We start from the raw sequence: 57319 nt of genomic DNA, 5'->3' as shown, positions 1-57319 counted from the left end.
CCATGGTTTTTATGGACGGAAAATCAGCTTGGGTGCCGGGTCGACCATGGCCTCGATACAGTCATCGAATGTCAGAATATGGTCTGCCAGAGCCAGAGGGTCGATAGTCCCACAACAGGCATGGTGGAGCGTTTCCGGTAATAGCGCCCGCCCATGTACACGGCTCACCGTATAAGTAATACCTCGTAAATACACTGTGGACAAGGGAAGTTCTGTCGTTGGAGTCAAGCCTCCGCTGACGCCCGTACAATATCCACAAGGCGCGGTTGAAGCCAGGGCATAACAGAGCCCTTCAGCAGTGCCTGCCGTATCCACAGTGATCAAAAAATCATCGGAGTGTCTGGATTCATCCTTATAACTCTCCAGGTGCACTGTCTCAGCCCCGGCGAGTTTGGCCAGATATAAACGACGCGTGTCGGTGTCCACATACACCACACGCCGGCTCCCGAGAGCAATAGCCGCATGCACTGCATACAGTCCCACACTTTGAGCAAGGCCACCTGCAATCAATACAGGTTCACCAGGAAACTCCTTCAAGCCGGTGGCGACAGTACGGTAGCCATCGGCGACATTGTCCGACAAGCCTGCACCAGCCTCTGGGGACAGAGAATCGGGTAGATGTACCAACATAGCGTCGGCGAAGGGCACCAATAAACAATCGGAAAAACCACCGCCAAAATCACCGTCGGGATTGGTACCCAAGCCATAAGCCGCGCATGGCGGAACTGAAGAGCAGGCATTGGTCCATCCCCTCAAACAATTGTCACATTCCCCACAATTAATCTGGAAGGGCACGATGACACGGTCTCCAGGGACAAAATTGGTAACATCATCACCAACCGACTCTATCACTGCGGTGATTTCATGCCCCAGCGCGAAAGGTCCGCGAGTTCGGTAAAGCCCTAAAGCAATGTAATAATCCAAATCACAGCGGGCTACCGCCAAGGGCCGTACCAGTGCATTTTTATCCGAGGTCAGTCTTGGAGCAGGCACATCGTGCCACTCCAGTGTGCCCTGACGGGTGAAGGTAAGCTGTCTCATGGAAGGCTCCTGCCAAAAGATACATTTCCTGATTCTGACACTGGCATTGCATGAATGGCATGCTTAAATACGTAAATCGACTTTTCATATTTGCAAAGGAAGAAACTGATCATGTGGGATGACATCCATTGCTTTGTCGTTGCCTCCGAAACCGGTAGTCTCAGTGCAGCGGCAAAACGCCTCGGAGTATCTGTGGCAACGGTTAGTCGTAAAATTGAATCGCTTGAGACATCACTGAAACTTACTTTATTAACCCGCCTCACAACCGGTGTCGAATTAACCGCCGAAGGAGGTGTGATTTACAACAGTGCAAAAAACGCACTGGAAAAGATATCAGAGGTCGAGCGAACAGCCGTGTCACTTCGAGAGGGCGTAGATATCGAGCCGGTCGTGGTGTCTTCAACCGAGCCGATCATTTCAGATATTTTAGCCGAGCAGTTACCTGCATTTTGGCGAGAAAACCCAGATATCCAGTTGAGATTGTCCGTGGCAACAGAGAACATCAGCGTTGCCCGGCGCGATGCCGATATAACAATACGGCTTGCTCGCCCAACACAAGACAATGTGGTCATTAAAAAACTGCCTGTGATTCGGCAAGGGTTTTACGCTTCAAAAGCCTATTTGAAAGGCAGGGATCCGAATCATTTGAATTTCAGGCAGGAAACGTTCTTAGGTATGGACAAAAGCTTTGGTGAAATCCCTGAAAGCCTCTGGATCACTGAACAGGGATTATCGTCAAGACAAATCCTGGAATCCAGTAGTGTACGTACTCTGCGTATGGCAGCGGTTTTGCATTGTGGTATTGCGATGCTACCGGATTTCATTGCGCGTAGAGCCGGCTTGATTAAAATTGCAACGCCTGAGGTACCATTACGCTCACCTTATATGTTATTTCATAAGGATTTTAGAAGTGTGAAACGGATTAAAAAGGTTCGAGAGTGGATTATCAATGCCTTTGACAATACATTAGTGAAAGAAGGTAAGAATCATTGATCTGTATTTACAGAACAAATGAATGCTACAGATTTAATTCAATTGGAGAACAGCCATTCTCAAATTAAAGTCATCTTGTTTGATACGAACGCTGAACCCAAGTTTTCTCATTAAAGACAACATACCCCGATTTTCAGTCAGTATTTCCCCTTCCATTTGTTTTAGCCCACGCTGACGGGCAACATTAATCAGTTCGGTCATCAACAGGGTCGCGATGCCTTTATGATGCCAATCATCGGCAATGACAATGGCAAACTCACAGGTTTCACCATCCGGATTGGTCAGATAACGAGCCACACCGATTTCGATTTCTTCATCCTCATGACTGACAATGGCAGCCAACGCCATTTCCTGATCATAATCAATTTGGGTAAATCGAGTCAGCATCTGTGGTGTCAACTCGTGCAACGACTGCATAAACCGAAAGTAAATTGTCTGGGGCGATAAACGTCCAATAAAGTCCTGTTCAATGTTGGCATCTTCCGGTCTCACCGGCCGAATCAGCAACGCAGTCCCATCCGACAATACGGTCTGAGTCTCCAGATATCCGGGATAAGGGTGTACCGCCATGTGATCATAAGGCTTGGCATTTTCGACAGGATGTTGAACCTGAATACGGGCATCAATTACCAGGGCTCCTTCGTCATCTGCCATCAGTGGATTGATTTCCACCGTATGTATCTCTGGCATCTCACAGGCAAGTTCTGACACGCGCAGCAGTGCATCTTCCAGCGCTTCAAAATTGACCGCCGGCATACCCTGAGCTTCCTGAAGCAGCTTATACACCCGGGTGCGATTGATCATTTGCCGGGCAATAAATTTATTTAACGGCGGCAGTGAAACAAACTGATCCTGTATCACATCGACCATGGTGCCACCGGCACCAAACCGAATGGCAGGCCCAAAGACCGGATCACGCTGGATGCTAATCATCAGCTCGCGACCGTGTGCTCGACGATACATCGGCTCAAGCGTGACCCCTTGTATATCAGCGTCAGGACAATGTGACCGAACGGTATTGATCATCTCATTGAAGTTTTGCCGTACCGAGTCTGCATTACTGATATTGAGACGCACCCCTCCCACATCGGATTTATGCTGGATATCCTGAGCATTGATTTTTAACGCCAGGGGAAAACCAAGCGTTTCCGCCGCGACCACCGCATCACTCGGGGTACTGGCGGCAATGGCAGGTGCCAACGGAAGATGGAAAGCTCTGAGTACAGCACGGCACTCAACATTATTGAGCCAGTTACGGCCATTACCAAGAGCCGCGTTGACCACCAGACGTGCGCCATCAAGATCGGGTTTACGGTGTTGCGTCAAAGGGTTGGGTACTTGCAGTAACAACTGCTGGTTGCGCTGGTAACTGGTGAGCAGGGCATAAGCCTGAATGCAGGATTCCGGCGTATCGAAATGCGGCAGATTATGATCGCGAAACAACTGATGAGCGCCGGCCAGCTGCTTGCCGCCCAGCCAGCAGACAATCACCGGCTTTTTGCTCTTCTGGGACGCCTCGATCACCAGTTGGGCAACAGCGGTGCTGTCCGTCATGGCCTGTGGCGTCAGCATCACCAGCACACCGGAGAATTTATCCGCTTTCAGACAGTGATCCAGGGCAACGCGATAATGCTCTACTGTGGCGTCCCCCTGCAGGTCCAACGGATTGGCCTTTGACCAGTGAGGCGAGAGCAGGGGAGTCAACTGCTCAATATCCGAGGCATCCAGTTCTCCCAACGGCACGTCCAGCTCTGCTGCCCGGTCACTGGCCATCACGCCAGGCCCGCCGCCATTGGTAATAATGGCCAGATTGTGTCCTTTCAGCTCGTAACGACGTCGGGACAGGATTTCAGCGGCGTTTAACATCTGCTTGATGGTATAGGCCCTGACCACACCGGCCCTGCGCAGAGCTGCATGGAAAACCACATCACTGCCGACTACCGCCCCCGTGTGAAGGATGGCCGCCCGCAATCCCTGCTGGAAACGACCCGCCTTGACCACCACCACCGGTTTGATCCGGGCTGCGACCCGCAAGCCACTGAGAAAACGTCGCGAATCCCGTATGCCTTCGATATAAAGCAAGATGGAACGGGTGTTGGGGTCAAGAGCGAGATAATCCAGCACAGAGCCAAAACCAATATCGAACGTATCCCCCAGCGAAATGACCGCCGAGAACCCCAATCCTTCACTCTGGGCCCAATCAATGGCAGCCGTACACAGGGCACCAGACTGTGACACCAATGCCATGTGGCCGGGACTGGCTATCTCGTGACTGAACGTGGCATTTAAGCCTTTGGCTGGCAGCATCAGCCCCAGACAATTTGGGCCAAGTATACGCACACCGTACTCCTTGGCGCAGGCCATCAAATTCTGCTGCAATATCCGGCCGGGCTCACCGGCCACATTTTCACCAAAGCCTGCCGACAGCACAATCGCTGAACGCACTCCCGCTTCGCCACACTGACGAATAATCTCTTCAACGGCAAGCGCCGGGGCCGTAATCACGGCAAGATCAATCTGCTCATCAATTTCAGCAATGGATTTGTAGGCTTGATGATTTTGTACTATGACATGGTTGGGGTTTATAGGATAAAGCTTGCCACTAAAGCCACCTGCCAACAGGTTACGAAAGAGAATCTGTCCCAGAGAATTCTGACGATCGGATGCGCCAAACACCGCAATGGATTTGGGATCGAACAGATGATTCAGGTAATGTAAGCCCATAGAGAAACAGACCGCTTATATTGACGTGCATTAAATGGGACTATTGCTAAAACATGGAACTTCGGCCAGCTCCGTGACATTTTATCGGTGCGCCACTGACAGAATAGTACCCATCCAAGGATTAATAAAATGACTTTAACCCTGATCTCCCATGCCGATTGCCAGTTGCATGAAAACTTTTCAGGCCACCCCGAGTCGCCACAGCGTCTGTCAGCCATTAATGACCAGTTGATCTCTTCTGGTATCGATGTGGTATTGCTGCCCGTCGATGCCCCTCTGGCGACCCGGGAACAGCTCATTCGGGTACACAGCGAGGCCTATGTGGATCAGGTGTTTGCCCGCGCGCCAAAAGAAGGCAGTATCGAACTGGCAGAAGATACCTGCATGAGCCCGCACACCTTGCAGGCAGCACTGCGCTCAGCAGGTGCGGGCATCGAAGCCGTCGATCGACTGTTCTCTGGCAAAACCCACACGGCTTTTTGCAATGTGCGGCCACCGGGCCACCATGCGGGCAAAGGCTTTGCCATGGGCTTTTGCATATTCAATAACATTGCCGTTGCTGCCGCACACGCACTGGAGGAATACAATCTGGAGAGAGTGGCCATTGTGGATTTCGATGTCCATCACGGCAATGGAACCGAAAATATTTTTACACAGGACAACAGGGTGTTGCTGTGCTCCAGCTTCCAGCACCCTTTTTATCCCTACACCGGTGACGAGTCCACACCCGACCATATCATCAACCTGCCACTGCCAGCAGGCACTGCTCAAGCCGAATTCCGACAACAAGTCTCCGACACCTTTCTGCCGGCACTGCATGATTTCAAACCGCAACTGATTTTAATCTCAGCCGGTTTCGACGGTCACCTGGAAGATGAAATGGCGGATATGAACCTTACTGAAGCGGATTATTCCTGGATTACCAAGGAGCTTAAGAAAATAGCAGACACCTATGCCGAGGGACGTATGGTGTCTTTTTTGGAAGGTGGATACGATTTGTCGGCGCTGGGGCGATCAGTCGTGGCGCATCTTAAGGCTATGATGGAGTGAGTCGAGTGTTCCAATGATGATCACATGCACATTGCAAAAAAATCAAAAATAATTAATTTTTTGCCACACCCATTGTGAAAAATGCGAAATCGTTAAGTTTCCATACATAAATTCGCTACATCATTCACTAATCATTTACTCGCAACGAATAGAAATCGTCAGAAATATGACTGTCAACCTAATCAAGCTTACTCTTTCACCGATTTGTCTTGGCAGTTTTGATATGAGCTAACATATTATCTCGTATTACTTTGGCAATGAGTGCGCTTTGCCTCTTCAGAGGTGTTATCTACCAGCCACTGGAAGATTTTCAGCTGTGACGGCAAATAGATCAGATACTCCGGATGCCACTGCATCCCGATAACCGGGCAATTGATTGTCGACTCAATCGCCTGAGTGATTTTGTCCAGATCCCAGCCAGTGCGGCGCAAACTATCTCCCGGCAGATCGACGGCCTGATGGTGCAAGCTGTTGACGCGTAACTTGGTTTTTCCCGTGATGCGGGCCACGGCAGAGTCAGGCTCCAGCCACACCTGTTTGGTTGGCAGTAAACCGGGCCGGTTGTAGGTCAGACGGCGGATATGACGAATATCCGGATGCAGTTTGCCGCCCAGGACCACATTAATCAGCTGTGCTCCGCGACAGATGCCGAGCATGGGAATCGTGTGCTTCAGTGCCGTCTGAATCCACTCGATTTCCAGCCTGTCGCGAGCCGGATCCAGTTTGACTTTAGCGTCAATTTCACCGCCATAATGTTCCGGACTGATATCATTGCCGCCACTGATGACCAGCGCATCAGGCAAAGGCCCGTCCCATGGGTGACGAATAGAAATACGTACCGGGATTGCACCACACAACCATAAAGCCAGTGCCGTACACCACCATGATGGTGCCCAGCGTCGGTGATTGCCGGTTACGCCTATGCGTGGTCGTTGCGCCATTGCGTAATCCTTTCAACCCAGGCTGACCGATCAACACCTATTACGGGTCTGTCCGCTGCCAGAAAGGCATCCCCCAGAGACTCCAGAGCGGCTTCATCATTAGCCAGTTGTTCAACAACACACCATAGGTTCCATGATAAAGACAGGTTCCATTCGGGTTTATCAATCAGGCAATTGGGCAAGCGATAGTGAAACGTCGGGCGTGCCTTGATTTTGGGATCATCGATTACAGAACGAACCCGTTCACTGTCTATTTCGGCAAACAGTGGCAGCATGTCCAGCGCCCGGTTGCGACTGGCATTGAATTGCAGGTAATCATCAATCAATGTCTCTAACGTTGGCTTTTTACAGCTCAACAAACACTTGATATAGGACTCACTAAACAGATCAATATAAGGACTGACACGGCGTGCCAGATCTACCTTATGGGCATCCACCAACCACCATTGCAATAAAACGAACGCTCGCAGGTAACGGTATATCGTCCCGGCATCAAGTGCGGGTATTTCGGGATTGATATGAACACCGTAAGCCGCAATCAATGACTCCTCGGTACCCACAGCACCCGCATTGCGTAATGCCACCACCAGATTTTCCAAGCGCGAAATTTCTGTTACGGGTATAGGCGGACAGACCACTTCAATGGGCACCAGCAACGCGGCCGCTTCCGACAACTTTTGCAGCCACAGATCAGGATCATCAGCTTGCTGATCACCGGCAGCCGTGCTTTTCAGAAATTCCCAGTCGACTTCGACGTTAAATTTTCCGAAAACTGTCTCTACACTGACTTCGGCCGCCGTCTCATTTACAACGGCACCCTCCAGCGATGAAACCACAGCGGCAACAGTATCCGCCAACGTGATACCGGAAAACTCCAGTTCGAAACCGACAGTGCGAATTTGCCCGTCTGAATTCCGGGTAATCGATGGCATGGTGAAGACTGAATCAGGTACTGATGTCATAACTCGTCGTCCCTACGGATCGCATAAAGTTTGATACTAAAAAGTTAGCACGAAAAGTGTCACACACATACATAGGATAGAGACTGTCGCCAAGCGACATGCTCTTATCAAGAGCGTCGTGATTTGGCTGGCACAGCTGGCAATTATTGCCGTGTTGCATAATATGCTGCGTGACTCATTGGGGTGCTCCGAACAATTTTCTGCAATGTTCAAGCCCTTTTTACGCATCAGGCGCAATAAATTCTACAAAAAGAAAGAGACAAATTAAACAGAGCAGTAAGCTTAATACCAAAATATACATCTGAGAGCATTTTTTCAGTGGCAGCTCGACACAAACATACAAAAAACGAAGCCTCCGCGTTTTGATGACAAGCCGACATTAGTATTTTGGTATACGCTGCGATTGACTGAGAAATTTACGAAACTCAAAGCACAAAAAAAGGCAAGCCATTACAGCTTGCCTTTTTTAAAGAAGTACCGAGCAATTAGATAGCTACGATATTCTCAGCCTGAGGGCCTTTTTGGCCTTGAGTAACAATAAACTCAACCATTTGACCTTCAGCTAAAGTTTTGAAACCCGAGCTAACAATTGCACTGAAGTGTGCAAATACGTCTGGACCAGACTTTTGCTCGATAAAACCAAAACCTTTAGATTCGTTAAACCATTTAACGGTACCAGTAGTTGTATTAGACATGATAAATATCCTGTAAATTAAAAATAGAATGCCTTCGTAAGGCACGAATAAGCGGGAAATATAAATTGAGATTTATAAGCTACAGGACGAAGAACTACTAGGAACGCGACGAAATGGAGGAAATAAAAATAGACTTACTTTCAAGCTTTAACCACAGTATAGGGCTTACCAACTAAAGTCAAACTATTTCTCAGATGTGGCATTAATGTTCGGCTCTGACCTATCTGGTGGCTATTAGTTAGTGGCTATTAGTTACTGACTGTTAGTTAGTGAGCATGATTGGATTTAATATGACCATATTGGTCAGTTTCCCAAAATGGCGGCGACAATGCTGATCAAAACATCGTTTTTTCGATTCGCACGCCATTATCGTGAGTGCCATACACTACTAAAGTTAACTTTTCCGATGGAAGAAAAAAACCGTTCATAAAGACTACTTTTAACCATTCAGCATGGCCTCTTTCAATAAATGATTTACCCGCCGTCCTAAAGTGACTGAAAATTTTAGAGCGGCAGGGGTTTCGTGATCCTCCAGAGTAAACAGCTATTTACTCATCAAATTAAAAGCGATAACTGGCATCTACCCCCAGAGTGCGAGTGCGTCCACGGTGAGCATAATCAAAGTTAAACAATTCCTGTAAATCCAATATTGAAGAAGTATACTCCTCATCGGTCAGGTTTTTGACCCAGACAGCTATTTCCAGTTGTTCATCTTGAGTCTGGAAGCCCATACGCATATTTGTCAGCCAGTAAGCTTCTTGACGAGTGTTTTCATTATTAAAGGCGTCAAAATACTGATCGCCGGTGTAGCTGGTATCCAATGTTAAAGTTACATGACCAGCTTCCATTTCCAGAAGTCGCCAATTGATCATAGCGTTAAAATTTAATGAAGGCGCATTTATCAAATCATTACCGGAAAGGTCAAGACCACGCAATTCCAGCTTGTCATACTTGGCATCCAGATAACCCAATCCCATTCTTACATCTATAACCGGGTGAGGAATTGCAGTCACTTCGAGCTCCGCGCCTTGTACAGTAGACCTGTCAGCATTAACCAATACTTGCAGGAAATTTGGCGTTACATCTAGAAACTGCTGATTTTCATAGGCGTAATGGAATATGGCACCATTGATGCGCAAGCGGTTATCAAGGAGATCAGATTTGAACCCAACTTCCCAGGCATCGACCTCTTCTGGCTCAGCCGTGGTGATTTCCGAGACATCAAAATAAGCCTGTCCGTTAAAAGCACTGCCACGGTAACCGGTGGTAAAACTGATATAGGACGTAATATCACTGGTAAGGGCGTAATCCAACGCAAATCGTGTCCCCCAGTTGCGATCAGTGACTTCGTCCTGATGGTTGTTAATCGTAGTCATTGCACTGAATATTTCAGTGTTGGTCGCAGGATCAAGATAACCAAGGTCAGCTCGATAGTCTTTTATTTCATTTTTATCTTTCGTAAAACGAAGACCAAGGGTAAAACTCAAATCTGGTGAAATGTCGTAGCTGCCCTGGAAATAGGCTGCCAGACTGGTTTTGACCTGATTATAACTATTACTGAGACGACAGCCGGTGATAAAGTCCTCAAAGCAATCGAGAGTTCCGCTAGCGTCATTATCCCCGGCAAAAGCGTAATACATCCGCTGAACCATCGTTGCATCAAGGTCTTCCCGGTTACCGTAGAGCCCTAACAAAAAATTAAAGTTACCAACGAAAGCCGAACTGAGCCTTAGATCCTGGGCAATCGAGGTGACTTCGGAACCAAAATCGATATGCAGAATGTTAAAAGGTGATCCATCACCATCTTCCCGAGTAACCCAATCGCCTTCATCATAAGAAGTCACACTGGTTAATGTCAGTTCATCGTTTATATCCCAATTGATTGTCACCGATGTGCTGTTGTTATCGAGTGAGTTGCCATCTTGCCGATCTATTTCGCTCTCAAAAAAATCCAGCCCGGTACGTTCATAACCGGTGAAAAATCCCACACCTCCTGAGCCAATATTGGTGGCGTATACTTCATACCCATTGTCCTGTGTACTACGGCTTTTCGAGACCCTTAATACCACATCCAGGTTATCTGTAGGCTGATAACGCCCAGTCAGGCGCAGGGCATAATCACGGAAAGCACCGGGATCTTCAGCTGCAGGTAGCTTATTCTCTATCCAGCCATCAGATTCTGCATAGGTGAAGGCTAAACGTGCGCCAACTGCGTTTTCAGCATCGGATATTTCCACGGCGCCGTTTGTTTCTTTGCGATTAAAGTTACCAATTCCAAAACTGATATCACCCAGGGTTATGCCGTCCAGTTCTGGTGTTTTACTGATGATATTCACTGCACCGCCGGTAGCATTCTTGCCGTAGAGAGTACCCTGAGGCCCCCGCAGAACCTCGATGCGCTCTAAATCAAACAACTGTAACGCCTGGAGAGCCCCAACACCTTTGTAGACCTCATTCACGTACATGGCGATGGGGCTGGATTGGTTCTGACTGAAATCAGACATGGAAACTCCGCGTACGGAGAAGGCTGGCTGGCTATCAGAATAGGGCGTAGCAACCTGAACGTTGGGCACTTGAGCGGCTATCTCTGTTGAATCATGAAGCTTGAGCGCTCCTAACTCGTTACTAGACAGTGCCGAAACGGACAAGGGAACGTCTTGCATACTTTCAGCTTTCTTTTGTGCAGTAACAATAACTTCTTCGATAGCGTAAGAACTGTTATCAGCAAAAGAGGGTAAACCGAGAGTAGCAATTGTACCTGTTAGGGCTAATCGGGAAATCTGTGAGGTTATCTTCATGGTAGTGTCTCTGTTATTGTCCATACACATACATATAGGTAACTTTACCTATTTTTAAAATAGGTACATATACCTATATTGTCAACAGGTTAATTGTAAATAATGAGATCGATTGGGGATAACAGGGGGTTGCAGGTACAGTATCGACAAATACGGTTAGCGCGGCGATTAGATAGTATAGGAGGGAAAGTTAGAGAAATGTTGGTTGTGCTGGCTCTACACAAGGCCATTGAAATGGCCTTGTCTGGCATCAGATTTTTAAGCGTGGATCAATTGAAGTATGGTTTCTCTTAGCTCCTTTTCGATTCCATGCAAGTAAGTATGGCGCCGCTTGCCAAATCCACGCATAAGTGAGAGTCCCTCAATCATCGATACGATCAATGCCGAAATACGGCCTACTTTACGCGCCGGGACCTCTGGATTGAGGGCAATCAGCATATCGTAAACCTGCTTACAGTAGCTTTCATAGAAATTATCCATAGCCTCGCTGATCTTGTCGTCCCTTGCTGAAAGTGCCCAAATCTCCCAGATAATCTTACATGAACTCTCGTTTTCCTGATCTTTCAAAACGTAGTCCACTGTCGATAACAAACGTTTGCGAGGGGTAGTGTCTTGTTTGACGATAGCGTCAATTCCATCTCTTGCCTTATCAAGGAATCGCTGCAGTAACTGCTGAATCAATTGTTCTCGCGAAGGGAAATAATACTGAAGATTACTGATGCGAATACCCAGGCGTTTAGCTAGCTGGTTCATAGTGAACTGTCCGTGCCCCTCTTCAATCAGAAGTTGGGTGGCAATATCAAGAATTTGTTCTACCCGTTCGCGCCCCTTGCGCTGTACTGCTGTTCCCGGGCGATTACCCATATCCTTACTGGCGTTTTTGGCCATATTAACTCCTGATTTGGCGATGCGAAAGTGGTATCGATTGATCGCAATTATAGCGCCGCTCTCACAGCGTGTTAACAGTAATAGGTAATATTTACAAAAATGGATGACCTCTTGATATTGATTAAAAAAACATATTTTTAGGTTGTATTACCTATTTTGTGCTGATAAGGTGGCTTCAGGATTTGTGTCCAATTCCTTCCAAATTGTCAAAAACGGGCACTCAGGACGACGAGGACACTCACAAAACATCAATGAGGACAGACAATAAGATGAGTGTAGAAAAGAAAAACGTAATATTGATTGCTGGTGGATACGGTGTGGTAGGAAGTCAGGTAGCAGAAATATTCCGTCAGCGACATCCCGATATCAAACTTTTGATTGGTGGTCGCAATCCCGCTAAAGCCATGGAACTGGTGCAAACTCTGGATAATGCCGAAGCCATTGCCCTGGACGTTGAGTCTGCATCCCCTTTGGATGGCTTATCAATCAAGCCCACAGCGGTACTGAACGCAGTTAATGATCAACATAACTACCTGCTAAAAGATAGCGTACGCAATGGCATTGCCTATGTGGACATTACCCGCTGGACTGAACGAATGCGTGAAGCAGTGGTGAATGTTTCTATGGAAGAGATTCAGGCGCCTGTCATGTTTAGTTCTGCTTGGATGGCTGGCGTAGCGGTGATCTTAGCGAAGGCTGCGAGTGAATCACTGGATATCATTGACAACATTGATCTAAATATCTTGTATGCGATGGCTGACAAGGCTGGTCCGAATTCGGCTGAATATATGGATCGTCTGACGATACCGTTTGATATCACGGTGAATGGCAAGATCGAGCAACGGATGCCTTTTTCTGACTCTAAATCGGTAGATTTCCCTGGAGGCTATAGCGGCAAAGTTTACCGATTTGATGTGCCAGACCAAATAACGTTACCTGTTACCTTAGATGCTAGAAGTGTCAGTGGTCGCATCGGCTTTGACAGCGCTTCAGCAACAGGCAGTCTCGCTTTTATGGTCAAGAGCGGCATTATGAGGCTATTGAACCGGCCAATATTCGATAATCTACGCAGGAGCATGTTGTATGACCCGGGAGAAGGCGCTGCTCACGAAATCGTTATTGAAGTAGAAGGTAAAGATAAAGAGGGTTGTTTTCATAAAAATCGAGTGACTGTTTTTGATCCTCAAGGACAAACCCATCTAACTGCCTGTGGCGCTGTGATTCAGTTGGAACGGGTACTGGGCCTGGATGGAAAGTCGGCACCCAAGGCAGGTATTTGCTATCCAGAGAAAGCGGCGAACATCAGTGCGGCTCTTCAATTGCTCCTTGATAACGGGGTACAAATCAAGGGATTGGCGACGGCTGGCCACAAGCTTTCGGCACAGGCTGTATAAAGTGGAGATTAGTAAAATGCTCCTCGACATGATGGGTATAGATTCCAGGACAGCTCTGCTCTTGCTCGGTTGTTTTTCTCTTGCACTTTCAGGTTTTTTTTACGGCTTTAAGTTTCTGAAACTTGGAAATCAAATACTTGGGTATGAATACCTTATCGTTGGGTCTTCATCTGTGAACTTTCTTTTTTATAATACAACACTCTATCCACCTTCATATGAACTGATGCTTTACCTCGATTCGTTCTCAAGGGCATTTGGCTTTCCTCTTCTTGGAACCCTGGGATTTATGCAGCTAACTCATCAACTGCAGCTGTCAAATAGCAGTAAAATCATGTTGTTCACAATCACACTGGCATTGACAGCGGTAATTCTCTATTCCGATTTTTTTGCACCGGTATTGGCGTACTTTTATCTGGCTGTGATGTACCCCTTTTGTTTATTCATGCTGTATGTGGCTAAAAAAGTATTTGATCTGAAGAGAAGAAAAACTGGGTTTTCTCTTATGTTGACGACGATAGCAAATATCGTCATTGCAAGCATCTATGATTTTTACGTGATACCGGGGGAAGAAACCAATGTAGTGTTTAACTTCTTCTTTCTGGCACTTCTAACATGGAGTGCAGCTTTTGTGACTATGTATTATGCCTATGTGGTTTTGTATGAATCTAATCATGTGGCAGACCAAAATACAGGGAATTCAGATTAAGAGGCTGTTGTCACAGAAGCGAGACAACATGAGAGAATTACTTATGTCCTACAAAATACCGTTATCTTTGATTTCTTTTCTTGTGACTTGGATTGTGGCTTCTGGCCAGCTCTGGGCTTTTACACCAGAAATTCCCAAGACTGAAATTCTGCCTGACAACAATGGAGAAGAATGGTTCTGGATTTCAGGCAATAGAATTCCCAGTCTGGCTGACGGTCAGGCATATTTGATGGGACAGGACGGCAAGCGGCTGGGCCAGCTTTCTACGGGGTATTGGTTTAATAGTTTGATCAATGCTCATAAACGCAACGAGATAATAACGGTTGAAACTCATTTTGATCGTGGTACACGAGGCAATCGAAATGATTTGGTCGTCATGTATGACGCCAACAACCTGTCATTTAAACACGAAATTCAACTTCCCCCTAAGCGAATGAATGCCGTTCGCAATGATGGTCTTGTGAATTTGACGGACGATGAAAGATTTCTCTTGGTTGTCAACTACACCCCAGCTCAATCAGTTTCGATTGTTGATCTGGATAAAGGAGTATTTATTGAGGAGGTCGAAACACCGGGTTGCTCAGTACTCTATGCAGCCGGAAATCGGGACTTTTACTCCATTTGCGGTAACGGTGGATTTATGCAGATAAAGCTGGGAGAAGATGGTCATGTCATTTCCCGCACCCGTACCGAACCTCTGTTTGACTCAGTTAATGATTTTTTGACGATTTCAGCTTCCCGCATTGGCAATGTGTGGTACTTCATTTCACGACAGCATAATGCCTATGCCATCAAAATGGAGGGTGATGATATCAAATTGCTGGATAAATGGTCCCTGACTACCGAATCAGAACGTGAGGACAACTGGATTATCAGCGGCATGAAACACACAGCCGTGCATGAATCCAGCGGTGAATTATATGTACTGATGCACCAAGGTGAAGAGAAAACATTCGAAGAACCAGGGACGCATGTGTGGGTTTATGATGTAAAGACTAAAAAAAAGGTACGTGAAATCGAGCTTGAAGAAATTGCAGTAAGTATTGCAGTCTCTCAAAAACCCAATCCAAGGCTATACATTAATAGCATTCATTTTCCTGTCCCGTTTCTCACCCAGTTGTGGATGTATCTGATCGATGGTGAAAAGTCGCTTATGGAGATCGCACGACAAAGGGCCAGTATCTACAATGCGAAAAACGGTCAATTACTTTTCCATTCTGATTTAGTGCCGCACGGTGGATTTGTCTTGAACATTCAGACATGGTGACCATGATGATAGATCCTGTTATCGCCCAAATTATTGCATATGGCCTGTTTGCTTTATTGTTAATCAGCGGCATTGAAAAATTTAAAAATCAACAAGCCTTCTCACAGGTACTCAGGGGTTACCGGCTGTTACCCATTGGCTTGATATCATCTGCCTCTTTGGTCCTTCCGTTAATTGAGATCGTTTTGGCGTTAAGTGTAATTTGGGTCCACGTAAAACTGGCGGCCTTAGTTATCTCGGCATTGTTAACGGTTTATGCTGCTGCCATCTTAATCAACATTCATCGTGGCAACCTGTCTCTGGATTGCGGCTGTCAGTTAAGTAAAACACGTCAAACCATTACCATAGCACTTGTCTATCGAAATATTGCTCTTGCTTCTGCGGCCCTGATTCTGTTTTTGCCAACAACCGATCGTACCCTTGGGGTTTACGATTACGTTGCCGTGGCATTTGGATCATTTGCGTGCATTTTATTTTATATGACGTTGAATGAATTGATAGCTAACACTACCTCCTTTCGGGAAATACTCTGATGCTGGAAATTATGATTATCTTAAGTTGGATCACGATCCTCGCGATTGGCTTGATGCTCTATGCCTTATCGAGACAGATTGGTGTATTGCACGAGCGAATCAAACCGGTTGGTGCGCTCTCCATGGGTAAGGCTTTACAAGTAGGTGAAAGCGCTCCGTTCTTTCGCGAAACTAGTTTAACCGGTGGTATGGCCAGCGTTGGCGGTATAAACGCCGATGGTCGTGCCACTCTGGTATTCTTTATGTCCTCCACTTGTCCAGTTTGCAAGAATTTATTACCCCTGCTGAAAAAAATGGGCCGGCAAGAAAGCCAGTGGCTGCGTTTGGTGTTTTCCAGCGATGGCCATGAAGTTGAGCACCGCGAACTAATTAGTGAGTATGAGCTACACGATTATCCTTATTTACTGTCGACGGAGATTGGCCTGGCCTATCAGATTAGCAAGTTGCCCTATGGCGTTCTGATTGCACCGCAAGGCTATGTGGCCGCTCATGGCTTGATCAATAATCGTGAACATATTGAAAGCCTGTTTGAGGCTTATGATGCATCAACGAAGGAGGTGGTCCATGTTGAACAACTGGCTGGATAAGATTGCTGAAAAAGCAACACGCAAACAGGCCCGCCATACTTCACGCCGCAGCTTTATAAGAACTTTTGGTATCGCTTTGATTGGAGTGAGTGTTTATCCCTTATTACCGGTCTTTCGTGATAATGCTTTTGCACAGGAGCCTGGGAATATTCCTGAGAGTGGTGACCCGAATGATTGTAACTATTGGCGCCACTGTGCCATTGACGGATTTATGTGTGGTTGTTGTGGTGGCACCGTGAGCAGCTGTCCGCCGGGTACGGTAGTCTCTGACATTACCTGGATTGGTACCTGCCGTAATCCAAAAGATGGCAAGGACTATGTAATATCGTATAACGACTGTTGTGGCAAAAGTGCTTGCGGCAACTGCTTGTGTCAGCGCGATGAAGGGGATACGCCTGTTTACCGCCCACAAAACACGAACAACCTTAACTGGTGCTCTGGTAGTCAGGCCGATGTCCCCTATCATTGTTCTTTATCCGTTGTGATTGGCGTCAAGGAGAGTTGATGATGCGCAGTCCAAGGTTATCCATCATTGGTGTCATCATCTCAGTGGTCTCTTTGCTACCAGTAATGACTCAGGCAACAGAACCTATTCAGTTTGACTATATGATGCATTGTCAGGGGTGTCACTTACCAGAAGGGCAGGGTTTCCCTTTACGAGATGTACCAAGAATTAAAAACCATTTAGGAAAGTTTCTGCATGTTGAAGGAGGGCGTGAGTTTTTAATTCAGGTCCCTGGATCAGCCCAGTCAGACCTAAACGACTCACGCCTGACCGCGGTGATTAATTGGATGCTGATCACATTCAGTCAAACTGAGTTACCCGACAACTTTCAACCTTACACCGTCACTGAAGTGAGCAGATTGCGCCGTTCACCTCTAGTGGAGGTCAAAAGTACACGTGCGCTCTTGATAAAGAAAATTGAGAAGTTAAAGCTGTGAGAATATCTGTGATAAAAAGAAAAATCGTTAATGTGGTCTTGCTAAACATCGCATTCGCATCAGCACATTTGTACGCTGATAGTGCGCTATATAAACCCTGTGCTGTTTGCCATGGTGATAAGGCAGAAGGTAATGCAGCGCTTTCTGCACCCCGTCTCGCAGGACAAAATGCAGCCTACATCACTGAACAGTTACACAATTTCCGCTCTGGCAAACGAGGGATTCATGCAGATGATGTGTTAGGGCAGATGATGGCTGAGAGTGTCAAAAAGATAAATGATCAAGACATTCAAAGACTGGGGGTATTTCTTGCCAAACTGCCAGAAGAAAAAGTTGATTCCACAGAAGGGGATATCCAACGCGGAAGGCAAATCTATGCCGATAACTGCCTGGCATGTCATGGTGTAGATGGTCGAGGCGTCACCCCTCTTTACACAGCCAATCTTCGCATCCTCAGTGCAGCCTATATCGAACGTCAGCTCGAAGCCTACCGCAACGGGTGGCGTGGAGATCACGAGTGGGGAACCACAAGATCTAAAGGCATGCGAGCCATTGTAAGCCAATTAAAAGATGAAAGTGAGATTGCAGATCTACTGGCCTATTTGACGCACTGATTTATCCGATCGCTTTTAACGTTAATGATATAAATAGAACATAGTGAACTTCCACTACCTCTTCAGACATAACAACGGATCTGCTTTTTTACTTCCAGTCACCGGACCAAAGGTTTTGTTCCAGCTTTTGCAGCGTGGTGGCTTCGGTAATTACGCTGCACCCGGCTGGCCACGTCAACAGCCAGGCGATTGAAGATTCTAACAGGGCGTGTCACGTTCCTCGATAAAGCCTGCCAGTCGTTCGGCTTTTTGAAGGCAAGCATCCGTCAGTGAGTGGTCCCCCATATTCCACAAGTTTTTGCTCAGGCTGTTTCGCCGATAGCGTCTTTGACAGGTGTGAATTTACCGGTCTGGCCAATAGGTTGATACCTGCGGCAGGACTTTGTACACCCATGTCGTAAAGAGGTCATGATAACAATGAGCAGTGAGTGATTGTTGTAGCTCCTGTTATACGAGAGAATATGCCTAGATAGCACTAAGACTTATGCATCTGTATGACTCGACTCAGACGCAGATTATCCTGCGTGAGTCCATTGTGCAGCATCCGGGGAGGTCACAGATTCTATATGATATGTTTATCAAACGCTTACTCGGTAAATTGAGTGTTCTGGTGTTGAAGCCTCAAGTACTGACTCTTCTTTTATGCATTCGTTTTACCTTAACATTTTCGTTTAATTCAGGTTTTACCTACAGGAGCCCAACATGCTGACCGTCACGGTAAATGGACAAACGCAGTCACTGGATGTGCCTTCAGACACCCCCATACTTTGGGTGTTGAGGGACACTCTCAGATTAACCGGAACCCGCTTTGGTTGCGGTATGGCTCTCTGCGGAGCCTGTACGGTTCACCTGGACGGTCAACCGATCCGATCCTGCATGACGCCTATTTCTCAGGCTGTTGGAAAAAGCATCAACACCATCGAGTCCATGGAAAATGATCCTGTTGGCCAGGTCGTACAGCAGGCCTGGATGGACGAGGCGGTAGCCCAGTGCGGATATTGTCAAAGTGGTCAAATCATGAGCACGGTGGCTCTGTTAAAAAACAATCAACAACCCAGTGATGATGACATCGATGGGTTTATGAGTGGCAATATTTGCCGCTGTGGTACCTACCCAAGAATCCGCAAAGCCATTCATCGTGCGGCCAAACAGGCTGCAAACGCACCGAAATCTACAGCGAACCAGACGACATCTGACCTTCAAGCTCTTTTTTACGAGGTGACCGCATGAAAGACGATACTCAAGCACCTGATACTTTGTTGCTCGCGAACGTCAGTCGCCGTCATTTCCTGAAGGGGCTGGCCGCCTCCAGCGCTGTGGTTTTGGCCGCACGTTGGGATCTCGTCCAGGCAGAGAGTGATAAAAACAAGGCCTACGGTGCCGACGCCATGCCCCACGGCTGGGTTGATAACCCCAACGTGTTTATTGCCCTTAGTGACACCGGCGAAGTCACTATCACCCATCATCGCGGCGAAATGGGGCAGGGGATACGCACCAGTCTGGTGATGGTCATCGCCGATGAAATGGGGGCCGATTGGAAAAAGGTCCGTGTTGAACAAGCCATTGGGCACGAAGAGAAATACGGCAACCAGAATACCGATGGTTCCCGCTCCATGCGCCACTGGTTTGATCCGCTGCGCCGGGCAGGAGCTGCCATGCGCATGATGCTGGAACAGGCTGCCGCACAGCAATGGCAGGTTCCGGTTGCAGAATGTCAGACCGACGTGCATCGGGTTGTTCATCAACCGACTCAACGTAGCCTGTCGTTTGGCGAACTGGCGTCCACGGCTACCCAGCTGCCAGTGCCTGATCGTCAAACTCTGACCACCAAAAAGCCTGAGCAGTGGCGCTACATGATGCGTCAGCCAAAAGAATTCAAAAGTACTCAGAAGGAACAACCACTCGCCGTTGATGGCTGGGATATTGTTCAGGGTAAAGCCCTGTTTGCGGCCGATGTATTTTATGATGACATGCTTTACGCAGTGATTGCCCGGCCACCCAGTTACGGTAGCTCTGTTGGCTCAATCGACGATAAGGCCGCGCTACAGATTCCCGGTGTGGTTAAAGTGATAGCCATGCCGACGCCCAGGCAACCTTCGGGTTTTGAACCCCTTGGAGGCGTGGCCGTGCTGGCTGAAAATACCTGGGCAGCCATCAAGGGACGCAAGGCCCTGAAGATCGAATGGGACAACAGCAGTGCCGGCGATAATGCGAGCTATGATTCCAAGGCTTATCGCACCACGCTGGAACAGCGAGCGGATACAAGGGGTAAGGTAGTACATAAAGTCGGAGACTTTGCGGAAGCGCAGAAAAACGCTGCGCAAGAACATAAAGCCAACTACTACGCTGCTCACATGGCACAAGCACCGATGGAACCCATGGCTGCCGTAGTCAAGATCGACGGTGATCGGGCAGAAGTCTGGACCTCGATTCAAAATCCGCAGGCAGCCCGAGACGGGGTTGCCAAACGTCTGGGGTTAAAGCCTCTCAATGTGACGGTTCGGTGTGGTCTTATGGGCGGGGGCTTTGGACGCAAGGCTAAACCGGATTATGTCTATGAAGCTGCCGATTTGTCCAAAGCCATGAATGGACGCCCCGTGCGCGTGCAATGGACACGGGAAGATGATTTACAGCACAGCTATTTTCACGCTGTCGCACTGGAACATATGGAAGCTACGCTGGACAAGCAAGGCGATGTCAGCGGCTGGCTGCATCGTTCGCTGGCACCGACCATAACCGCGACCTTTGCACCAGATCCGGAGCATCAGTCTGCTCCGGAAATGGCTCAAGGAATCCGTAACATGCCTTTCCAGTTCCCAAGTATCCAACTTGAAACCGGTGAAGCAGAAGCCCATGTACGCATCGGCTGGTTTCGATCGGTGTATAACATTCCCCACGCTTTTGCGATCCAGAGCTTTATGGCCGAACTGGCGGACAAAGCCGGAAAAGATCATAAGCAGTTTCTGCTGGAACAGCTGGGTGCTGCCCGCCAGCTCAACCCGGATCCCAAGAACCCTGTATGGAACTACGGTGAAGATCTCAAACGCTACCCCATTGATATTGAACGCTGTCGGGATGTCATCGAGAAGGCGACGGAAGAGGCCGGCTGGGGCAAAGATATGCCAGCCAACCGCGGGTTAGGGCTGGCATTCCATAACAGTTTTGTGTCCTATTGTGCCGTAGTTGCCGATGTGGAAGTCACGCCATCCGGTAGTGTCATCATCCATCGGCTGGATATGGCCTTCGATTGCGGCCCGCAAATCAATCCGGATCGCGTGCAGGCACAAATTGAAGGTGCCGGCGTTATGGGCACCGGCATCGCTCTGATGACAGAAATTACCGCCAGCGAAGGAAAGATCGAACAGGATAACTTCCACCGCTATCTGGTGCCCCGCATCAACGAGTCACCGAAGACGATCCATGTGCATCAGGTCAACAATCGACTGGATTTACCTCCCGGAGGCGTCGGGGAGCCCGGTATTCCCCCGGTCGCCCCCGCTATTTGTAATGCCATCTTTGCGGCTACCGGCAAGCGCATTCGCACACTGCCGATCGGCAACCAGCTGGCGTCGTAATCAGTACTGGCGACTGCCTTTTGTCGATGCCTTAATAAAGCGCTGTCGTGTATCACGACAGCGCTTTTTCATTTGGGCAGATTGCCTCAAGTCGCCATTCTAACCTGACCCAGTATACCGGCCACAACCTGCCGTACACATTGTGACTGCACAATTTGACCTTTGATTGATGTACATCAGAAAACACTTTCTCCCATCTTTTAGTATGCGCCTTCCCGAACTCACTGTGTCCTGGAGAGCAGCCCATATGCAGTACAAAAAGATGGCAGGTACGGCGGCAGTCTTTGTCTACGCCGATCAACATGCAAACACCCCGGTTGAGCGGCAGGGGCTGATTTGGAACGATCAAGAGCTACAACTAAACACCATCCCCGAGTCACTCAACCGAAAACCGTCCATGGCCACCAATCTGGCACTGGAAGGTTTGGAATCTTACGATCCTCCCAGTCACGGTGACTTGCGCAGGGTCGAGTCTCTGGATGCCGAGTTTGTTTACGTTAAGCCCATTCAGGAATGGGTAGAACTGGCCATCTGATTGCGGCCAGTCAAAGTTGTCTGTGACAGGATCAGCTCAGGCGTCGATACGCCTGAGTCTTTATTTGATGCTTAAGCCTGAGCGTAGGCGAGTTCTAGCTTGTCCACGAACAGTTGAAACTCATCCGCCGGTAAATCATTGATCCCTGCGGCAGCCGCTCGGCCACCCCCGGTAGCAAACTGACGGCAGAGGTCTGCCGCTCCGGTTTTGTTGTTGAGCGGAGCCCGCACACTGACCAGATAATTACCATTGGCTTTCTCGGTGAGAACTGCGTGAGCCCGATCCGGGAACTGGTTTGCCAGGTCATTGCCAAATACGCCACTGACACGACGCGCCCACTTTTCATTGGGCAGAATAAACACTGCGCTATTGTCGGTAGACACCTCAGGCTGACTGTTCTGGGCCAGATCCATATCCGTCTTGTAACCGGTTTCCAGCTTCTCAAAATCGGCATTACCGTCTTTGATGAAATCCAGTGGATTTTTATAAGCTGACAGTGTTTTAAACAGTTCAGCAGGCTCGAAGTGCAGATCACTCAGATCAGACCCATAACCGTTGTAATTGATATAGATCCCCAGGTTTTCCAGCAGTGCAACATCGTCTTCAGAGAGATCGAGTCCCTTGGCCAGGGCGTGGGCACTTTTCTTCAGGTTATCACCAAATGCACCCACAACGGCCCAGGGCGTGTAAGCACCTTTAAGCTGAGTATTGACCAGAATACTGGTGCAGGTATCGGCAGCTTCATTGATGATGGCTTTTAAATTGGCATGCTGGGGAATCTCGCCAGGGAAGTGATGGTCCACATACAGAACCTCGGCTCCGGCCTCGAGCAGTCGCACAAGGTCTTCTCTGTTTTTATCGAGAGAAACGTCCAGGGTTGTGACCGAATCACCCGCCTCGGCGTCCACTTGTTTCAGCAGATCAATATCCCGTTTAACGCCAGTGACCAGAACAGCCTCTCTTGGCTCATGGTGTCTCAACTGCAACAGAGCACAAATGCCATCGGCATCACCATTAAATACGTCGTAATGGGTTGTCATATATAAACCTTCTAATCACTTTTTGTACTACTCAAATCCCGGGGTTTGCAACAGACCCGGACGGTTATGGGTAAACACGGCCATCAAGGCACAGTACCCCAAACACTGTTTCCGGAAAATCAGGATGTTTCGAAATTAAATTTCGATTTTATCGATAAAAGGTGAAGCAGTCATCACTTCACCAAACGGTGATTAAATGCGCTTGTGCTAAAATGAGACACAACCTCTGCAGAGTCTTTTAAAGCGCCTGTCGCTTGAGACCATCATCCCTTATGTGTGCTGTATTTGCCTTGAATCTGATAACAAAATCCCTTGCTCTCTGGATCCGTACCACTGCGTTGCTCGCGATAACACTGCTCCTGTCATCCGAAGCCACTCATGCCGTGACTTATCCATTTCCCGCTCAGAACGACTCGGTGGTTGGCGCCATACAAAGCGTCTCTGCCCGATATGAGGATACACTGCTTGATATAGCGGTGAAATACGATGTCGGACAGGACGAAATTGTGCTGGCCAACCCCCATGTGGATCGCTGGTTGCCGGGGGATGGGACTCCCGTCGTCATACCCTCAAGCTTTGTCCTGCCTGAAACCCCGTATGAGGGGTTGGTTCTGAACCTGCCAGAAATGCGCCTGTACTATTATCCCAAAGCCCGTAAAGGAGAGGCTCAGGAAGTTCAGACATTTCCGGTCAGCATCGGCCGTAGGGAATGGTATACGCCAGAGGGCATCACCAAGGTGGTCACCAAGGTCAAAAATCCCGCCTGGTATCCACCGGACTCGATCCGCAAGGAACATGAGGAAAGAGGCGAGCCTCTGCCTGCTGTGGTGCCTGCCGGCCCTGACAACCCGCTGGGTGATCATGCCCTGCTACTGGATATTCCCGGCTATCTGATTCATGGCACCAATAAAACTTTCGGTATTGGCTTGCAGGTGTCTCATGGCTGCATTCGTATGTCGCCAAAAGATGTGGAGCTGCTGTTTTCTCAAGTCGCGGCGGGAACCGTTGTGAGGCTGGTGAATCAACCCGTAAAAGTCGGCTGGAAAGGGGATACTTTATATATGGAGGTTCATCCCCAACTGGACAGCATGCAGGAAAAGGTTGCAGATGCGAACCTCTCTCAAACTGCCAACGAAGCTATTGCGAAAGCACAGAAGGCCAAGGAGTCTCAAACCGGACGTCGGATCAACCTGGATACAACCGCTATTGAAGCGGCAATTCGGTCCAGCAATGGGTTACCTATAGCCATCGGCGAGCTCTATCCGGAACCGCCCGAATTAATTCTTCCAGCCGAGGCTGGCGGCATACATGCGAGAACGCTTCCATAAAGTCGTTATGGGTTCTTCCAGTGACATGCGCCCAGTCAAACAAAGGCATAGAGAGACACAGTGAGACACAAGCCTTGTCAAAGACCTGCAAACAGTGAAATGGAGAGGCAGCGAGCAACCGTCAGTGACGGCTGCCGCCCTGGGGGGAGTCCCCGGATTTATCCGACGTACTTATTTGTACATGGATTTTTTGTACATACGATCCAGCTTTTCGTTGGTTTCTTCAGCTGCAGCTCGGGCAGCTGCCGCTTCAGATCTGGCTGCAGAGGCTTCACTGGCGGCGCGATTTGCGGTGTCAGTTGCGGCCTGAATGTCAGCCTTCATACCAGCAATCTCTTCTTTCGTGGTTGCAGCACAGCCAGTCAATCCGGCCATAGCAGTCAGAAACAAGCCAATGGTGGTCGTTTTTAAAACAGTATTCATACTAGTGACTCCCTCTACGGAATTCATCAATGATTTAGAGAACTAACGTGGGTTGTTCACCGTCAGTATGACCCGTCCAGCCCCTCAAAATGAGGGTACTTTTAGGTCAAGGTCACAATTAACCCCCTCCTGCCGGAACGATTACCGCTCAAAGGCCATCAAGAGGGACAATCTAATCGCTGAAACGCGATGTTCGACCGATACTTCCTAGTGACTACTGAGAGGATAGCAGGTCACACCGGATACGCAGGTGCTGAAAGGAAAAAATTTGTCCTTAGAAGGAGTTTTGCGCCAAAACGTACCAAAATCGTTAACGAATACTGACTTGCGTGCCAACTTCAACCATCGCTGCCAACGATTCAATCTGCTCATTGGTGAGTGCAATACAACCATTTGTCCAGTTGAATAGCTTATGAATCTGAGGATTGCCGGCGCCAATACCGTGAATGCCAAAATATCCTCCAAGTCCGGTGGTCTGTGGGGGTGGCAGCTTTTTATGCCAGGCGTTGTTGAGTGCCTCGTACTCTTCCTCGTTGATACGTCCATCGGCCAGGGCTGCTTCCGCATAATCCATGGTCGGGTAGTCAAACCCCATAAACAGGTGGAAGCGTGAACTGCCACGAATCGCGGTAATGGTGAAATCACCCAACGGGGTCTTGGCGTCCAATGTGCGTTTATCCAGACTGGCCCCGGTACCGTTACTGCCAATGGCAATGTTTTTTACTTCATACAACACTCTACTGCCCTGTAAGAGCTTCAGCGTTTGGGCATGGGTATCAACCAGGAGTCTCTTGGTGAGCTTTACAGACTCACTGCCTGAAGGCTCATCTGAGGAGGGTGCAGCCCAAAGAATCGGTGAGATCAGTAGCAGGGCTAAAGCCCGAACGGCAAACAAGCCAGAAAAAGAGTCAAAACGCATCATACTTTGGCAAACAACTTGAGGTTTATTGGTCTAATTGGCTGATAATCCTGCCATTAAACCGTGGCCTATGCATCTCCCTTAAAACGGGCGGAAGTTGAATCAGCCGCCTTACGCCTTTCGTGCGTTATGGTTTTTTTTTATACAGCAAGATGTTGGGATTAACCCACAGCGACAGCCTGAAAATAGCAAAAGCTTCGTTCAGCTCGGGAGACCTGTTTTGGCCGGATATGCCCGCCACAAAGGGGGGGGCGGGTATTCTTGAGGCAGCTTTGAGGTTCGGACCTACTGAAATCAAGAGATATTCATACGATGGGTGCTGCGGAAGTCAGGAAACTCAGAATGGTTAGTTTCCCTGTCAGAAGGACCAATCCAAAAAGGTCTGCTCAGGAAACACATCCTTTACAGACCTCTTCCGTTGAACCGACTTGAAATCAATACTGAATAAGAGCTACCGCCTGTGTTGCCAGAGGTTTCACTAGGGCGCCCATCTGAAGCGCCTTCTCACTGGAAGCATTACCTTCCTGTGCACGCTTTTTCACCCCTTGCAAAATGGCTGCAAAACGGAAAAAACTGAAAACAATGTAGAAATTCCAATCATCAATACCATCAATCCCCATGCGCTCGCAGTATTGCGCTACATACGCCTCTTCTGAAGGAATACCCAAAGCCTCACGATCTACACCTCCCAAACCTGTCATAACACCGGTAGATTCCATTCGCAATTGCATGCATTGATAAGCCAGATCGGCAAAAGGGTGCCCAAGAGTTGACAGCTCCCAGTCAACCAAAGCCAGAACTTCCGCCTTCTCTTTGTGGAACATCATATTGTCGAGCCGAAAATCCCCATGAACCAGAGCGATACGGCCATCATCAGCAGGCATGTTTGCCGGAAGCCACCCTATCAAGGCTTCCATTTCAGGAATGTTTTCGGTTTCTGATGCCCGATATTGCTTGCTCCAGCGGCCAATCTGACGCTCGAAATAGTTTCCCGGCTTACCGTAATCACTCAAGCCAACAGCTTCAACATCCACTGAGTGCAGAGCAGCCAATACCCGGTTCATTTCCGAGTATATAGCTGACCGATTTTCAGGCGTCTCTCCGGGGAGCGCAGGGTCCCACATCACCCGGCCATCGATATATTCCATCAAGTAGAACATACTGCCAATGATGCTATCGTCTTCACACAAATGATAAGCTTTGGCTACAGGGACTTCAGTGCCGGCCAAAGCAGCAATCACCCGATATTCCCGATCTACAGCATGCGCCGACTTCAGTAGCTCACCTGGTGGCTTGCGACGAAGGACATATTGTCCGCTCTCAGCCTGAATCAGAAAAGTCGGGTTTGACTGACCACCGGCAAACTTTTCGGCATTCACAGGGCCTTTAAAGCCAGGGATATTCTGTTCCAGATAATCCGCCAATTTACCGGTATCAAAAGAAAAATTATTCTGATTGGAATCACTCATCTCATCACCCTTAAGCGTCAGCGTAGCGGTCGATGATCTTTTTACCCAGAGCCATCTGATGTACCTGATCAGGACCATCAGCCTGGCGACACCAGCGTGCATAGTTAAACGCTTCTGCCATAAAGTAATCTTCAGTCAGCCCGCCGGCGCCGTGCATTTGCATACAGCGATCAATAACATTTTGAACCAACAGTGGTACTGTAGTCTTGGTGGCAGCAATCATGTCGACAGAAGCAGGAACGCCTTCATCGTCAATCTTCTTGCTGGTGTGCAATACCAGTAATCTTGCCATTTCAATTTCAGAAAAGCTTTTGGAAATTTCTTCGCGAACGGATTGATGTTTGCTCAACGTCCGTCCAAAAGTGGTACGGCTGGCAGCCCGTTTGCAGGCCAGTTCCAAAGACCGCTGCGCCGAACCGATCAAACGCATACAGTGGTGCATACGACCCGGTCCCAAACGTCCTTGAGCGATTTCAAAGCCACGTCCTTCACCTAACAATACGTTCTCCAGAGGAACACGCACATTGTCAAAAACAATCTCTGCATGGCCAATGGGTGCATCGTCATAACCCAGTGTGGTCAGAGGACGAATCAGGGTAATACCAGGAGTATCCTTCGGAACCAGAACCTGTGTTTGTTGCAGATGGCGACTGGGATTTTCAGGATCTGATTTTCCCATCACGATAAAAATTTTAGTGCGCTCGTACATGGCGCCTGTGATAAACCACTTGCGGCCGTTAAGAACCCATTCGTTACCATCTTTTTTGATTTCGAGCTGGATATTGGTGGCATCGCTGGATGCAACCTGAGGCTCAGTCATGGCGTAGGAAGAGCGAATTTCACCAGCTAACAGAGGCTTGAGCCATTGATCCTGCTGCTCTTTAGTGGCGTAATTCATAAACACTTCCATGTTGCCTGTGTCCGGTGCATTACAGTTGAACACCTCAGGAGACCAGATTACACGGCCCATTTCTTCAGCCAATGGCGCATAGTCAAAGAAAGACAAACCACCATGATCACAGTACTCAGCATGGTCTTCAGGCACAAACAGATTCCACAGGCCAGCCGCTTTGGCTTTTTGCTTTAATTCGTCCATTAGAGGCAGTGGTGCAAATCGATTTTCTGCATGGTGTAACTGTTCTGCGTAGGCAGTCTCATTTGGATAAATATGTTCGTCCATGAAGACTTTGAGTTTTGCCAGCAACTGCTGGGATTTTTCGCTGTGTTGAAACATGGGTATTCTCCGTTCAGGAAAAGGTAACGGTTGAAGAGGGTTGGTGTATCAGCAGATGGCTGACGTCATTAAAACTGTCCAGACTGAACTCACGTCCGTTGTACAACAGTTTGCTGCAACTGCTGTTTTTGATCTGCAAAGTGATATTGCGCGTGGTTGCGTGATCCAGCTTCAGTATTTCTGCGAGGATGACCGAAATTGGCCCCCCAGAGCTCACTACCAATGTACGTTTGGCGTCCGACTGGTAACAAAACTCAAAACCTTGTTGAATCCGCTGGCAAAATGTTTTCCAACTGTATTGCCCATCGTCAGTAATATCACCGGTCATCCAGAAAGCTAAGGCTTGCTTCATGTTGTGATAATAATCCCGCTTGGCGTGTCCGGTGTCTTGCCACATTTCAGGGTATTGCTCCCGAAGTGGGTCAAGCAGTCCTTGAAAGTTATATTCATTTAACCCTTCGTGACCTTCCAAAGGCAGTTCCATGCCCAGCCCCTGCAGCAAACCTTCTGCAGTCTGACGGTGACGTACCATGGTACCGGTGACAATACGATCGACATTCGCACCTATATTTCGCCAATGCTTGCCCAGCCAGACAGCCTGCTGATGACCAAGCTCACTTAACTGGTCATAGTTTTTCGCTCCGAATGAAGCTTGACCATGTCGAATCAGGGTAATTTCTGCCATAAGCGTATTCCTAATTAGCGCTTTGCAAACAGTATAAGATCAACCTTTAAATCACCCTAATTTATCTAATAAATAGACTCACATTGATTTAATCAATATCCAGATTGCTCTAAGGCTATCAACATATCCAAAAACTCTGTGAGCACCGGTATTCGCCACGCCGAACTGAAAGGTCAATTACGACGTGATATGCGATTCGACATCTGGCGAAAACCAGCGAATAGTTTGAGCAAATAGCTTATCTGGTGGGTTTCTCAGAGGCTTGTACGTTCAGCCGTGCCTTTAAAAAATGGACAGGCGTGACGCCTTATACGTATCGTAAAAGTGCGAAACAATAAATCACTCAAAATTGAAAATACAGAGGATGCTGTATTTACAGAATTATGATTGTGGCAGCAGGCTCTCCAATCCACCCAGTGTCATCAGCGATCGAAACTCCGTTGGAATTTTTTCAATGCTGACATGTTTCCCTGATTTCTTTGCTGTACGCAGCCAGCTCAACAATAGAGTCGTAGCGGCACTGTTACAACGGTTTATTCCACCAAAATCAATCTTGCAATGCTCAGGTGCCTCAGTTTGAAGCCATTGATTTCCTTTTTGGTACAGAGAGACTACATTCGTAAAATCCAGAACCCCTTCCAACAATAACGTATCGCCTTTAAAGGACAAAGAAACTTCACTGGGCATCGTTTTTCTCTGTGCTTTTTTGCGGATTGTTCATTAACTCGCCCCAGTGATCCACCACATAATCAACGTCGCCCTGATGTTTATCCACAGCTTCAGAAAACTGGTTGCGGTAAGTAGCCCCCATATTTATCCCTTCGACAATCACGTTATTAATGAGCCATAAACCATCACTTTTCTTTTGAAGATTGTACTGCACGTTGTATGTTTTATTGTTTTTATCATAGATAGTTTGCAAAAGACTGACTTTAGTATCAGGGCTTCCTGAACTGGTAATGTTCTGGACATCTATACGCTCACCTCCAAAGGTTAACAAAGCATCAGCATACTTTTCTATGAGCACAGCCTGTAGTGTATCTGCAAACCGTGTGATTCGGGCATTAAAAGCGGTTTTCTCTGCGTCTGTTGGCAGTGACCTGTACAGACGTTGGCTGGCGTAGGTTGCCATAACTCCGCGCGCAAAATAGTTTTTATCAATAACCTGTCCGATAATTCCGGCCACTTCGTCGTAATACCGTTGTGGATCCTGTTTAGCGTAGTCGCGAGCTTCCCGTGAAAGATTCAACAATTCATTAGTCGCCTGTACCAGCATTTTTTCAGGATCATTGCGAGGAATCGTATTAGCGTGTACCAGAACAGTCAGGATTAAAGACGCTAATGCAAAAAAGATCCGTAAAATTTGAACCTTTGCTATAGGCATTAGTTGTTGGTCCCCAGTGTGGTGATGATTTTGCCAACCAGATCTTCCAGGACAAGCGCAGACTGAGTATCTGTAATTACATCTCCGTTCTGCAACATCTCCGGTGCTCCACCCACAGAGATGCTTACATACTGATCACCCAACACTCCCGCCGTTTTAATCGCCGCGATACTGTCAGTCGTCAGATAATCCACCTGCTTTTGAATCGACATATCCACCACAGCCCGTACACTCATAGGGTCGAGATGGATGGCTGTAACCTGTCCCACGGTGACCCCCGCGATGGAAACTTTGGCACGAGTTGTCAGCCCCGCGACATTGGTAAACGTTGCTGAGATCTGATAAGTGTCACGATTGCTCGGATTCAGACTTAATCCACTCACCTGGATCGCCAGAAATGCCAACGCGGCAATCCCCAACAACATGAACGCACCTACCAAAATTTCCATTGATCGTGAATACATATTCAGAAGTCTCCAAATGTCTTCACACAGCAATATCAGTGCTGCAATTCGCTAATCAACGCCAAACATCACGGCCGTTAATAAAAAATCCATAGCCAATACGGCAAGGGAAGAGTGTACGACCGTGCGGGTTGTAGCTGCACTGATGCCTTCCGATGTGGGAATGGCATCATAGCCTTGAAATATTGCGATCCAGGTAACCACCACGCCAAAACTGAAAGCTTTGATGCTGCCATTGAGCACATCTTCGCGAAATTCTACCGTGTTTTGCATGTTCGCCCAGAAAGATCCCGCATCCACACCGAGCCAATTCACACCAACCACAACTGCCCCCAGAATCGCTACCATATTAAATATCTGAGCAAGGATCGGCATGGAAATAATCCCGGCCCACAAGCGTGGTCGTACCACACGTTTTAAAGGATCGACTCCAATCATTTCCATCGCGGCCAACTGGTCTGTGGCTTTCATCAATCCTATTTCGGCGGTGACTGCCGAGCCTGCGCGACCGACAAACAGTAAAGCCGCCACCACGGGTCCAAGCTCCCTTAACAGGGTCAGGGAAACAAACTGGCCCAGAGCCGATTCAGCCCCAAAGCGAACCAATACAGTGTAGCCCTGCAGAGCCAGCACCATACCTATCAGGACTCCGGATACCACAATAATGACCAGAGAATATACTCCAATAAAATACAATTGCCGGATCAATAAGCCTGGTCCGGCTCGCCAGTCCGGAGCGCCCCACATGGATTGCCACAACACAATGCCAGCTCGCCCGAAGCCGGTTAACACACTTAATCCCTGATGTCCGAACCGCTGTACATGATCAAGCATTTAAGCGTCCTCTAACTCAAGATCCTGAAAATAATCCGGTGCGGGGTAGTGAAAAGGCACGGGACCATCAGGCAGTCCTTGCAAAAACTGACGTACATGGGGGTTATCGCTGTTGATGACGGTTTCCGGTTCACCGTGACCAATCACCTTACCGTCTGCCAGTACAACCATATAATCAGAAATCGACAAGGTTTCATTAATGTCGTGGGAGACAATAATGCAAGTGCAGGCCATAGTTTGATTGATACGCCGAATCAAATGCCGCAACAATCCGACAAATATGGGGTCCTGACCGGTGAAAGGTTCGTCATACATGATCAGATCCGGATCCAGAATGATGGCACGGGCCAAGGCTGCGCGACGGGTCATCCCTCCGGATAATTCCGCGGGCATAAGATCCCGTGCACCACGGAGACCAACAGCATGGAGCTTCATCAATACCAGGTCCCGAATCATCCGCTCGGGAAGGTCTGTGTGGACACGCAGGGGGAAAGCAACATTTTCGAACACAGAGAGGTCTGTGAACAGGGCACCAGTCTGAAACAGCATTCCCATTCGCCGCCGCTGGATGAGTAGCTGTTCTCGGTTCAGGGAAGAAATATCTACCCCGGCGACATGGATAGTCCCCTGACTGGGTTTGAGTTGACTGCTGATCAGTCGTAACAGGGTAGTTTTACCGCAACCACTGGGCCCCATGATTGCCGTAATCTTGCCTTTAGGGATAGAGACATCAATGCCATTAAGGATTACCCGCGGCCCATGGCTGAAATTCAGATCCTTAATGTCGATCCAGCTTGATGTCATAATATTCAACCAGCGACTGTAAAATAGAGTGTCGAAACTCTATAAGTGTAATCGCTAAATCGAATTACGCCCGCCCATTCCCCAAACTTTCAGCAAAGCCAAAAAGAGATAGAAACGATCATTTAAACAATTGAAGACGAGACGTTTACTCAGAGTCAGGCATCAGACTCTTCAATACACCCTGATCCGCAAACCCGTCGGCCAAGATTCCCTGGTTTTTTTGATAATCGCGTATCGCACGGGTAGTTTGAGGGCCGGGCTGACCATCAATTTTTCCAGGATCAAACCCGCTGGCTTCAAGAGCGGTTTGTATTTGCATAATTTGATCGCGTGTTAACGCAGAAACATCAGGAAAGGGATGCTGCAATCGACCCGCACCATTGATCCGGTCAGCCAGGACTCCGACGGACAAGGCATAAAATTGGGAACGATTCCATTTCATGATGACATCGAAGTTGTCATACACCAAAAACTTCGGACCGTCGGCACCCACCGGAACCAACAACGCAGCCTCGATATCTGCGCTGGGTAACGGGCTGCCATTAGCCTGACTCACCCCCAGCTTCTTCCACTCCTGCAATGGACGGGGAGTTTGACTGCCGGCCAGCTCATAGGGAAATGCTTCAGGCAGTTGAACTTCTCGCCCCCAGCGCAGTCCCGGCTTCCAGCCCAACTGTTGCAGAAAGTACGCGGCTGACTTCAGCGCGTCTTTTTCGCTGTTCCACAAATCCACGCGCTGATCATTGTCACCATCGACGCCGTATTTAAGGTATACCGAAGGCAGAAACTGAGTTTGACCTATTGCGCCAGCCCAGGATCCCTCCATGTCCGATACGGAAAACTGGTAGCGGTCCATCAGCTGGAGGGCCGAGAACAATTCACCGGTAAAAAAAGTGCTGCGACGGGTGTCACATGACAGGGTCGCCAAGGTGTCCAGAATCGACATTTTGCCAACATGACGCCCAAAGTTACTTTCCATTCCCCAGAAGGACACCAGGTATTGCCCCGGAATCCCATACTCACGACTTAGCTCATCGAGGAACTCACGATGTTTGGCCAGCAGTTTGCGTCCGGTGTTAATGCGGTAGCTGTTAACCCGATTCTGATAATACCCGGCGAATGTCTGTACAAACTCTGGCTGGTTGCGATCGTAGGTGATGGTGCGTTCCAGCGGTTTGACGTCGCCCAGCACAGCGACCAGATTGTCTGGTAACCCTTGCTCTCTGGCTTCTCCCTGCAAGCGCAGAATACATTGTGAGAATGTTTCTTCTTCCGCAAACGTTTGACTGCTTGCGAACAGGGTCACAGATAAAGCCAGCAGCGCACGAACAAACAGCGTATTTCTCATTACCAGCAGGAACTCCAAGTCGGTTGCATCTTTCTATGATTCTACCTAAGGCAAGTGACATCACCTAATGAGAGATGAAAATTTATGATGGTGTCCTCACAGAAAGACCCAAAGTAAATATAGCATTCATAAGTCAATACGGCTCTTCTCAAAAATCACACCCCAAAAAGTATTCAGACGACAAACCTGAAAAAATTCCTTCACAACACCGGCAGAATACACTTCACCCAGCATAGGATTACAGAACTTGTGTTTGGTTCCGACACAAGCTCACCTGACTATAAACTGTTCAACCAACCACGGTTTTATAGAGGAGCAAGATAATCATAAAGAATCACCCTCAGTTATTTTATTTGCATGTTAGAATTGATTTGAATAATGATTGAGGTAACCCCCATGCGCATGGAAAAAGTGGATTTAAATCTGTTTGTGGTATTCGATGCTTTATATCAGGAACAGAGCGTCACGCGTGTCGCTGCCAATTTGAATCTGACACAACCCGCAGTCAGTAATGCACTCAGCCGCTTGCGCAAGCTGTTTGATGATCCATTATTTGTACGTTCACCCGAAGGGATGTTACCTACACCGGTTGCGGATAATGTAGTCAGCGATATACGCAAAGCGCTGTCTCTTCTAGGACGCAGCGTGACGGTGAATGCCCGGTTCGAGCCGATACACTCGGAGAAGGTCTTTCGCCTGGGCATGAATGACCTGGCAGAATCTTTGCTGTTGCCTCATTTACGCTTGACCGTACAAAAAGCAGCGCCCAACATTACCATTCAGAGTTACTACGTAGATCGTGCCACTGCGACTGAAGACTTGAAAGCCGGCAGTCTCGATTTATTACTGGACACACCCGCGGTTAATGCCAAAGAATTTGGCCATCAGGCACTGGGAGAGCTGCCGTATGTAGTGGCCATGCGTCAGGAACATCCCCTGGCTCAGCAATCACTGAGTTTGTCGGCCTATCTGGACAACGACCACTTGCACGTTTCCAGCCGCCGAAAAGGAAGAGGGCAGATGGATATTGCACTCCACGGGTTGGGGAAACGGCGGCGTATTAAAATGAGGGTGCAAAGCTATTTGGTTGCCAGTCAAATAACAAAAGAGACCGATCTATTGTGGACCGCGCCCAAAGTTTTAGCGAACAAAACCGATTTATATCTATCGCCGCTCCCTTTTAAAACGGAGCCACTGTCCTGGAATCTCTACTGGCATAAAAATGCCGAACTGGACCCGGCATCTCAGTGGATTCGCCAAATAATGGCAGAGGTCACCAGAGATGTACTAAATCCAGATTCGGCCGAGGGTGAAACTGACTAACGTAATTTCAGATTATTTGTTAGCTTGTCACTGTCTGAATTTATTTCTTTTCAGAATTCATATAATCGTTCAACACTTCATGAAAACGCTGAACACGACGCTCCTGATGCGTCAGATAATATCCCTGAAAACCCGCTGAAGACAGACCCTCCTGCTGCATTTTGGCAATGCTCAAGTCCTCATCAGCGGTACGCCCCAAAGACTTATCTCCGTACATGAATTGATCGTGCTCACAATCGCGTACGGGTAGATCAGGACCGCCTGCCGGTGATGGAGTAGTCTTCATACCCTTCACAGGTTGCACCATCCACCAATGATCAAAAAGACAGCGTTGTGGATCACCCGATGGGTGAGGGCGTGGTCTTAACAGCTGCACACCATCTGGGCCGGCGGAGAGTACCGTATTGGGAAAAATGTTATAGATCACATAATCCGTAAACTGGTAGCTGGCGTAATTCTGATAGTGCTTATAACCTTTCAGTTCACCGAGCTCTCGCTTCGCTTCCTGCAAGGCATGGCGAATCTTGCCGTGGTTTTCCTTGCCGTAATAATCCTCAGGATTCAAATTCCACTGACGCATAATGACAGCCAGATGCTCGGCGACCTCTTCGCCTTCGTGCAGGACGGACGGGTTATGAGATGGAAACCAGCCTCGGTTATGGCCTTCAGGTAACGTATCAAACTGACAGGCTTCGTGATTGGCTTCGATGTATGGAATCAGGCCCGGATGCAGAACCTGCACATGGTAGGCTTCATTAAAATTGTCGGTAATGATTTTCCAGTTACAGGGACTGTCTGCGGTCATATTCAATACACGCACCATGTCCTGAATATTATAAGAAGCCAGATCCGTGCAGACAGTTTCCCCCAGGAACTCTTCCAGAGAAGAAGCATCCGGGTCCATATTGATCCAGATAAAACCAAACAGATCCCGGCACTGGATTTCTTTCAAGCGTGCCTTACCACAGGGGCTTCCCTGTTTGAAATCGTTGTCATTGGGAGCGTGAATGGTATTCCCCTGACGATCAAACTGCCAACCGTGGTAAGGGCAGGTGAACTGGTTAGCAAAGGATTCACCTTCGTCGGTAATCCGGGTACCACGGTGTGGGCAGGTATTATAAAACGCACGAATCACGTTATCGTCACCGCGCACACAGATGATTGATTCCGCGCCAAGATTGGTGGTGACGTAATCACCGGGCTCTTCAGCATGATAAGAGAGGCCTGCAACATTCCACGTCTTCATCCACATGTTGCGCCATTCCTGCTTCGCGTAGTCATCGTCAATATAACGCTCGGCACAGACCTCATCGCCTCGCAAAGGCGCTTCAGGCAGTTTGATGGGACGATCCAGCTCAGGTGTTAACGAGTAGGGGGTGTTGCTCATGATCAGAACCTCTCACAGATGTTTGTTATTATCGTGTACCTAAAACCTAAAGTTTAGTCACTTGTATAAATATAAACATATACGATTGTTTTATCCAATAAAAAACAAAATCAATATTCAATCATACAGGGCTAAAAACCTGACAACTCAGACACTTTGTCATTATTCACCATGGATTGATCGGAAAGAGCGGCGCTTGAACAACCACTGGCCGTCAACTTTGACCAGTTCATCATCGTACTGACCACGGGGTCTTATCTCAGTGCCATCCTGAGTAACAGCCACCTCAGAGGTATAGCTACGTGCGGTAGCGGTATTACCTGAAATTTGAATATCTCCAACAGAAATTGACATAAACACAAAGGGAAACAACTCCATGCCCTGTAGCCAGGCAGAGACAATATTGTCTTTTCCTACGACGGATTCCATTCCCGGAACCACCGGGAGACACCATTCAGAGTCTTCGGCCCAGGTACTGGCCCAAATTTCAGCACTGCGCTGGTTAACTCCATCGGCGTAGATATCCATTAGCTCACGGATAATTAGACGATCTTCAACTGAGCCTGTGAAAGGCATAGTTCTCTCCTTATGTTATGATTACGCACTCTTATAAAACAATCACGATTGTATTTTTAATTGACTAAATCTACAATGATTTCCTGCTAATTAACAGACTCAGAGATCAAGTGGCCACTATGAACTATAAAAACAAACAGTTTTATTTAAAGACCCGTCCACAAGGTGTGGTAACCAGTGAGGCAGTTCCTGTTCGCGAACGGGTTATCAGTGAAATTAATGAAGGGCAACTGGTTATAGAAAATCACTATATATCGATAGATCCGGCTATTCGGGGCTGGATGCGGGATGAACCGAGCTATATGCCACCTATCGAGTTAAATGAAGTCATTCGCAGCACCACAGTTGGCACAGTTGTAGAAAGTAGGCACCCGGACTACGCCATTGGTGACGTGGTTTACGGCGTAAATGGCTGGGAAACTTACAGTGTTTCCAATGGCTATTTTCTAACAAAGGTTCCCGAGAACAATCATCATCCGCTTCATTACTATATCGGTGTACTGGGTGCCGTCGGACTGACGGCCTATTTTGGAGTGACGGATCGTTCTGGACTGAAAAAAGGTGAAACACTGCTAATGAGTGCAGCTGCCGGAGCCGTCGGCTCATTGGGTGGCCAGATTGCCAAGCTAATGGGTTGTCGAGTCGTGGGAATCGCTGGCAGCGATGATAAATGCGAGCGTATAAAGTCACTTGGATTTGATGATGCAATTAATTATAAAACCACAAAAGATATGACATCCGCCATTAAAGAGGCTTGTCCGGAGGGGGTTGATGTTTTCTTCGATAATGTCGGTGGTGAAATCCTGGACGCGGCTTTGATGAATCTTAACCAGTTCGGGCGTGTACTGTTTTGTGGTTCCATATCCACGTACAACGCCGTGGATCCGGTCCCTGGTCCTTATAACTGGTGGCAGATACTCGCACGCAGTGCGGAAGTCCGTGGTTTTCTGGTCAGTGACTATTTTGATCAATTTTCCAGCGCTGCACAAACTCTCGGAGGGTGGATCGATGAGGGTAAAATCGAATTCAAGGATGAAATTGTAGAGGGCTTTGATCAATGCCTGAACACCTTCAACAAATTGTTCGATGGCAGCAATCAGGGAAAGACGCTGATTAAAATCCGGTAAGTTTTCTGTGCCGTATAAAAAAGGGGCTTTTAAAGCCCCTTTTTTATTTATCCGTGTTAGTTATTCAAACTGACAATCCAACTCGGATCATACCTTCCTCAGTTATTTCGAGAGGGTAGGTTGGTAACGGAATATTGGTCAATTGTCCCATTGGCTTACCGGTTTCAAGGTTAAACCGTACACCATGCAACGGGCAGGAAATGAAACAATTACGTATACGACCACCTTCCAGTTCTGCGTGCTGGTGGGTGCAGATGTTATTGACAGCATAAAACTCACCACCGGCGTTACAGATCAAAATGTTCTTTCCTGCCAGGATGATCGATTTACTGGTGTTGTCCTCCAGTTCACTGGAGGGAAATGCATCGTGAAAAATAGTCATGTCACTCACTTTATGATACTTATTATTACTTGGCCCAATCAGGCTTTCAGGTACTTATCAATCGTCTTGTGCAAATGACGGATACGGCTCTCCTGATAAGATGCCAGGCTAACAGCCCCCTTCTTGGAGGCCAGCATACCTCGCTGAACTGCGGGCATGTTACTGTCATCCTGATCAAATACCGGCCCCAAAGCACCCAGTTCTTCAGCTTCACTGAATGACTGATCCGGATTCAGCTTATGCACAGGTACCGCTGCTGGGCGCTTGGTGCCTTTGGGATGACGAAACAGCAACATAATATCAAAAATACAACTGTTGGGATCATCACCATTGGGCAGAAAGCGGTAAACAATATTGCCGTGAAAACCAACCCAAATCTGAAAATTTGGAAATGCGCTGTACAATATGGCATCTTCAAGTTCAGCCATCGTCGCATGGGACAGATCTTCACCGCTGGCCTCTTCAAATATTTCCCGATTTGTATCAGCCACATATTTTCGTGCCGTGACGCCCTCCGGCAACAACTGTCCATCCGCTGTTGAAAGAGCCATTCGACCGGATAATTCGAGAATATCTTTCATGACATCTTCTTCAGAGATGCCAGATAAATGGGGACTTGGCGTTCCCATAGGGGTAACCGAACGACTGACGTTATCGCCAAACGTGTCGTACTGTGAATTCGCATCCCCGGTAAAGGTCATAATCTGGCGATGAGTTTCCACCGTGTGGAAAGATTCCATAAAGGCTTCAGCCCCCACTTTCCAATTACACTGAACCACTCTTTGCACATGAATACCTTTATAGTACTCATGCAGGGGGAAACGACTGAAGTGATCAGGCATGGGAGCCAGATACTCTTCCAATGGCTCAGCATCCAGATCAAAATTGATGAAGACAAAACCGCCCCAGGTGCCCACTTTTACTTGTGGTAAACGCATATCCTTGTCATCAAGATGTTTAAAGTCCCACTTGCAGGGAATGCCTTTAAATTCACCATCCAAATCCCAGGTAGCACCATGGAAAGGGCATTTGAATTCTTTCACGTGACCATCCTCATCACGCAGCAATCTGCCCCGATGAAGACAGGAATTGATGAAACCCTTGATTTCATTCTCGCTTGAACGAGTAATTATCACAGATTCATTGACGACCTCGTACACATGATTGTCACCCACTTCTGGAATATCTTCTTCGCGGCAAGCCATTTGCCAAACTTTTGGCCATAATTTTTTGGCTTCCAGATCATGGTATTCACGGGATACCCAGCGAGCCACGTCGAGGTCATCATCTCCCATGTCATCGCAAGAATTTTCACGCAGATAAAGAGGGACTTCTACTTCTTCAAGATCGAGCAGATCCTGGAACGAAGTGCCTGGGCAACGAGCGTTACCACCTTGTTGAGGATTGTTTGTCTTGGCCATTGTTCTGACTCCTACTTTATTATTGGTAATGTCTCAGACCGTAAGAATGTTAACGCCGCTGATACCGGGTGCCCCGTAGACATGGGTGTATCCAACTTTGGGATTGCCCGGGACTTGTCTGGCTCCGCCATCGCCTCGCAACTGAACACAAATTTCATGGACCTGGCGCAAACCCGATGCTCCAACCGGCTCACCATTGGCGAGACATCCACCATCGGTATTGATTGGCAATGAACCATCGATACGAGTGGCTCCATCACGTAATAATTTTTCCTGATCACCGTGTTCGCAGAAGCCGTTTTCTGCCATATGGATAATTTCTGTCCCGCTATCAGTGTCCTGTAACTGGAGAACATCAATATCTTCCGGCCCCAGGCCTGCCAATTCAAAGGCAGCTTTGGATGCCGTGACGGTAGGTGCATCAGCAACCTGCATAGGTTGTGAAGGACTGAACACTTCAAAGCTACCGTAATGACGAGTACGTACGGCCGCTGCACTGAGGTAGATGGGGTTGCTGGTGTAACGTTTGGCAATTTTGGCATCGCAGAGAATTAGCGCTGCGCCACCTTCGGCGGGGCTGCAAAACATGTACTTTCGTAGAGGATCACTCACCATCATCGAGCTGGCAATTTCGTCGTAGCTCAAAGCTTGCCGACGCCAGGCGGTGGGAGTCAGGGAGCCATTGTGAAAAGCTTTCTCGGCCACCCGGACCAGGGCATCATTGGTAATGCCGTGATCGTGCATATAGCGCTGGGTTTTCATGGCAAAGAACTGGGTTGTCAGCATCATACCAGCTTCACCGTACCAATCATCCAGACCCCATTCGGCCGGTTTGGGATTGAAGGCTCCACGGGGATGTTTATCAAAGCCAACCACGACCCCCAAATCGTATTCTCCGGACTTGATAGCGGTATAGGCGGCATTGAGAGAACTGCCACCGGTAGCGCAGCCGTTCCAGATGTTGGTGAATTGCAAGCCTGTCAGCCCAAGTTCATTAACCAGAGCATCGGCATTGCCAGCATCCTGACTTCCGCCATAGGCAAATTGCATGTCTTTCCATTCGAGCCCTGCATCTGCCAGCGCTGCGCGTACAGCGCTGGCGCCTTGTTACTGGCCGGTCATGTCTGGGGAGCGACCAAACGGGTGCAACCCGATTCCGATAATGGCAACGTCCATCGTGTTACTCCTCCGTTGGCTTAAAACTGAACATCATGATTTGAGTTCCGTCCTCTTCGGTACGGAATGGCTCTATCACCAGATCCAGCGACATACCGATCTCCGGTTTTTCGCCCTCTGGTAACTGCAGTCGACTCTCAACCCGAACGCCACCGGGCATTTCCACATAACCGACGCCATAGGGAGTAAATGTCTCCGGCGTCTCATCACTGCGGTAAGGGTCTTTGGGCATGAAGCTCTGAATGGTCCACGTCCACAATGTGCCTCTTGAACCAATCGGTACAACGCTGGTTTCACGACTGCCACAATTACGACAGTCCGGTTGCGACGGGAAGCTGGCTTCACCGCAGTGATCACAGCGGCTGCCGAGCAGTTCTGGTTGAGCGGACGGCCAGGTAAAGAGTCCGTCCTGAATAGGAATTTGTTGCGTCATATGCAATCCGTCCTTATTGATGAATCGCTAAATTGAGAGAGTCGAGCACAGATTCGTGCATCGACTCGGACAGAGTAGGGTGGGCAAATATCGTGTGTGCCAGTTCCTGCTCTGTCGCTTCCAGTTGCTGGGCAATACCAAAACCCTGAATTTGCTCGGTAACTTCCGGACCGATCATATGAGCGCCCAGCAGCTCACCACTTTGGGCATCAAAAATGGTTTTCACAAAACCACTGGCCTCATCAATGGCAAGTGCCTTACCGTTTGCCGAAAGATTAAACCTGCCGACTTTCAAGTCATGGCCAGCCTCACGGGCAGACTGTTCTGTCATACCCACACTCGCCACTTGAGGTCGACAATAAGTACAGCCGGGTACCCGATCTTTCCGTAGAGGCTTAACACCTGACACACCAGCAATTTTCTCCACACAGATGATTGCTTCGTGACTGGCTTTGTGCGCCAACCATGGAGGTCCTGCTACATCACCTATGGCATAGAGGCCGACAACATTGGTTTTGCTGTAAGCATCTGTGCTAATGAATCCGCGGTCGGTATCTACAGCCAACGCCTCCAGTCCGAGGTTTTGAATATTGCCGCTGATACCTACCGCCAAAATGACTCGATCAAAGGTCACCTGTTGTGCCCCTTGCGTCCCCTGCAGGGTCGCAGTTGCCGAGTTGCCATGCAGTTCCAGATCACTGACTGTCGTATTGGTATGCACCTCGATACCACGCTGACGGAAGCTTTTCTGCAGTTCTGCTGAGACCTCTGAATCCTCAACCGGTACTATGCGGGGCGCCGCTTCAACCAGCGTCACCTGACTGCCCAGATCGCTGTAGAGACTGGCAAACTCAACGCCGATGGCTCCGGCCCCAATAACCAATAGCCGCTCGGGCAGTTCGGTCGGAGTCATGGCTTCGCGAGCACTCCAGACAATCTTGCCGTCCACCACAATATTTGGCAGGTTACGTGCGTGCGCGCCAGTGGCCAGAATTATGTGATCGGCTTTGTAGCGAGTTGTCACGCTTGCATCAGTGACAGACAGGGTAAACACATCCTCCAACTTTGCTTCGCCGCGCAATACCGTGATGCCGTGTTTCTTCATCAGGTAATCAATGCCCTGGCTAAGACGCTGAGCCGTGTTTCGACTGTGACCGACAAGCTTGGCCAGATCCACCTGCGGCGGATCGATATCAAAGCCAAAATGAGCGGCATGTTTCAACGTCTGGGCAATGTCGGCACCACGCAATAGTGCTTTGGTGGGAATACACCCCCAATTGAGACACACACCACCCAGCTCGGCTTTTTCCACCAACGCAGTTTTAAACCCCAGTTGAGAGGCTCGAATGGCGGCGACGTAGCCACCTGGGCCTCCGCCTACCACCATCAGGTCGAAGTCGCTCATAGATCCTCTCCCTTAACCCAACATGGTCGCAGGTTGTTCCAACAACCCTTTGAGGCACTGCATAAATTCCGCAGCCAATGCGCCATCGATCACACGGTGATCGCTGGACAGCGACAAAGACATCACAGTGGCAACCGTGAGTTCACCGCCTTTAACCACAGGACGTTGTTCACCAGCACCCACAGCAAGAATCGCAGCCTGAGGAGGGTTGATAATGGCGTCGAAACTTTTAATGCCATACATTCCCAGATTGGACACACAGAAAGTGCCGCCCTGGAACTCTTCGGGGGACAAGCGGCCAATTTTGGCTCGGGTCGCGAGATCACGGACTTCGTTTGACAAAGTAATCAGACCTTTACCCTCAACCGCTTTGGCTATCGGTGTAATCAGGCCTTCATCAATGGCCACCGCGATGGAAATATCCGCATGTTTAAAACGGCGAATGGTTTCTCCGTCAAACTGTATATTCATAGCCGGATAACGCTGCAACGCACAGGCACAGGCCTTGACGATAAAATCGTTCACGGATATTTTTGCTTCACGCTGCGCACCGTTAATCTGTTGGCGAGCCGCTAAGAGATTGTCAATTTCGACATCAACATTGACTCGAAAGTGCGGAGCGGTTTGCTTGGATGCCTGCAAACGTGCAGCAATGGTTTTGCGCATTCCCGTCATCGCAACGGCTTCACTTTCAGGCGCTTCGTCAGATACGGGAGCAAAAACGCTGCTCGCCGAAACGCTTTGTCCCTGACGAGCCGCCTGAGCTTCAACGTCCGCCTTGCACACGCGACCGCGGTCGCCACTGGCACGACAGTCCAGCAAGTTGACGCCAAGATCTCCCGCCAGTCGGCGAGCGACTGCGGTGGCTTTCACGGCACTGTCGTCACGCTGAAAGGACACATTTGGCGAAGAGGCCGAAGCGAGCAGTTGTCCACCCGCGGCCAGAACCGCCTGTTCCAGGTCGGCCTTGTTTACACGACCGTGACGCCCCGTGGCTGTCAAATTGTTCAGATTAATACCGTACTGCTTCGCCAGACGACGAGCGATAACCGTGGCCTGAACGTTGCTGTCATCATCGCCTTCGCCCAGAGCTTTCAAAGCATCGGCGTTGGTAGTTGAGGTGGTCGCTGCTGAACCGTTTTGAGATGAAGCTGATGGAGAATCTTCATCGCCAACATTCATTGGCGTCGCTGTAACCGCCGGTGTTTGTGCAGGGGTGTCCTCGGCTACAGTTTCTGACGAAGCCGCAGATACATTATCCGCAGAAGCACCGCCAGTGCGTTCAGCCACAAAACTCTCAATATCCGCATCGCTCACTTCCGCGGGTGCAATCACCCCCAGAAGAGCGCCCACATCCCAGGTTTCACCGCTCTGGGCAACAATGGCCCGCAGCAAACCACTTTTGGGAACAGTCACAGTGTTGATGATCTTGCTGGTCTCAATATCGACCAGATCCGCGCCCTCAGTGACCTGATCGCCAGGCTTGGCATGCCAGTCGCTGATGACACCTTCGGACATTTCCATGCCCCACTTGGGCATGTTGATCGCAGTTATTGCACTCATAATCAGCCTCCCAGCACATCTCTCACGGCACTGACAATACGGTCAACACTGGGTACGTAGGCATCTTCCAGAACCGGAGAAAAGGGTACCGGTGCATGTGGCGCGGTCACTTTACGGATTGGCGCGCGCAAACTGGAGAACGCTTTTTCAGCAACAATGCTTGAGATATCAGCGGCAAGGCTGCAACGCTCATGTGCCTCATCGACCACCACCAAACGACCGGTCACCTCAACACTTTCCAAAATGGATTCCTCATCCAGAGGCGAAACTGTACGTGGATCAATCACATCACAGTGAATGCCTTCTTTAGCGAGCAGGTCCGCGGCTTCAATAGCTCTGGTTACCATATTGGACATGGCCACGATCGTGACGTCGTTACCCTGACGAGGAAATGCAGCCTCACCAAAAGGAATGGTGTAGGGGTCATCCGGCACTTCGCACTTCAGGTCGTACATAATCTTGTGTTCAAGAAACAGCACCGGGTCATCATCACGAATAGCCTGAATCATTAACCCCTTGGCATCGTATGCGTTACTTGGCATGACCACTTTCAGCCCCGGAGTGTGAGTTACCACTGGGTGCAGCATGCTGGAGTGCTGTGCTCCTGCTCGCCAACCGGCACCGACTGTGCCGCGGATTACCATGGGGGTACGGGCCTTGCCACCGAACATATAGCGAAACTTGGCCGCCTGGTTGAATATCTGGTCGAAACAGACACCGATAAAGTCAAAGAACATCAACTCTGCGACAGGGCGTAAGCCATTATTCGCAGCGCCAGAAGCAGCACCAATAATGGCTGATTCACTGATAGGGGTATCGATCACTCGCTCGCGCCCAAATTCCGGCATCAGCCCCTTGGTTACACCAAACACACCGCCATAGGCGTCGTCCTGTCCTGCGCACCCAGCTCCGCCTGAGACCTCTTCCCCCATTACAATAACGGTAGGGTCGCGTCGCATTTCCTGACGCAGGGCTTCGTTAATGGCTTCCCGGTAAGTTTTGATAGAACTGGAGCCTGATGAAGTATTATTAGTCATGCGTAGTTCCTGATTTTTATTTAATAAGAGCAGTACACGTCAGCCATAAGATCCGTTGCTGGATCCGGGTTTGGCGCTGCCAGACCTTCCTCGACCGCCGTATCAATAAGATCGCTTACCTCAGCATCTATACGGTCCATCTCTTCATCCTTAAGCCAGGACTCACCAGTGACACGCTCGCGGAATATCTTGATGCAATCACGTGTGTCCTTTGCATTCTGAATTTCATTTTCTCCGCGATATAGCTGAGGATCGCCAATAAAATGGCCGTCAAAGCGGACCGTCTCGGCCTCAATAGCTGAGGGGCCTTCACCATTTCGCGCGCGCTCAATCGCTCGCTGACAGGCTTCATAAGTGGCAAAGAAATCGAGACCGTCAACGTATTCGGAGGGCATTCCAAAGGCACCGTTACGCTCTGCCAGACTGGAACAACCCAGGGCATAATCAGCTCCGGTGCCTTCGCCATAGCCGTTATTCTCAAACATGAATACATGCGGCAATTTCAGCACCACGGCAAAGTTAAGGGCTTCCAGAACGGTGCCCTGATTAGCACTGCCGTCGCCACTGAATGACAGGGCAATATCGCGGGTGCCGCGAGTTTTCGCGCCGAGAGCCGCGCCGTTACACAGGGGAGGGCCACCACCAACGATGGCATTGGCACCAATCATGCCTTTATCGAAGTCTGCAATATGCATAGAGCCACCTTTGCCCTTACACAGACCCGTAGCTTTACCCATGATTTCTTTCATCATCCCGATGACGTCACAGCCCTTAGCAATACAGTGACCATGCCCCCGATGCGTGCTGCCAATAATGTCTCTGTCAGTCAGATCGATACAGGCGGCAACAGCGACAGCTTCCTGACCATTGGAGGCGTGTACAAAACCAGGGATATTGCCGCCTTCAAATTCTTTAATACAACGCTCTTCAAAAACGCGGATGGTCTTCATCGTGCGGTAAACACGCAGAAGAAACTCGGTTTGATATGGCATTTGAACTGCCCCTTTCTACTGGTTATTAACGGACAGCCACATACTTACAGAAAACCACATAAAAAACAATACTGATTGTTTTCTAAGGTTAGGATTGTCTTTTATCTATATACAAACACGTGTCGGTTATTGTAAATTTGTGTCTTTAATTGGTTTGAAATTGTGTATTACAGCAAGGAATGGTCGAGAAATGGCACAAACTTCATCTAAAAGCCGAAAAAAGCCCACTCGCAGAGAAGATGGCTGGCAAGCCGAAAAAAGCGCAATGACCCGCAGGGCAATTCTGGACGCAGCGGTCAATTGCTTTATTGAGCTGGGGTACGCAAACACCACCACAGCTCTGATTGCCAACCACGCAGGTGTATCAAGAGGCGCGATGATGCATCACTTTCCTTCACGGATGTCGGTGATTAAAGCGGTAATCCAGCACCTCCATGAGCTCCGCCTGGATGAATACCGGGAATTGATGTCGGATATAGACACCCCCGAGCGTCAACTGACACAGGAAGACATACGCAACTCCGTCGAAAAGGCCTGGAGCTACGTCAATATGCCGTCCTTTATCGCCTATCAGGAGCTGTTAGGGGCTTCTCGCACCGACCCTGAATTAAGATCTGTAATGACCCCTGTAGAGAAGGACTTTGAGAAGCAGTTCCTGAGCCTGGCCAAGGCTGTCTTCCCTCACTGGCAGACCTTGCCGGCTCTGGAGCCCGCACATGACCTAGTGCAGTTTCTGATGAAAGGCATGGCACTGAGTCATATGTCCTCGCGCCGCAATGCCCGCGCCCAGAAGGTCATGGACTATCTGGCCCATATCCTTACGGAAATTTATGAAGAAGCCAATCTCGCCGACACCTCCCAAAAGGCTTCATAACCCGGCAAGGCTTCAGATGAAACCAGGCCCGGCAAAGCCTGGCCCAAGGACAGGCAACGCTATCAAATGCCCAGAGGTATTGTGTAAATGACATCAGCGGCAACCAAAAAGTCTGCGGTGAAAAGTCGCTCTCCGGAAACCCGGAACCGTATTCTCGATGCCGCCGAAGCCATGTTTGTGGAAAGGGGGTACTTTGGCACCTCCTTGAGGGACATTACTTCAGAGGCCAATTTACAGGTAGCTTTGAGCTATTATCACTTCGGCAGCAAAGAGAATTTGTTCAAAGCCGTGATAGAACGACGCGCTGAAGATAACGCCCAAGGTCTGGAACTTGCGCTTGAGGAAGCTCTGGCACTCGATGCCGAGCCGGAAAAGGCACTACAGGCCATATTGCGAGCGTTTCTGCACCCGGTAGTTGAGCGTACTCTGAACGGGGGAGAGGGCTGGAAGAATTACATCAGACTGATGGCTCAGCTGGCTCATGTCCCACAGCAGGAGTCCTACATTGCTCCTGTGGCAACCTATTACGATGCTATCGTGGCCCGGTTTATCGAAGCTCTTCGGACCCGGTTTCCATCCATGGATGCAGAAGATGTGCACTGGGCGTTTTATTTTTACCAAGCCGCCATTACCCACGTACTGGCTGAATCCGGCCTGATTGATCGTCAATCCGGAGGGCTCTGCCGTGCGCGGGACCTGAACAAGATCGTGGATAAAATGTCGCTCTTTTTCAGTGCAGGCTTTTTAAGCCTCTGCCCGCAAGAGCAAGCTGAGTAAAGCCGAACCGCAGGGTTCTTTAAAACGCAGGCCTGACGGGATCGTTGCCATCCCAATTGAGAGCTTCTTCACGTATGCGCGCAAAAAACTCTGCCTGCGAGGGGGAAGCCTCAATCAATTCGATCATGCATCCCAGTTGCGGACTGGTATCCAGATAGCAGAATCGCTTACCTCCAACACTGCCACAAAAAGAAATTTCGGCACCAGACATCCTGTAAGCAGCCAAATCAGCGTCATAATTCTCACAATACAGCGCCATATGATGAAATCCCTCTTCACCCCTGGCAATGGTGTCGCGATAGGCTGAAGGGCTGTCATTGAGCTGGCAAACCAACTCAATTTGTATCTCACCGGCCTGCGCAAGAGCAAACTCTGCTTCGACGGATACCTCCTGCCCACGATACAGTTGCTGCTCGATTTCTACACCTTTAACGTGAAAAAAAGGGCCAACTCCCAGTGTTTTGGACCAGCGCTCCATGGCCTCTTGCAGATCATTAACTACCCAGCTGTTTTGCATAAAACGGCGATTGGGAAACACAGGCAGACTCATCAGCTTTCCTCCGTAACGATCGTATCCATGCCGTGCAGCGGGGTAAAAACCTTGCGTGCGAAGAGCCATCGATCACCACGCTTAACAAATTCGTCATCATACATACCGGTCACAACACCGGACTTGCCCTCAACACTCTCAACCAGCTCGGACGTCCATAATCGACCTTTGGCGTGATTACCGTCGATTTCCAATGAACCGAGATAACCGGAAAAGTTATGGAAAGGGTAGTTCGACATTTGCTCTTCCCAAAGATCGGCAATGACATCACGCCCTGTCACAGGCTCAAGCCAGGGCAAGTGCCAGACAGCATCCACATCCCAGGTGCTGGCAAAATCGATCTTGTTACGACGGGAAACTGCATCACCATAAGTGGCAACCAGCTCCTGGATAAGTATTCGGTCTTCAAGGGGGCCATAAAACGGCATAACAAGATCTCCTATTATTATCATTTATTAAAACAAACATAATTGTTTATACAATCGACTAAATTTTGTATGCAAGTTATGCTTTAGTCAACCCAAACTAAAACAATTAATCTTGACTGTTTTATTTTTTACGAATCGTGTATGGTTTACATCAGAGATTCATGTCAGTTGCCATCTATCTGGATGGGCTATTAGAAATACAATAAGAGAGGTGTAATTCATGAGTTCATTGGCAGGCAAAGTGGTGTCAATCGTAGGGGCAGCCGGAAAAGACAATATGGGGCAGGTTATTGCCCGTCGATTCGCTCAAGAGGGAGCAAAAGTCATCGTTTCAGGTCGTCATGAACACCCCCTACGGGAACTGGCAGAAGAAATTCAGGGTGATTGGGTTTTGTGCGACTTTTCCAAAAAGGATTCTATTGATCAAATGATTGACAGTATTCTGGATCGGCACGGTCGTCTTGATGTCGCCATCAACTGCACCGGCTGGGGACTGTTGATACCCATGACTGAAAATACCGAAGAACAACTGGATCGCATGGTCGACCTGCAATTCAAGGGACCTTTCTTCTGGTTACAGAAACTGCTTGCAGCGATGGATTCCACTGGTGGTTCGATCATCCAAATATCATCTGCCACCGCAACGATTATGCTGGATGATCATTCTGCCTACATGGGCACCAAAGCCGGAACCGACCACTTGATACGTTGCGTGGCCAATCAATACGGCGAAAAAGGCATTCGAGCGAACAGCATATCACCGGGAGTGACTGAAACCCCTATGACTGCTGATGCCATGCAAAGTCAGGCCCTGGTGGAAACGTTCCGTAAATGCTATCCATTAGGCCGGGTAGGAACCAGCGAAGATATTGCAGCAGCTGCCGTTTTTCTTGCGTCTGACGAGTGCTTTATGACCGGTCAAAATCTTCAGGTTAATGGCGGCCTCACACTCCGACGCAACCCGCTAGGTAAAGAAATTCAGGAAGCGATGGTTGCGGCCGGTGAAATTCCTGCACCTTAAGTTGTTTACCACACACCTAAGTTTAATAAATACTTGGCGTTGTAAAAACAAGCAAGCATAAGAGAGAGACAATGAGCGTAAAAGATAAAGTCGTGTTGATCACCGGCGCCGCCGGTGAAGTTGGCCGCGCCACAGTAAACCGTTTTTTGGCTGAAGGGGCCAAAGTCATGATGACCGATCTGAATGAGTCGTCGTTACAAGATTTTGCGGGAACGTTAAAAGGCGATGTCGCATACCTGGCAGTGGATGTATCCAAGTTGGAAGACAACCAAAAAATGGTTGATGCAACTCTCGAACGCTTTGGTCAATTGGATGTGTTTATCGCCAATGCGGGTATTGAAGGCAAAATAGGTCCTATTAGTGACTGCTCATTGGATAGTTTTCGTCTGGTGATGGACATCAATGTCATCGGCGTATGGTGCGGTTTGAAAGTGGTCGTCGAGGCCATGAAAGATCGCGGTGGAAGCATCATCATTACTTCATCCGGTGCAGGCGTTATGGGAACCGCGAACATGATGCCTTATAACACCAGTAAACATGCCGTCATTGGTCTGATGCGTTGTGCCGCCAAAGAGTTTGCCCCCTTCAATATTCGGGTTAATACCGTCAATCCTGGACCTCTGGATACACGAATGATGCGCTCCATCGAGACCGGCTATGCACCGGGTGCTGAAACCGCATTCCAGAATACCCTAAAACAGACAACCCCCATGGGACGCTATGGTCGTCCAGATGAGATTAGCGGCATGATGCTATTCCTGGCCAGTGATGATGCCAGCTACTGTACCGGTGGTGTGTATATGGTGGATGGCGGCAATGCCTGTTAACTGTCACCTGTAAACAACGATCTGTTGAGAATAATAACTATGTTTGATTTTAACGGTAAAACCGTACTGATTACGGGTGCTGCTGCCGGGCTGGGTTTTTCTTGTGCGGAAAGCTTCGCCAAGGCTGGGGCTCGTGTCGCGCTGGTGGATATTTCGGCCGAAGCGGTGCAGCAAGCTGCCGCTCAACTTGATAGCGAGACGTTGGCAATTACCGCCGACGTCTCTTGTGCAGATCAAGTTCAGGCAATGGTAGACCAAGTTGTGGGTGCCTGGGGAGGGCTCGATATCGCGGTCAATAATGCGGGTATATCTTCAACTCTGGAACCGGTAGCGGAAACCTCCGCAGCAGACTTTGACCGGGTCATGGCTGTCAATCTTAAAGGTGTCTGGTTGAGTATGCGGGCTGAACTGAATCAAATGCTCAGGCAAAACCGGGGAACCATCGTCAATATGGCTTCTGCCTTGTCACAGCGGGTTTTCCCTGGAGCATCATTCTACGTTAGCAGTAAATTTGCAGTTGCCGGTCTGACCCGAACGGCAGCTGTAGAATATGCAGAAACTCCAATTCGGATTAATGCCGTTTGCCCTGGCAATGTCACAACCCCATTGCTTGAAAGCACCATCGAAGATCTGGACGCTCTGGCCTCCTTACACGCCATGAAACGGTTGGGCACACCTCAGGAAGTTGCCAATGCGGTGATGTTCCTGGCTTCCGATCTGTCCAGCTTTAACACAGGTACATTATTGCCTGTGGATGGCGGCTGGACAGCACAGTAACAGTCAAAATAACACCCTAAACAAGCGAGCATTAAATCGAAAGGGGGATCACTGTATGTCTCAAAGCCTCAGACAAAGGTTTCAGGGCAAGGTGGCGCTGGTTACCGGCGGTGCTGACGGTATTGGTGCGGGTATCGTTGAACAATTAGCTGAAGAAGGAGCTTACGTATTCATTGGCGATATCAATGAAGCGAAATCAAGAACCTTGTGTCAGCGCTGGGATTCTGTGGAGTATCTGGCTCTTGATGTTACCGACGAGAGTCAATGGCAATCAGCATTCGCCATTATAGAGGCGCGTAAGGAAAAGCTGGATATTCTGATACAAAGTGCCGGGATCTCTCGGCCGGGCAGTATTGAGGATACCAATCTCTCTGATTGGCGTGACCATATGCGCGTGCATGGAGAGGGGGCATTCCTGGGATGTCAGTATGCCGTCGCTAGCATGAAGCACACGGGTGGAGGGTCAATAGTCAATATTTCTTCAGTGGAAAGTATTCGGCCCGGCCCTTTGTTTACCTGTTATGGCGCGGCAAAGGCTGCACAGGATGCACTGACAAAAACAGTAGCACTGGACTGTGGCGAGAAAGGCTATAACATTCGCTGTAACTCTCTACACCCAGCCGCAACCTACACCCCATTACTGCAGCAGTATTTACAAAGCGCTGACGACCCGGAAGGCCTTGAAAAGATCTACGCAGGTATGCAGCCTCTGAATCGTATTGCCACCGTCTCTGAGGTTGCCAATGCCTGTTTGTTTTTGGCTTCAGATGAGGCCAGTTTTATGACTGGCCATCAAATGTATGTGGACGGAGGTGTGTTGGCCAAGCCCTATCCTTCCGGACAGGGCGCTTAAACTTTTAGTACCTTATGAAAGCCATTCGATAGAAGGTTCACAGGCTGCTGCCACCTTAAGCGCAGCCTCATCCGCAGAAAGATGATCGAGCTCACTGGAAAATATTTCAGGACCAACATCCCTAATACCCTGGCGCTTCAATATCGGCAAAATTTTTGATAATGGCAGCGTCCCAAACCCGGGCTCTATACGATACTGTAGGCACTCCTCTAACAAGCCGATGTCCGGACATACCGGTTTGGCATCAGCCAGTTGAACCGTTTGTATCGTGCCAGCGGGCAACGCTTCGAGTAATCTGATATCAGGATTGCCACGAAAAAAATGCCAGGTGTCAAACAGGATACTGCTGTTAGAGGGTCTATGGACTTTCAAGACCGACCAGGCAGTTGCCAAATCGGGAAGCCCCCACATGGGTAAAAACTCAAGGTCTACTTGGATATTACGTGCGGCTGCAGACTCACAAAAACGTGCGAAGCCATCCGCAAGTCTGGACAATTCAAACTGACCCGGGGCAAAAGTACCCGTAGCACAGATTCGATCGATACCCAATGCCGAACAGATATCAAGACACTCTTCACTGCAGGCATCAAAGACCTGTTTTGCCACTTCAGGAAAATCAGGATTGTACTTGACGGGAGCCCAACCACTAAAACCATCATAATGACCCAGCGCCATATTATGGCCACTCGCCAATTGTCGAATATCATCATCCCAAACACCCTGGCTTTTCAATTGACGATAGGTCATTAAACCAATGGGCAAATGGGTGAAACCATGCCGGTTGGCGGCAGCCAATTGCTCTGCAAAACTGTGTTGTCGCACACAGGCCGGCCAGAGAGTTTTTCGCATCACTCAAACAACCGGTCTGGCGAACAAGGATCAACAATTTCCTGCAGTTCAAATACGTTCCCATCCGGGTCACGACCATAGGTCGCTTTTACCGCCCCAAAATCTTGAGGCGGTACGTGAAACTCGATACCTGCTTCAAGCAGACGATTGTATTCAAACTGAATATCATCAACATCAAGACACAGGTGTGTCAGTCCCACCTGACTGACAGGGCGCCTCTCTGTTAGTAGAGATTGGGCAGGATTTGAAAATTCGAACAATTCAATGCACAAATTACTGCCCTTAAGCATGATTTGTTTAGCCGCACTGTCCGGTAAATCCAGAACCTGATTAATCACATCAGTACCTGAAGACCAACTGGTTGCTGAAACCTCTTTAAATCCCAACAGATCCCGATAGAAAAAAAGGGCTTGCGCCATATCCTGCGTCGATATCGCGACATGATGAGCTCCGCGTATCATGAGACTTCTCCAGTTAAATATTTATCCAGTGTTTGATGAAGTTGACGAATACGAATCTCTTGATAATTACCCAGAGTTTCACCCGGTTTTAACGACGCCTTAAAACCGCGCTGCTGGCTAAGCAGATTACCAGTATCCTGATCGTAGATAGTGGCCAGCCCTGGATCAAAACCGGGGATTTCATGAAACGATTGCTGCTCATCCAGTTCAAAAGGTTCCGCAGAGTCTGGAACTTTGCCAGAGTCTGGCAATGGTTGTAGATAAAGCAGATCAAAAATAGTTTTATCAGGATCACAACCGTCGGGACGGAATCGATACACCATAGGAAACAATAGCGACGGGAAAAAACAGGTATTAGGGAACAGGCAGTATTCAATTGCGTCAATCGTCTCGCTGACACTGAGGCGTGAGAAATCCCGGTCATAGGCTTCACCCAGATTTTTTTTCAGATGATCAGCAAAGACCTTACGCGCAGATTCGCCTGGCCCGACTTTTAAGTCATGTCCTTCACTCTGAGCTCCTTCAACGACCGCCTCAGCGAACAAGGCATCCAGAATCATCTGTTGATCAGGCTGGGACTCAAGATGTGGGCTTGGATAACCAACCAGGTGTACAAAACGTGACACGAAATCACCATAAATATCGTATTGAGTGTTAGCGTCGCCTACGGTGGTAATTCCCTGTGGATGGGTCTCCAAAACATGATAAGACTCCAGGAAGGCTTCCAGACAGGCTTTCCAGTTGGCAGGAAGCTTTTTACGGATATACATGGAAGTAAACTTGCCACTCAAGTCCCAATTTTTAAAGTGTTCCGGTAAAACCCCTAATTGATCGCTGAGTGGCGCGGCGTCGGGGTTAAAGTTGATAAACACAAATCCGTTCCAGCACTCAACTCTGAGTTGCGGCAGCGAAAACTGCTTTGTTTCCACGTGCGGGAAGTCCCACCGGCAGGGAACATCTTCCAAGTTGCCATCAAGCGACCATGTAAAACCATGGAAAGGACAACGCAGATTTTTACTTCGGCCACAGCTCTCGGATGGTTTCAATTGTGTTCCACGGTGAAGACAGGCATTGGCAAAGGCTTTTATGTCACCGCTCTCTGTTCTCAGTACAATCACTGACTTACCGACAATGTCATACACGACATAATCGCCAGTTTGCGATACCTCTTCTTCCCGGCAAGCCCACTGCCAGGTTTTAAGCCACATATTGTCTATTTCTTGCTGAAAAAAATCGTTTGATGTGTAACGTTCAAAAGGGATATCCGCATCACCAAGGTATGAGTATGACTCTTCCACCAGATGCTCAGGCACCTCATCTTTATCGGACAGAATAATGTCTCGGGTGGAAGGTCCCGGGCATCGATGCGCCCCTGATGGCGTATCTAACTTTGACATGAGCAATTCCCCCTGCTTCCATTTATTGTACAACTGACCAAAATAAACAATCTAACATGTTTATTTTACAGTGTGCATCAAGTATATTTCAGAGCCTGCAAATATAAAACATCTACATATGTTTCTTTTTGTTAATGAACTGCTTGTGTTCACTGATAAGAAAGTAAGCAGAAATAACAATAAGTTATAATAAATAGGGTGAATTACGAAATTTGGCCTAAAACCTGTACAAACCCTCATAACCTATTGAAATGTCTAGAATTAAAGTAAAATTTTTTTTCCTGTTTTCTCATTTGGGATGAATTAAAAGATTTACCCCAAAACCTGTGTAAGCTCTTGTAACCTTTCTAAATAAATAGAGTTTTATTTTAAAATTCATAATGGTTTTGACTATTTTTTGGACCATGTAAGTAAAAGTCATGCCGTTTATTCATGCCCTGAAATATGCTCCAAATCTGCAATATTTCTTTCAATTTGATTGTCATGTAGATCGTTTACTTTCGCAGGGGCCTATATGAGTCATTCTCACTCGCAAAGTGTACCTATGCTGTTAGTAGATCTTGAATGTACCTGTAATGATCAGCCACCAATCCCAAACTCCGAAATGGAATTTATTGAAATCTGTGCCGTAGTTGGGATGTTAAGTCAGAAGGGATTTGAGGTCATAGATAAACGTCAACTCTATGTGCAACCACAAGGGCCCTCAACGTTATAGAGCTTCTGTACGAGTCTTACTGGAATTCAGCAAGTTCAGGCGGATACAACGCCTCCACTAGATAACGTCATTGAATCTTTCAAAGACTGGATTTCTCAGTCTGAAATCTCTGCCTGGGGAAGCTGGGGTAAATTTGATCAACGACAGTTCACGATCGAAACAAATAGTAAAAATTACCAGCACGATCAATAACTGCGCAATCTGGATCAAGCATCCCGTGAAGGATTAGACATGTGCTCCGTGAGTTTCACCAATCATCTAAATGGTGACGAAAACCTAAAGCGAGAACAACGCCGACATGCCCGCTACATCAACAGCGGCATGATGGTCACGCTGACTGGCGCGGTCGTATCTGATGCACTTAGCGGCTGTCTGTTGCGCTAAGCACTATTTAAAAAGAGGGCAGCTCACTCAAATACTTGCTGCCGTTTATGCCTTCTGGCTGGCAACATCGAAAAAGTGGCCGCAAGCGCTATGTCGCCGAACTGCACAGAATGCAGCTGAATCAGGCACGCAGCCCCAAAGCACTGTTATCCCAGTTATTGGTCATCGGTGCTCTGCAAAACAGACTCCTCGCGCCCGCTTTTGCCTATGCTAGAGTTTTCGGTAATGATTATATTTTGCGATTAATTGAAGCCGAGCTTTGTTCAAAGTTAACCTTTAATGAGGTCCGGCCGGCAAAAGTGTTGGATTTAGCCACTTCGCCTGTAACTAATTGATTTAGTTAATAATATTCTTCATTTATCTTTTGCAGATTGATAACCATTTTCCTTGTCAGTTGGTTCACCAGT

Annotated in this window: 59 protein-coding genes; 25 read left to right on the top strand and 34 right to left on the bottom strand. The window is 48.5% G+C overall.

The genetic code is table 11. From position 1 onward, the window contains the following. Window positions 1-9 precede the first annotated feature (9 nt). Window positions 10-1041, bottom strand: coding sequence for a zinc-dependent alcohol dehydrogenase (locus tag KOI40_RS15895; RefSeq protein WP_216098529.1), 1032 nt, complete (start codon window positions 1039-1041; stop codon window positions 10-12). A gap of 111 nt (window positions 1042-1152) precedes the next feature. On the opposite strand from KOI40_RS15895, the gene KOI40_RS15890 reads away from it, so the two are divergent. Next, window positions 1153-2034, top strand: coding sequence for a LysR family transcriptional regulator (locus tag KOI40_RS15890; RefSeq protein WP_216098528.1), 882 nt, complete (start codon window positions 1153-1155; stop codon window positions 2032-2034). A gap of 33 nt (window positions 2035-2067) precedes the next feature. Here the strand turns inward: KOI40_RS15890 and KOI40_RS15885 are convergent, their stop codons facing one another. Beyond that, a complete protein-coding gene (locus KOI40_RS15885) occupies window positions 2068-4758 on the bottom strand; it encodes a bifunctional acetate--CoA ligase family protein/GNAT family N-acetyltransferase (protein ID WP_216098527.1) in 2691 nt (896 codons plus the stop codon). Between the two features lie 129 nt (window positions 4759-4887). Here KOI40_RS15885 and KOI40_RS15880 point away from each other — a divergent pair, with 129 nt between their 5' ends. After that, window positions 4888-5808, top strand: coding sequence for a histone deacetylase family protein (locus tag KOI40_RS15880; RefSeq protein ID WP_216098526.1), 921 nt, complete (start codon window positions 4888-4890; stop codon window positions 5806-5808). Window positions 5809-6044: 236 nt separating this feature from the next. Here KOI40_RS15880 and KOI40_RS15875 read toward each other — a convergent pair whose 3' ends face one another. From KOI40_RS15875 to KOI40_RS15855, 5 genes are all read right to left on the bottom strand, one after another. Continuing rightward, window positions 6045-6749: a gamma-glutamyl-gamma-aminobutyrate hydrolase family protein gene (locus tag KOI40_RS15875; RefSeq protein ID WP_216098525.1), complete on the bottom strand. Its 705-nt coding sequence runs from the start codon at window positions 6747-6749 to the stop codon at window positions 6045-6047. Then, window positions 6728-7711, bottom strand: coding sequence for an amidoligase family protein (locus KOI40_RS15870; protein WP_233710330.1), 984 nt, complete (start codon window positions 7709-7711; stop codon window positions 6728-6730). Before KOI40_RS15870 ends, KOI40_RS15875 begins: the two co-directional genes overlap by 22 nt. Window positions 7712-8196: 485 nt before the next feature. Continuing rightward, on the bottom strand, window positions 8197-8406 hold the full coding sequence (locus tag KOI40_RS15865; protein WP_216098524.1) for a cold-shock protein: 210 nt from the start codon (window positions 8404-8406) through the stop codon (window positions 8197-8199). A 560-nt stretch (window positions 8407-8966) separates the two neighbouring features. Beyond that, window positions 8967-11204, bottom strand: coding sequence for a TonB-dependent receptor (locus tag KOI40_RS15860; protein ID WP_216098523.1), 2238 nt, complete (start codon window positions 11202-11204; stop codon window positions 8967-8969). 258 nt (window positions 11205-11462) lie between these two features. Then, window positions 11463-12092: a TetR/AcrR family transcriptional regulator gene (locus KOI40_RS15855; protein ID WP_216098522.1), complete on the bottom strand. Its 630-nt coding sequence runs from the start codon at window positions 12090-12092 to the stop codon at window positions 11463-11465. A gap of 269 nt (window positions 12093-12361) precedes the next feature. Here KOI40_RS15855 and KOI40_RS15850 point away from each other — a divergent pair, with 269 nt between their 5' ends. From KOI40_RS15850 to KOI40_RS15800, 11 genes are all read left to right on the top strand, one after another. Then, window positions 12362-13486: a saccharopine dehydrogenase family protein gene (locus tag KOI40_RS15850; RefSeq protein WP_216098521.1), complete on the top strand. Its 1125-nt coding sequence runs from the start codon at window positions 12362-12364 to the stop codon at window positions 13484-13486. Window position 13487: 1 nt separating this feature from the next. Beyond that, the gene (locus tag KOI40_RS15845; RefSeq protein WP_216098520.1) at window positions 13488-14192 is read left to right on the top strand and encodes a hypothetical protein; all 705 of its coding nucleotides are present in this window, start codon (window positions 13488-13490) and stop codon (window positions 14190-14192) included. A 28-nt stretch (window positions 14193-14220) separates the two neighbouring features. Beyond that, a complete protein-coding gene (locus tag KOI40_RS15840) occupies window positions 14221-15459 on the top strand; it encodes an amine dehydrogenase large subunit (RefSeq protein WP_216098519.1) in 1239 nt (412 codons plus the stop codon). Window positions 15460-15461: 2 nt separating this feature from the next. Further along, window positions 15462-15992 (top strand): MauE/DoxX family redox-associated membrane protein, encoded by a 531-nt coding sequence (locus KOI40_RS15835; RefSeq protein WP_216098518.1) that lies wholly within the window; start codon window positions 15462-15464, stop codon window positions 15990-15992. Then, window positions 15992-16579: a thioredoxin-like domain-containing protein gene (locus tag KOI40_RS15830; protein ID WP_216098517.1), complete on the top strand. Its 588-nt coding sequence runs from the start codon at window positions 15992-15994 to the stop codon at window positions 16577-16579. Before KOI40_RS15835 ends, KOI40_RS15830 begins: the two co-directional genes overlap by 1 nt. Then, the gene (locus KOI40_RS15825) at window positions 16557-17084 is read left to right on the top strand and encodes a methylamine dehydrogenase light chain (RefSeq protein WP_216098516.1); all 528 of its coding nucleotides are present in this window, start codon (window positions 16557-16559) and stop codon (window positions 17082-17084) included. The genes KOI40_RS15830 and KOI40_RS15825 overlap by 23 nt, the downstream gene beginning before the upstream one ends. Beyond that, window positions 17084-17521 (top strand): cytochrome C, encoded by a 438-nt coding sequence (locus tag KOI40_RS15820; RefSeq protein WP_216098515.1) that lies wholly within the window; start codon window positions 17084-17086, stop codon window positions 17519-17521. Before KOI40_RS15825 ends, KOI40_RS15820 begins: the two co-directional genes overlap by 1 nt. Continuing rightward, window positions 17518-18135, top strand: a complete 618-nt coding sequence (locus KOI40_RS18770) for a c-type cytochrome (RefSeq protein ID WP_216098514.1) — start codon at window positions 17518-17520, stop codon at window positions 18133-18135. Before KOI40_RS15820 ends, KOI40_RS18770 begins: the two co-directional genes overlap by 4 nt. Window positions 18136-18837: 702 nt before the next feature. Then, complete coding sequence (locus KOI40_RS15810) at window positions 18838-19365, top strand: (2Fe-2S)-binding protein (protein WP_216098513.1); 528 nt, start codon at window positions 18838-18840, stop codon at window positions 19363-19365. Further along, window positions 19362-21710 carry a xanthine dehydrogenase family protein molybdopterin-binding subunit gene (locus KOI40_RS15805; RefSeq protein ID WP_216098512.1) on the top strand — a complete coding sequence of 783 codons (2349 nt, stop codon included), beginning with the start codon at window positions 19362-19364 and terminating at the stop codon, window positions 21708-21710. The genes KOI40_RS15810 and KOI40_RS15805 overlap by 4 nt, the downstream gene beginning before the upstream one ends. 247 nt (window positions 21711-21957) lie before the next feature. Beyond that, window positions 21958-22245: a hypothetical protein gene (locus KOI40_RS15800; RefSeq protein ID WP_216098511.1), complete on the top strand. Its 288-nt coding sequence runs from the start codon at window positions 21958-21960 to the stop codon at window positions 22243-22245. Between the two features lie 71 nt (window positions 22246-22316). On the opposite strand, the gene KOI40_RS15795 is transcribed toward KOI40_RS15800, so the two are convergent. Further along, a complete protein-coding gene (locus KOI40_RS15795; protein ID WP_216098510.1) occupies window positions 22317-23285 on the bottom strand; it encodes a DHH family phosphoesterase in 969 nt (322 codons plus the stop codon). Window positions 23286-23575: 290 nt separating this feature from the next. Between KOI40_RS15795 and KOI40_RS15790 the strand changes: the two genes are divergently transcribed. After that, window positions 23576-24613 carry a L,D-transpeptidase family protein gene (locus KOI40_RS15790; RefSeq protein WP_216098509.1) on the top strand — a complete coding sequence of 346 codons (1038 nt, stop codon included), beginning with the start codon at window positions 23576-23578 and terminating at the stop codon, window positions 24611-24613. Window positions 24614-24784: 171 nt separating this feature from the next. On the opposite strand, the gene KOI40_RS15785 is transcribed toward KOI40_RS15790, so the two are convergent. The 5 genes from KOI40_RS15785 to KOI40_RS15765 form a co-directional block, all read right to left on the bottom strand. Next, entirely contained in the window at window positions 24785-25036 is a 252-nt protein-coding gene (locus tag KOI40_RS15785; protein WP_216098508.1) for an alanine-zipper protein, read from the bottom strand. Window positions 25037-25346: 310 nt separating this feature from the next. Then, on the bottom strand, window positions 25347-25958 hold the full coding sequence (locus KOI40_RS15780) for a L,D-transpeptidase family protein (RefSeq protein WP_216098507.1): 612 nt from the start codon (window positions 25956-25958) through the stop codon (window positions 25347-25349). Window positions 25959-26389: 431 nt separating this feature from the next. Next, window positions 26390-27424, bottom strand: coding sequence for a phosphotransferase family protein (locus tag KOI40_RS15775; protein WP_216098506.1), 1035 nt, complete (start codon window positions 27422-27424; stop codon window positions 26390-26392). Between the two features lie 10 nt (window positions 27425-27434). Beyond that, entirely contained in the window at window positions 27435-28658 is a 1224-nt protein-coding gene (locus tag KOI40_RS15770; RefSeq protein ID WP_216098505.1) for an acyl-CoA dehydrogenase family protein, read from the bottom strand. Between the two features lie 13 nt (window positions 28659-28671). After that, window positions 28672-29343 (bottom strand): histidine phosphatase family protein, encoded by a 672-nt coding sequence (locus KOI40_RS15765; RefSeq protein WP_216098504.1) that lies wholly within the window; start codon window positions 29341-29343, stop codon window positions 28672-28674. Window positions 29344-29576: 233 nt separating this feature from the next. Between KOI40_RS15765 and KOI40_RS15760 the strand changes: the two genes are divergently transcribed. Beyond that, window positions 29577-29681 carry a helix-turn-helix domain-containing protein gene (locus KOI40_RS15760; protein WP_216098610.1) on the top strand — a complete coding sequence of 35 codons (105 nt, stop codon included), beginning with the start codon at window positions 29577-29579 and terminating at the stop codon, window positions 29679-29681. Between the two features lie 43 nt (window positions 29682-29724). On the opposite strand, the gene KOI40_RS15755 is transcribed toward KOI40_RS15760, so the two are convergent. The 6 genes from KOI40_RS15755 to KOI40_RS15730 all read right to left on the bottom strand — a co-directional run bounded on the left by KOI40_RS15755 (window position 29725) and on the right by KOI40_RS15730 (window position 34177). Further along, window positions 29725-30030 carry an STAS domain-containing protein gene (locus KOI40_RS15755; RefSeq protein WP_216098503.1) on the bottom strand — a complete coding sequence of 102 codons (306 nt, stop codon included), beginning with the start codon at window positions 30028-30030 and terminating at the stop codon, window positions 29725-29727. Further along, a complete protein-coding gene (locus KOI40_RS15750; protein WP_216098502.1) occupies window positions 30020-30727 on the bottom strand; it encodes an MlaC/ttg2D family ABC transporter substrate-binding protein in 708 nt (235 codons plus the stop codon). Before KOI40_RS15750 ends, KOI40_RS15755 begins: the two co-directional genes overlap by 11 nt. Then, on the bottom strand, window positions 30727-31191 hold the full coding sequence (mlaD, locus tag KOI40_RS15745; protein ID WP_216098501.1) for an outer membrane lipid asymmetry maintenance protein MlaD: 465 nt from the start codon (window positions 31189-31191) through the stop codon (window positions 30727-30729). The genes KOI40_RS15750 and mlaD overlap by 1 nt, the downstream gene beginning before the upstream one ends. Before the next feature lie 51 nt (window positions 31192-31242). Then, on the bottom strand, window positions 31243-32025 hold the full coding sequence (gene mlaE / locus KOI40_RS15740) for a lipid asymmetry maintenance ABC transporter permease subunit MlaE (protein WP_216098500.1): 783 nt from the start codon (window positions 32023-32025) through the stop codon (window positions 31243-31245). Beyond that, on the bottom strand, window positions 32026-32829 hold the full coding sequence (locus tag KOI40_RS15735; protein ID WP_233710329.1) for an ABC transporter ATP-binding protein: 804 nt from the start codon (window positions 32827-32829) through the stop codon (window positions 32026-32028). 145 nt (window positions 32830-32974) lie between these two features. Next, the gene (locus KOI40_RS15730) at window positions 32975-34177 is read right to left on the bottom strand and encodes a lytic murein transglycosylase (protein WP_216098499.1); all 1203 of its coding nucleotides are present in this window, start codon (window positions 34175-34177) and stop codon (window positions 32975-32977) included. Between the two features lie 378 nt (window positions 34178-34555). Here KOI40_RS15730 and KOI40_RS15725 point away from each other — a divergent pair, with 378 nt between their 5' ends. Then, complete coding sequence (locus KOI40_RS15725; RefSeq protein WP_216098498.1) at window positions 34556-35500, top strand: LysR family transcriptional regulator; 945 nt, start codon at window positions 34556-34558, stop codon at window positions 35498-35500. A 40-nt stretch (window positions 35501-35540) separates the two neighbouring features. Here KOI40_RS15725 and KOI40_RS15720 read toward each other — a convergent pair whose 3' ends face one another. Both KOI40_RS15720 and KOI40_RS15715 read right to left on the bottom strand, forming a co-directional pair. Continuing rightward, complete coding sequence (locus tag KOI40_RS15720) at window positions 35541-36887, bottom strand: aromatic ring-hydroxylating oxygenase subunit alpha (protein ID WP_216098497.1); 1347 nt, start codon at window positions 36885-36887, stop codon at window positions 35541-35543. A 162-nt stretch (window positions 36888-37049) separates the two neighbouring features. Next, window positions 37050-37463, bottom strand: a complete 414-nt coding sequence (locus tag KOI40_RS15715; RefSeq protein ID WP_216098496.1) for a nuclear transport factor 2 family protein — start codon at window positions 37461-37463, stop codon at window positions 37050-37052. A gap of 119 nt (window positions 37464-37582) precedes the next feature. Between KOI40_RS15715 and KOI40_RS15710 the strand changes: the two genes are divergently transcribed. Next, entirely contained in the window at window positions 37583-38590 is a 1008-nt protein-coding gene (locus KOI40_RS15710; protein WP_216098495.1) for an NADP-dependent oxidoreductase, read from the top strand. 64 nt (window positions 38591-38654) lie between these two features. Here KOI40_RS15710 and KOI40_RS15705 read toward each other — a convergent pair whose 3' ends face one another. From KOI40_RS15705 to KOI40_RS15670, 8 genes are all read right to left on the bottom strand, one after another. Then, the gene (locus KOI40_RS15705) at window positions 38655-38972 is read right to left on the bottom strand and encodes a Rieske (2Fe-2S) protein (protein WP_216098494.1); all 318 of its coding nucleotides are present in this window, start codon (window positions 38970-38972) and stop codon (window positions 38655-38657) included. A 38-nt stretch (window positions 38973-39010) separates the two neighbouring features. Then, the gene (locus KOI40_RS15700) at window positions 39011-40393 is read right to left on the bottom strand and encodes an aromatic ring-hydroxylating oxygenase subunit alpha (protein ID WP_216098493.1); all 1383 of its coding nucleotides are present in this window, start codon (window positions 40391-40393) and stop codon (window positions 39011-39013) included. A 33-nt stretch (window positions 40394-40426) separates the two neighbouring features. Beyond that, complete coding sequence (locus KOI40_RS15695; RefSeq protein WP_216098492.1) at window positions 40427-41443, bottom strand: thiolase family protein; 1017 nt, start codon at window positions 41441-41443, stop codon at window positions 40427-40429. 130 nt (window positions 41444-41573) lie between these two features. Then, complete coding sequence (locus KOI40_RS15690) at window positions 41574-42002, bottom strand: Zn-ribbon domain-containing OB-fold protein (RefSeq protein ID WP_216098491.1); 429 nt, start codon at window positions 42000-42002, stop codon at window positions 41574-41576. A gap of 13 nt (window positions 42003-42015) precedes the next feature. Beyond that, on the bottom strand, window positions 42016-43407 hold the full coding sequence (gene lpdA, locus KOI40_RS15685; RefSeq protein WP_216098490.1) for a dihydrolipoyl dehydrogenase: 1392 nt from the start codon (window positions 43405-43407) through the stop codon (window positions 42016-42018). 12 nt (window positions 43408-43419) lie between these two features. After that, entirely contained in the window at window positions 43420-44970 is a 1551-nt protein-coding gene (locus tag KOI40_RS15680) for a dihydrolipoamide acetyltransferase family protein (RefSeq protein ID WP_216098489.1), read from the bottom strand. Window positions 44971-44972: 2 nt separating this feature from the next. Then, window positions 44973-46007, bottom strand: coding sequence for an alpha-ketoacid dehydrogenase subunit beta (locus KOI40_RS15675; RefSeq protein ID WP_216098488.1), 1035 nt, complete (start codon window positions 46005-46007; stop codon window positions 44973-44975). Between the two features lie 20 nt (window positions 46008-46027). Then, on the bottom strand, window positions 46028-46999 hold the full coding sequence (locus tag KOI40_RS15670) for a thiamine pyrophosphate-dependent dehydrogenase E1 component subunit alpha (RefSeq protein WP_216098487.1): 972 nt from the start codon (window positions 46997-46999) through the stop codon (window positions 46028-46030). A gap of 190 nt (window positions 47000-47189) precedes the next feature. On the opposite strand from KOI40_RS15670, the gene KOI40_RS15665 reads away from it, so the two are divergent. Both KOI40_RS15665 and KOI40_RS15660 read left to right on the top strand, forming a co-directional pair. Next, window positions 47190-47873, top strand: a complete 684-nt coding sequence (locus KOI40_RS15665) for a TetR/AcrR family transcriptional regulator (protein ID WP_216098486.1) — start codon at window positions 47190-47192, stop codon at window positions 47871-47873. Between the two features lie 87 nt (window positions 47874-47960). Beyond that, window positions 47961-48650: a TetR/AcrR family transcriptional regulator gene (locus KOI40_RS15660; protein WP_216098485.1), complete on the top strand. Its 690-nt coding sequence runs from the start codon at window positions 47961-47963 to the stop codon at window positions 48648-48650. A 19-nt stretch (window positions 48651-48669) separates the two neighbouring features. Here the strand turns inward: KOI40_RS15660 and KOI40_RS15655 are convergent, their stop codons facing one another. Beyond that, the gene (locus KOI40_RS15655; RefSeq protein ID WP_216098484.1) at window positions 48670-49200 is read right to left on the bottom strand and encodes a VOC family protein; all 531 of its coding nucleotides are present in this window, start codon (window positions 49198-49200) and stop codon (window positions 48670-48672) included. Continuing rightward, the gene (locus tag KOI40_RS15650) at window positions 49200-49628 is read right to left on the bottom strand and encodes a nuclear transport factor 2 family protein (protein WP_216098483.1); all 429 of its coding nucleotides are present in this window, start codon (window positions 49626-49628) and stop codon (window positions 49200-49202) included. Before KOI40_RS15650 ends, KOI40_RS15655 begins: the two co-directional genes overlap by 1 nt. Before the next feature lie 220 nt (window positions 49629-49848). On the opposite strand from KOI40_RS15650, the gene KOI40_RS15645 reads away from it, so the two are divergent. The 4 genes from KOI40_RS15645 (at window position 49849) to KOI40_RS15630 (ending at window position 53106) form a co-directional block, all read left to right on the top strand. Beyond that, window positions 49849-50649 carry an SDR family NAD(P)-dependent oxidoreductase gene (locus KOI40_RS15645; RefSeq protein WP_216098482.1) on the top strand — a complete coding sequence of 267 codons (801 nt, stop codon included), beginning with the start codon at window positions 49849-49851 and terminating at the stop codon, window positions 50647-50649. A gap of 71 nt (window positions 50650-50720) precedes the next feature. Continuing rightward, complete coding sequence (locus KOI40_RS15640) at window positions 50721-51476, top strand: SDR family NAD(P)-dependent oxidoreductase (RefSeq protein ID WP_216098481.1); 756 nt, start codon at window positions 50721-50723, stop codon at window positions 51474-51476. Between the two features lie 39 nt (window positions 51477-51515). Beyond that, window positions 51516-52253: an SDR family NAD(P)-dependent oxidoreductase gene (locus KOI40_RS15635; protein ID WP_216098480.1), complete on the top strand. Its 738-nt coding sequence runs from the start codon at window positions 51516-51518 to the stop codon at window positions 52251-52253. A gap of 55 nt (window positions 52254-52308) precedes the next feature. Continuing rightward, window positions 52309-53106 (top strand): SDR family oxidoreductase, encoded by a 798-nt coding sequence (locus tag KOI40_RS15630; protein WP_216098479.1) that lies wholly within the window; start codon window positions 52309-52311, stop codon window positions 53104-53106. 12 nt (window positions 53107-53118) lie between these two features. Here the strand turns inward: KOI40_RS15630 and KOI40_RS15625 are convergent, their stop codons facing one another. From KOI40_RS15625 to KOI40_RS15615, 3 genes are read right to left on the bottom strand one after another with little or no spacing between them, the layout of a single operon-like run. Continuing rightward, window positions 53119-53955, bottom strand: coding sequence for a sugar phosphate isomerase/epimerase family protein (locus tag KOI40_RS15625; protein WP_233710336.1), 837 nt, complete (start codon window positions 53953-53955; stop codon window positions 53119-53121). Then, a complete protein-coding gene (locus KOI40_RS15620) occupies window positions 53955-54416 on the bottom strand; it encodes a VOC family protein (protein WP_216098477.1) in 462 nt (153 codons plus the stop codon). The genes KOI40_RS15625 and KOI40_RS15620 overlap by 1 nt, the downstream gene beginning before the upstream one ends. Next, complete coding sequence (locus tag KOI40_RS15615) at window positions 54413-55813, bottom strand: aromatic ring-hydroxylating oxygenase subunit alpha (RefSeq protein WP_216098476.1); 1401 nt, start codon at window positions 55811-55813, stop codon at window positions 54413-54415. Before KOI40_RS15615 ends, KOI40_RS15620 begins: the two co-directional genes overlap by 4 nt. A 946-nt stretch (window positions 55814-56759) precedes the next feature. On the opposite strand from KOI40_RS15615, the gene KOI40_RS15610 reads away from it, so the two are divergent. Both KOI40_RS15610 and KOI40_RS15605 read left to right on the top strand, forming a co-directional pair. Then, the gene (locus KOI40_RS15610) at window positions 56760-56912 is read left to right on the top strand and encodes a sugar phosphate isomerase family (protein WP_216098475.1); all 153 of its coding nucleotides are present in this window, start codon (window positions 56760-56762) and stop codon (window positions 56910-56912) included. A gap of 47 nt (window positions 56913-56959) precedes the next feature. Then, a complete protein-coding gene (locus KOI40_RS15605; RefSeq protein WP_216098474.1) occupies window positions 56960-57247 on the top strand; it encodes a hypothetical protein in 288 nt (95 codons plus the stop codon). The last annotated feature ends 72 nt before the right edge of the window (window positions 57248-57319 follow it).

Origin of the sequence: Pseudomaricurvus albidus (assembly GCF_018863235.1) — a bacterium.
Classification (GTDB): Bacteria; Pseudomonadota; Gammaproteobacteria; order Pseudomonadales; family Cellvibrionaceae; genus Pseudomaricurvus; species Pseudomaricurvus albidus.
This window is presented reverse-complemented; position numbering and strand designations above follow the sequence as displayed.

Bases quoted from the DNA above. Each gene is read 5' to 3' on its own strand.
- KOI40_RS15895 (WP_216098529.1), bottom strand. From the start codon at position 1,041: ATGAGACAGCTTACCTTCACCCGTCAGGGCACACTGGAGTGGCACGAT.
- KOI40_RS15890 (WP_216098528.1), top strand. From the start codon at position 1,153: ATGTGGGATGACATCCATTGCTTTGTCGTTGCCTCCGAAACCGGTAGT.
- KOI40_RS15885 (WP_216098527.1), bottom strand. From the start codon at position 4,758: ATGGGCTTACATTACCTGAATCATCTGTTCGATCCCAAATCCATTGCG.
- KOI40_RS15880 (WP_216098526.1), top strand. From the start codon at position 4,888: ATGACTTTAACCCTGATCTCCCATGCCGATTGCCAGTTGCATGAAAAC.
- KOI40_RS15875 (WP_216098525.1), bottom strand. From the start codon at position 6,749: ATGGCGCAACGACCACGCATAGGCGTAACCGGCAATCACCGACGCTGG.
- KOI40_RS15870 (WP_233710330.1), bottom strand. From the start codon at position 7,711: ATGACATCAGTACCTGATTCAGTCTTCACCATGCCATCGATTACCCGG.
- KOI40_RS15865 (WP_216098524.1), bottom strand. From the start codon at position 8,406: ATGTCTAATACAACTACTGGTACCGTTAAATGGTTTAACGAATCTAAA.
- KOI40_RS15860 (WP_216098523.1), bottom strand. From the start codon at position 11,204: ATGAAGATAACCTCACAGATTTCCCGATTAGCCCTAACAGGTACAATT.
- KOI40_RS15855 (WP_216098522.1), bottom strand. From the start codon at position 12,092: ATGGCCAAAAACGCCAGTAAGGATATGGGTAATCGCCCGGGAACAGCA.
- KOI40_RS15850 (WP_216098521.1), top strand. From the start codon at position 12,362: ATGAGTGTAGAAAAGAAAAACGTAATATTGATTGCTGGTGGATACGGT.
- KOI40_RS15840 (WP_216098519.1), top strand. From the start codon at position 14,221: ATGAGAGAATTACTTATGTCCTACAAAATACCGTTATCTTTGATTTCT.
- KOI40_RS15835 (WP_216098518.1), top strand. From the start codon at position 15,462: ATGATGATAGATCCTGTTATCGCCCAAATTATTGCATATGGCCTGTTT.
- KOI40_RS15830 (WP_216098517.1), top strand. From the start codon at position 15,992: ATGCTGGAAATTATGATTATCTTAAGTTGGATCACGATCCTCGCGATT.
- KOI40_RS15825 (WP_216098516.1), top strand. From the start codon at position 16,557: ATGTTGAACAACTGGCTGGATAAGATTGCTGAAAAAGCAACACGCAAA.
- KOI40_RS15820 (WP_216098515.1), top strand. From the start codon at position 17,084: ATGATGCGCAGTCCAAGGTTATCCATCATTGGTGTCATCATCTCAGTG.
- KOI40_RS15810 (WP_216098513.1), top strand. From the start codon at position 18,838: ATGCTGACCGTCACGGTAAATGGACAAACGCAGTCACTGGATGTGCCT.
- KOI40_RS15805 (WP_216098512.1), top strand. From the start codon at position 19,362: ATGAAAGACGATACTCAAGCACCTGATACTTTGTTGCTCGCGAACGTC.
- KOI40_RS15800 (WP_216098511.1), top strand. From the start codon at position 21,958: ATGCAGTACAAAAAGATGGCAGGTACGGCGGCAGTCTTTGTCTACGCC.
- KOI40_RS15795 (WP_216098510.1), bottom strand. From the start codon at position 23,285: ATGACAACCCATTACGACGTATTTAATGGTGATGCCGATGGCATTTGT.
- KOI40_RS15785 (WP_216098508.1), bottom strand. From the start codon at position 25,036: ATGAATACTGTTTTAAAAACGACCACCATTGGCTTGTTTCTGACTGCT.
- KOI40_RS15780 (WP_216098507.1), bottom strand. From the start codon at position 25,958: ATGATGCGTTTTGACTCTTTTTCTGGCTTGTTTGCCGTTCGGGCTTTA.
- KOI40_RS15775 (WP_216098506.1), bottom strand. From the start codon at position 27,424: ATGAGTGATTCCAATCAGAATAATTTTTCTTTTGATACCGGTAAATTG.
- KOI40_RS15770 (WP_216098505.1), bottom strand. From the start codon at position 28,658: ATGTTTCAACACAGCGAAAAATCCCAGCAGTTGCTGGCAAAACTCAAA.
- KOI40_RS15765 (WP_216098504.1), bottom strand. From the start codon at position 29,343: ATGGCAGAAATTACCCTGATTCGACATGGTCAAGCTTCATTCGGAGCG.
- KOI40_RS15755 (WP_216098503.1), bottom strand. From the start codon at position 30,030: ATGCCCAGTGAAGTTTCTTTGTCCTTTAAAGGCGATACGTTATTGTTG.
- KOI40_RS15750 (WP_216098502.1), bottom strand. From the start codon at position 30,727: ATGCCTATAGCAAAGGTTCAAATTTTACGGATCTTTTTTGCATTAGCG.
- mlaD (WP_216098501.1), bottom strand. From the start codon at position 31,191: ATGTATTCACGATCAATGGAAATTTTGGTAGGTGCGTTCATGTTGTTG.
- mlaE (WP_216098500.1), bottom strand. From the start codon at position 32,025: ATGCTTGATCATGTACAGCGGTTCGGACATCAGGGATTAAGTGTGTTA.
- KOI40_RS15735 (WP_233710329.1), bottom strand. From the start codon at position 32,829: ATGACATCAAGCTGGATCGACATTAAGGATCTGAATTTCAGCCATGGG.
- KOI40_RS15730 (WP_216098499.1), bottom strand. From the start codon at position 34,177: ATGAGAAATACGCTGTTTGTTCGTGCGCTGCTGGCTTTATCTGTGACC.
- KOI40_RS15725 (WP_216098498.1), top strand. From the start codon at position 34,556: ATGATTGAGGTAACCCCCATGCGCATGGAAAAAGTGGATTTAAATCTG.
- KOI40_RS15720 (WP_216098497.1), bottom strand. From the start codon at position 36,887: ATGAGCAACACCCCCTACTCGTTAACACCTGAGCTGGATCGTCCCATC.
- KOI40_RS15715 (WP_216098496.1), bottom strand. From the start codon at position 37,463: ATGCCTTTCACAGGCTCAGTTGAAGATCGTCTAATTATCCGTGAGCTA.
- KOI40_RS15710 (WP_216098495.1), top strand. From the start codon at position 37,583: ATGAACTATAAAAACAAACAGTTTTATTTAAAGACCCGTCCACAAGGT.
- KOI40_RS15705 (WP_216098494.1), bottom strand. From the start codon at position 38,972: ATGACTATTTTTCACGATGCATTTCCCTCCAGTGAACTGGAGGACAAC.
- KOI40_RS15700 (WP_216098493.1), bottom strand. From the start codon at position 40,393: ATGGCCAAGACAAACAATCCTCAACAAGGTGGTAACGCTCGTTGCCCA.
- KOI40_RS15695 (WP_216098492.1), bottom strand. From the start codon at position 41,443: ATGCAATTTGCCTATGGCGGAAGTCAGGATGCTGGCAATGCCGATGCT.
- KOI40_RS15690 (WP_216098491.1), bottom strand. From the start codon at position 42,002: ATGACGCAACAAATTCCTATTCAGGACGGACTCTTTACCTGGCCGTCC.
- lpdA (WP_216098490.1), bottom strand. From the start codon at position 43,407: ATGAGCGACTTCGACCTGATGGTGGTAGGCGGAGGCCCAGGTGGCTAC.
- KOI40_RS15680 (WP_216098489.1), bottom strand. From the start codon at position 44,970: ATGAGTGCAATAACTGCGATCAACATGCCCAAGTGGGGCATGGAAATG.
- KOI40_RS15675 (WP_216098488.1), bottom strand. From the start codon at position 46,007: ATGACTAATAATACTTCATCAGGCTCCAGTTCTATCAAAACTTACCGG.
- KOI40_RS15670 (WP_216098487.1), bottom strand. From the start codon at position 46,999: ATGCCATATCAAACCGAGTTTCTTCTGCGTGTTTACCGCACGATGAAG.
- KOI40_RS15665 (WP_216098486.1), top strand. From the start codon at position 47,190: ATGGCACAAACTTCATCTAAAAGCCGAAAAAAGCCCACTCGCAGAGAA.
- KOI40_RS15660 (WP_216098485.1), top strand. From the start codon at position 47,961: ATGACATCAGCGGCAACCAAAAAGTCTGCGGTGAAAAGTCGCTCTCCG.
- KOI40_RS15655 (WP_216098484.1), bottom strand. From the start codon at position 49,200: ATGAGTCTGCCTGTGTTTCCCAATCGCCGTTTTATGCAAAACAGCTGG.
- KOI40_RS15650 (WP_216098483.1), bottom strand. From the start codon at position 49,628: ATGCCGTTTTATGGCCCCCTTGAAGACCGAATACTTATCCAGGAGCTG.
- KOI40_RS15645 (WP_216098482.1), top strand. From the start codon at position 49,849: ATGAGTTCATTGGCAGGCAAAGTGGTGTCAATCGTAGGGGCAGCCGGA.
- KOI40_RS15640 (WP_216098481.1), top strand. From the start codon at position 50,721: ATGAGCGTAAAAGATAAAGTCGTGTTGATCACCGGCGCCGCCGGTGAA.
- KOI40_RS15635 (WP_216098480.1), top strand. From the start codon at position 51,516: ATGTTTGATTTTAACGGTAAAACCGTACTGATTACGGGTGCTGCTGCC.
- KOI40_RS15630 (WP_216098479.1), top strand. From the start codon at position 52,309: ATGTCTCAAAGCCTCAGACAAAGGTTTCAGGGCAAGGTGGCGCTGGTT.
- KOI40_RS15625 (WP_233710336.1), bottom strand. From the start codon at position 53,955: ATGCGAAAAACTCTCTGGCCGGCCTGTGTGCGACAACACAGTTTTGCA.
- KOI40_RS15620 (WP_216098477.1), bottom strand. From the start codon at position 54,416: ATGATACGCGGAGCTCATCATGTCGCGATATCGACGCAGGATATGGCG.
- KOI40_RS15615 (WP_216098476.1), bottom strand. From the start codon at position 55,813: ATGTCAAAGTTAGATACGCCATCAGGGGCGCATCGATGCCCGGGACCT.
- KOI40_RS15610 (WP_216098475.1), top strand. From the start codon at position 56,760: ATGTGCTCCGTGAGTTTCACCAATCATCTAAATGGTGACGAAAACCTA.
- KOI40_RS15605 (WP_216098474.1), top strand. From the start codon at position 56,960: ATGCCTTCTGGCTGGCAACATCGAAAAAGTGGCCGCAAGCGCTATGTC.